This window comes from Herbidospora galbida (assembly GCF_005233835.1).
GTDB lineage: Bacteria > Actinomycetota > Actinomycetes > Streptosporangiales > Streptosporangiaceae > Herbidospora > Herbidospora galbida.
Map to the genome: position 1 here is coordinate 1 of NZ_SZQA01000038.1, position 56,941 is coordinate 56,941.

Here is a 56,941-nt window from a genome sequence, read left to right on the forward strand (position 1 = left end):
CGCGGTGCGCGAAGGCCGCCCGCCGCGCCAGCAGCCTCCCGGCCGCGGCCAGGTCCTCCTCGGCGGCGCCCTCGGCGAACGCGCCGAGGCGCGCCGCGTGCTCCCGGAGCGCGCTCCCGGTCTTCGCCGACAGCACCCAGACGAGCGCGGAGCCCCCGGAGCCCCCGGAGCCCGCGGAGCCCCGGGCGACCGGCTCCGCCGGGCGTTCCAGGATGACGTGGGCGTTGGTGCCGCTGATGCCGAAGCTGGAGACGGCCGCCCGGAGCGGGCGGTCGCCCGGCAGGTCGACCTGTTCGGTGAGGAGGCGGACCCGGCCCGCCGACCAGTCGACCTGGGCGGTGGGCTCGTCGGCGTGGAGGGTGCGCGGGAGCGTGCGGTGCTCCAGAGACTTGACCATCTTGATCAGGCCGCCGACCCCGGCCGCGGCCTGGGTGTGCCCGACGTTGGACTTCAGGGAGCCGAGCCAGATCGGCCGGTCCGGATCGCGGCCCGCGCCGTAGGCGGCGATGATCGATTCGGCCTCGATCGGGTCGCCGAGCCGGGTGCCGGTGCCGTGCGCCTCCACCACGTCCACGTCGGCGGCCGACAACCGGGCGTCCGCGAGCGCCTGCCGGATGACGTCCCGCTGGGCCCGGCCGCTCGGCGCGGTGAGGCCGTTGCTCGCGCCGTCCTGGTTGATCGCGCCGCCCCGCAGGACGGCCAGGATCGGGTGGCCGTGCCGGACCGCGTCGGACCGGCGTTCGAGCAGGAGCATGCCCACGCCCTCGCCCCAGCCGGTGCCGTCCGCCCGGTCGGAGAACGCCTTGCAGCGGCCGTCGGCGGCGAGGCCGCCCTGCCGGCTGAACTCGACGAACAGCCCGGGGTTGGACATCACGGTCGCGCCTCCGGCCAGCGCCAGCGAGCACTCGCCCCGCCGCAGCGCCTGCATGGCCAGCACGATCGCGACCAGCGACGACGAGCACGCCGTGTCGACCGTGATCGCGGGGCCGCGCAGGCCCAGCGCGTAGGCGATCCGGCCGGAGGCGACACTGAGGGCGGTGCCGGTCAGCAGATGGCCGTCGGCGACGCCGGTGGGCCGGTGCAGGCGCGGCCCGTAGTCGGAGGACATCGCGCCGACGAAGACGCCGGTGGGGGTGCCGTCGAGCGTGGCCGGGTTCAGGCCGGCCCGTTCGACGGTCTCCCAGGAGACCTCCATCAGCAGCCGCTGCTGGGGGTCCATGGCGACCGCTTCGCGCGGGCTGATCCCGAAGAATCCGGCGTCGAACAGGTCCGCGCCGGTGAGGAAGCCGCCGTGGCGGGTGTCGCTGATGCCCGACAGCGCGTCGAGGTCCCAGCCCCGGTTCTCGGGGAACTCGCCGACGGCGTCGGCCCCGGCGCGCACCAGCCGCCACAGCTCCTCGGGCGTCGTCACGCCGCCGGGGTAGCGGCAGCCCATCGCGACCACCACGATCGGGTCGCCGTCGGGCCAGGTCGGCTCGACCGGGGCGGCGGCGACCGTGCCGCCGCCGGTCAGCGCGTACAGGTGGTCGGCCAGCCGGTCGGGCGTCGGGTGGTCGAACAGGAGCCCGGTGGGCAGCCGCGTCCCGATCGCGGTGCGCAGCCTGGCCCGCAGGTCCTCCGCGGCCACCGACTCGAACCCGAGGTCCTTGAACGTCCGGTGCGGCTCCACACTCGTGCCGTCCTGATGCCCGAGGACACGGGCGGCGGTGGTCAGGACCAGTTCGCGGATCTCGCGCCTCGACAGCCCGGCCGGCGCGTCGCCGCCCGTTTCCGGGTCCGCCGCCGCCGTGACCACCGGAGAGGAAGGCGGACGGGACACGATGGCGGCCGGGCCGCACTGGCGGCGCTGGAACGGGTAGGTCGGCAGGTCGATCAGCCGGGCCCGGACGTCGTGCCCGGCCGCCCAGTCGACGGGCGCCCCCCACGTGTACGCCTCGGCCAGCGACCGCGTGAACCGGTCGGGCCCGCCCTCGCCGCGCCGCAGCGACCCGACGACCGCGACGTCCAGCTCGGCGTCCTCGGCCGTGGCCGCGACGCCCGCGCCGAGCACCGGATGGGGGCTGCACTCGACGAACAGGGCGGCGCCCAGATCGAGCGCCGACCGGGTGGCCTGCGCGAACCTGACCGGCTGCCGCAGATTGCGGTACCAGTACCCGGCGTCGAGCCCGGAGGTGTCCATCGGCTCGCCGGTGAGGGTGGAGACGAACCGGATCGCGGAGCGCACCGGCCTGATCGGCGCCAGCGCGGCGACGACCTCGTCTCGTATGCTCTCGACCTCCGGCGAATGGGACGCGTAGTCGACCGGCAGCAGCTTGACCCGGTGCCCGTCGGCGGCGAGCCGCTCCCCCAGTTCGGCCAGGACCGCGCGCGGCCCGGACACGACCGCCGAGCGCGGGCCGTTGAACGCGGCCACGCCCACATGCGGGGCCAGCGGGCGCACGGCCGCCTCGACGACGTCGAGCGGGGCGGCGACCGACATCATGGCGCCTCGGCCGGCGATCCCGGCGATGGCCCGGCTGCGGAGCGCCACGACCCGCGCCCCGTCCGGGAGGCTCAGCGCCCCCGCGACGGTGGCCGCGGCGATCTCGCCCTGCGAGTGCCCGAGGACCAGGTCGGGTTCGACGCCGTTCGCCCGCCACAGCCCGGCGAGCGACACCATGACCGCCCACAGCGCCGGCTGCACCACGTCGACCCGGTCCAGGCCGGGGGCGTCCGGGGCGCCGCGCAGGACGTCGCGGACGGAGTAGCCGACGAACGGCGCGAGCGCGGCGTCGCAGGAGGCGACGAGCGCGGCGAACTCCGGCGACCCGTCGAGCAGCTCCGCGGCCATCCCCGCCCACTGCGACCCCTGGCCGGGGAAGACGAACGCCCGCTGACCGGAGATGACCGATCCGCTCACCACCGACTCGTCGGGCCGCCCACCGGCGAACGCGTCGAGCGCCTCCCGGCGGCGCCCGCCGAGGACGACCGCCCGATGCTCGAAGTGCGCCCGGGTCCTGACCAGCGAGAGCGCCATGTCGGTGGCGCCGATCGCCGGCTCGCCGTCGATCCGGTCGCGGAGGCGTCCGGCCTGCGCCCGGAGGGCCTCGGCCGACCGCGCGGAGATCACCCAGGGCAGGTTCCCATCGGTGCCCGCGGAGTTCGGAGACCCGGCGTTCGGAGACTCAGCGCTCGGCGAGCCTGCGCTCGGGGACCCTGCGCTTGGAGAACCGGTGTTCGCCGGGGCCTCCGCCAGCACCAGATGGCAGTTGGTGCCGCCCATGCCGAACGAGCTGACACCCGCGATCAGCCGGTCGCCAGGGGCGAGCCACGGCCGGGAGGTGCGCACGACCTCCAGCGCCAGGTCGGCGAGAGGGATGTCCGGGTTCGGGCTCTCGAAGTGGAGGCTGGGCGGGAGCTCGCGGTGCTTGAGGCTGAGCACGACCTTGAGCAGGCCGGCGATGCCCGCCGCGCCTTCGAGATGGCCGATGTTCGTCTTGACCGAACCGACCAGCAGCGGATCCCCCGCAGGGCGGGCTCCGGCGTGGGCGGCGCCGAGGGCGGCGGCCTCGATCGGGTCGCCCACCTTCGTGCCGGTGCCGTGCAGCTCGACGTACTGGACCTCCTCGGGGGCGACCCCGGCGGAGCGGCGGGCCAGCGTGATGACCTCCTGCTGGGCGCGGGCGCTCGGCACGGTCAGGCCGTCGCCGCCGCCGTCGTTGTTGACGGCCCCGCCGAGGATCACGCAGTGCACCGCGTCGCCGTCGGCGAGCGCCGCCGCGAGCGGCTTGAGCACGACGAGCGCGCCGCCCTCGCCACGGACGTAACCGTTCGCGCGGCTGTCGAAGGTGTGGCAGCGCCCGTCGGGGGACAGCGCGCCGAAGCTGCCGATGGCGGCGGTCGTCTGGGCGAGCAGGTTCAGGTTGACGCCGCCGGCCAGGGCCAGGCCGGTCTCGCCCCGGCGCAGGCTCTCGCACGCCAGCTCCACCGCCACCAGCGACGACGACTGCCCGGTGTCCAGCGTGAGGCTCGGGCCGCGCAGACCCAGGAAGTACGAGACGCGGTTGGCGATCATGGCGCGGTTGGCGCCGATGTAGGTGTGCCGTCCGGGTTCGCCGAGTAGGGCGGCGTGGTCGTTGGAGATCGCGCCGACGAACACCCCGGCCGCCGCGTCCCGCAGGGCGGTGGGGGCGACCCGGGCGTTCTCCAGCGCCTCCCAGGCGAGTTCCAGGGCCAGCCGCTGGTGCGGGTCCATGGCGGCGGCCTCGTTCGGGGAGATGCCGAAGAAGGCGGCGTCGAAACGGTCCACGTCGTCGACGAACCCGCCCCGGCCGGGTGCGCCGGCGTCCGGCCACCGGCCGGCCGGGACCTCGGTCACCGCGTCCACGCCGTCGCGGAGAAGGCGCCAGAAACGCTCGGGGGTATCCGCCCGCGGAAGCCGGCAGGAAAGGCCCACCACAGCGATCGGCTCGACCGACGAATCGCGCCGGGCGTCCGACTGAATCGAGTCCTGAACCATGAATGCGCCACCCCAAGCCGTAATATCCATACGGAGAAAATGATGGACACTAGCGTTATTCAAATGGTCACCGCCGGAAGTTACTGCGACCCTACGGGCGGCTCCCCGCACCGGGCCACGATCGCGTGCTGGCACCTTGTTGCCAGTAGCTAGCTGCCATCGCCGCCCCGTTGAGACGCCTTGACACGGCCGCGCGCGAGCTCTGATCCTGGTACGACGCGCTATTATCGGCCGAAATCGAATAGACGCCCTGCACAGAATTCATCTCGTGGGAGAAGAAACGTGAGCCCGCCATTCGATCCGGCCGAAACGGCGCCCGTCCGGCCCGCGCTGATCTGGGCCGCCTCGGCCGGAGTCTGGGCGGTCGCCGCCGGCGTGCTGTTCCTGCTCCGGGGGGTCGATCCGCTCGGGTCGGCCGTCTGGGCGGCCGGCCTGGTGGCCTGCGGGCTCCTGGTCGTGTCGCGGCGGACCGAGCCGGAACCGGTGTCGGCGCTGCGGTGGGGTTCGGTGCTCACCCTGGCCGGGGGCGCGGCGGCGCTCGCCGTCGGCGGAGACCTCACGCTGTTCCTGGCGGCGCAGGCGCTGCCGGTCGTCGTGCTGTCCGCCGCGGTGCTCCGGCCGCTGGCCCGCCGTACCGACTGGGTGCGGTCCGGGCTGGTCAGGGTGCGGCTCACGTGGACGGTCGCGGGGTCCTACGCCGGCCTGATCGCGTTCGGCCTGATGCAGGATCTGCGCGGGTTGCCGTTGATCCATCCCGACGTGGCGAGCCTGGTCACGCTGGGGACCATGTTCGAGATCGCCGTCGCCGTCGCCATCTTCGTGCTGTGGCAGGGACGGCAGTCCGTCACGAACCGCTAGGAGAACCGATGCCCGCCGACGCCCCCCTCAGCCACGGTCAACTCTTCAGCTGGCGCGAGATCGAGCGCTATCCCGACGACTGGATGCAGGACGCGAACCTCCCCATCGTCTGCGACCTGCGGGGGTTGCCGATGGCCCGGGTCGAGAACGCGCTGCGCGTGCTGATGGACCGGCACGAGCCGCTGCGCACCACCTACCACGTCGTCGACGGGCAGCCGGTGCAGCGCGTCCACGAGTCGGCGGACCTGCCGATCGAGCGGGTCGACCGGGTGGTCCGCGACTGGGAGGACCCGGAGGACACCAAGGACGAGCTCTGCGCGGAGCCGTTCGCGATGGAGGGCGGCCTGCTCTGGCGCGGGCGCATGATCACCACCAACGGGTCGGCGGTGTTCCTGGCGCTGTCCTTCTCGCACCTGATCATGGACGTCTGGTCGATCAACCATCTGACCGACCAGTTCAGCGCCTTGATCGCCGACCCGGGGGCCGTCGCCGAACTCGGGCCGACGCCGAGCGAGCTGGCCCGCGAGCAGCGCACCGAGCGGTGGCGCGACCGGCAGGAGGCGTCGGAACGGTACTGGCGGCGCACCCTCGACGACGTCCTGGCCGACCCGCTGCCGACGCTGCCGGCCAAGGCGAAGCGCAACCGACTTGAGGCCACCCTGCACTCGCACCGTCTCGGCGGGCTGGCCGCGCTGGCCGCCAGAAGGCTCGGCGTCACCGCGCCCGCGCTGGTGATGGCGCTGGTCACCGCTGGACTGGCCCGGCACACCGACACCGACAAGGTGACGATGAGCCTGATGGCCTCCAACCGGTTCTCGCCGGAACACCACCACGTGATCGGCACGATGAACCAGCTCATCCCGGTCGTCGCGACGGTCGACCCGGGATCGCCGCTGGGCGAGCACGTCAAGCGCCTCCACTGGGCCGGGGCGACGGCCTACCGCCACTCCTCCTACGACTTCGACAAGATCGCCGCGCTCGCCGCCGAGGTCGCCGCGCAGCGGGGCGACGACCTGGCGCACGACTGCTGGGTGAACCAGCTGTTCCGCTGCTGGTTCAACTACGTGCAGCTCGACCGCAAGCCGTCCGACGCCACCGCCGAGACCCCGGCCGAGCTGTCGTGGACGCCGCTGGCGCAGCAGTACGGCCAGCCGTTCCGGGTCAGGGTGACAGTGGCCAACGGCCGGACCAGCATCTTCATGCTCGCCGACCCGGCGATCATCCCGGCCGGGGGCATGGCCGGGATGCTGCGCACGATCGCGCTCGGCGTCCAGGTCGCCGCGACGGCCCCAGAGACCAGCCTCAAGGACCTGTGGGACGTCGACCACGCGACCCTGGCGCCGTCGCTGTTCCCCGCGACCGTCGCCCTGCCGGAGTAAGCAGGTCTTATACGAGGACTTCCACCGGCGCCGGATGGCTGAGGAACGCCGTGGGGCTCGCCGTGAGGCCGTACGCGCCGGCCTGGAACACCACGACCAGGTCGCCGATCTCGACTCTCGGGAGTTCCACCCGGTCGCCGAGCAGGTCGAGCGGGGTGCACAGGCGGCCGACCACGGTGACCGGCGCGTCCGCGGGCCCGCCCAGGCGATCGGCCACGGCCATCGGATAGTTGCGCCGGATCACCTGCCCGAGGTTCCCCGAGGCCGCCAGCTGGTGGTGCATCCCGCCGTCCACGACCACGAAGGTCGTGCCCCGGGACTCCTTGCGGTCGACGACGCGGGTGACGTACACGCCGGCCTCGCCGACCAGATAGCGCCCGAGTTCGATGACGACGCGGGCGCCCGGCAGCAGCGGGGTGATCCGCTCGCGCATGAGCCGCGCCAAATTCTCGCCGATCGGCTCCAGGTCGAGGGGCCGGTCCCGGCGCGAGTACGGGATGCCGAACCCGCCGCCGAGATTGAGGTACCGGATGGGCGGCGACACGTCGGCGAGCCCGAGAACCAGGTCCACGGTGCGCCGCTGCGCCTCGCAGATGTCGTCGGCGCGCAGGTTCTGCGAGCCCGCGAAGACGTGGAAGCCCTGGAAGTCGACGTCGTCGCCCAACCGGGCGAGCACCTCGGGCACGCGTTCCGCGTCGATGCCGAACTGCTGCGGCCCGCCGCCCAGGCGCATCCCGGAGCCTCGCACCGTGAAGTCGGGATTGACCCGGATCGCGATCCGGGCGGGCACCCCGAGGGCGGCGCCGATCGCGCGCACCCTGGCCAGCTCGGTCTCCGATTCCAGTTCCACCGTCACGCCGGCCGCGACCGCCTGGGTCAGTTCACCGACGGTCTTGCCCGGCCCGGCGAAACCGATCCGGCCGGCGGGTACCCGCGTGTCGAGCGCATGCCGCAGCTCTCCCGCCGAGGCCACGTCGAAGCCGTCGACCAGCCCGCTCAGATGCTGCAGCAGGGCGGGCATCGGGTTGGCCTTGACCGCGTAGCTCAGCTCGACTCCGGCGGGCAGCGCGGCGCGGAGCGAGGCGACCCTGCGGGTGACGAGGTCGCGGTCGTAGGCGAAGAACGGCGTGCTCCCGACCCGGGCGGCGAGCCTTCCTGCGGGGATGCCGCCGACGGTCAACCGCCCGTCTCGGTGACCTTCCCAGTGACCTTCCCAGGTCATCGGAGCGCCCGGCGGCGGAGTTCGGCGCGGTCGAACTTGCCGTTCCCCGAGCGGGGCAGCGCGGCGGCGAGGATGAACCGGCGGGGCACCATGTACCTGGGCAGGTCGCGTTCCATCGCCCGGCGCAGCTCGTCCGGGGTCGTGCCCGCGGCGGTGAGCACGGCGTGCAGCGTCACCTGCTCGCCCAGGTCCTCGTCCGGTACGCCGACCGCGACGGCCTCGGTGACCAGGCCGGTGGCGTAGGCCGCCTCCTCCACCTCGGTCGGGCTCAGCCGGTAGCCGGAGGTCTTGATCATGTCGTCGGTACGCCCGACGAAGTAGATGAAGCCGTCGTCGTCCCGGTAGGCGACGTCGCCCGACCAGACGGCGATCTCGTCGGCGCCGGGCGGGAACGGCCGGAACCGCGCCGCGGTGCGGGCCGGGTCGTTCCAGTAGCCGAGTGACACCAGCGGTCCCCGGTGCACGATCTCCCCCTCCTCGCCGGGGTCGCAGACCGAACCGTCCGCCCGTACGACGAGGACCTCCGCGCCGGGGATCGCCTTGCCGATCGATCCGGGCCGGCGGTCGATCTCCGCGGGGTCGAGGTAGGTGGATCGGAAGGCCTCGGTCAGGCCGTACATCAGGAAGGGGGTGGCCTGGGGGAACGTCTCGCGCAGCCGGGCCAGGGTGGTCGCGGGCAGCCGGCCGCCGGTGTTGGCGAAATAGCGCAGGTTCCGGGTCGCCTCGGCCGGCCATCGCTGGGTGGCGAGCTGGGTCCACAGCGGCGGCACGCAGGTCAGCGCCGTCACCCCGTGTGTGGCGCAGAGCCGGACGACGTCGCGGGGCAGCAGGTAGTTGACCAGCACCACATGCGCTCCGGCCAGGAACGCGGTGGTGAGCTGGCTCAGTCCGGCGTCGAAGCTCAGCGGCAGCGCCGCGAGGACCACGTCGACGGAGGTGTGGCCGAGGTAGCCGGCGACGCTCCGCGCGCCCGCGAGCAGGTTGCCGTGGCTCAGCACGACGCCCTTCGGCGATCCGGTGCTGCCGGACGTGTAGAGGATGGCCGCGACCCGCGCGGCGTCGCGATCGGCGGAGAGGCTCACCGCCGGTTCCGCGCCCAGGTCGTCGAGCAGCGCCGTGGGGATCGAAGAGTTCAGCGTGCGCGCCCGTTCGGGTGTGGTGAGCAGGAGCGCGGCGCCGCAGTCGTCGATCACGTACTCGACCTGCCGCGCCTTGAAGAGCGGATTGACCGGTACGAAGACCCCGCCGGCCGCCGCCACCGCGAAGATCGCCACGACGGTTTCGATCCGCTTCTCCGCGTATATCGCGACCCGGGCGCCGGGCTCCAGCCCGCGCAGCCCCTCGGCCGCCCGCGCGACCCGGCTCCGCAGCTCGCGATAGGTGAGCGTCACATCCTTGTAGGTGACCGCCGCGTGATCGTCGTCACCGAACCGCAGCAGGTCGTCGAGGCGCGTCAGCACGGCTCAGAGCCCGGCCCGCGTCGATTCGAGCAGCGCCGACAGCCGCGCCCACAACGACCCGACCGTCGCGAACGTCTCCTCGTCGAGGATGTCGTCGGGCAGTTCCCGGTCGTATCCGTCCTCCAGATCGACCAGCAGCTGCACCACCCCCATCGAGTCCAGCCCGAGCGCGGTGAGATCGTCGCCGGGGGACAGATCACCCGGCCCGGCGTAGGGAAGATGCCGGCGAAGAATGGCCTGGAACTCGTGAGGTATTTCCATCACGGGTCTCCTCAAAAGTCCTGCGCTGTATTACCTCGTTCAGGGTCATTGAATTCCGCGACAACTGTCAAGAAAGGGCTCTGGCAGCTTTTCACCCAAGACAACCTGCCAGCGGCAGGTCAGGACGGCGGCCGTCTTCTCATTTAGCCTGAGTGGGCTGAACCGTTCAACCGCAGGAGGCCTGGTTGCCGATGAACGCGAATCTCGGCTGGGGCCAGCACCACATCTGGCTCCGCTACCACGAACTGCCGCCGGACGCTCGCCACAATACACATATCATTCTGAATCTAGAGATTCCACCGGGCCTGACGGTCCAGAACTGCCGGGCGATTCTCAATCAGACGGTCCGCAGGCACGAGACGCTGCGCACCACCTACCACTTCGACCACGACGGCGACCCCTACCGGGTTGTGCGCCCGCCCGGCCCGTGTCCCCTCGTCGTGCTGTCCGCCGAGGACGACGGCACGGCCATGCCCGCCGAGGTCGTGGAGCGGCTCGGCGCGGCCGAGTTCGACATCGCCTCGGAGTGGCCGATCCGGGTCGTCGTCATCACCACCGAGGGCGTGCCCCGGCAGGCGGTGGTGGTGCTGAACCATCTCGCGGTGGACATGTGGACGGTCACGGAGCTCAAGCGCGAGATGTGGGCGGGCTGCGCGGGCGTGGTGGCCCGCCGGCCCACCGCGATCGAGCCGGTCCGGCACCGTCCCTCCGATCTCGTCCGGCACGAGGCGTCTCTCGACCCGGCGCCGGCGCTGGCGTACTGGGAGAAGGAGATCGAGGCCATGCCGGCCGACGGGTTCGGCGACCGCCGCCGGCCCGGCCCGCCCGTGGAGACGCTGCGGGCGTCACTGATCTCCCCGGCCCTGCTGGGCGCCGCGCAGCGGATCGCCGCCCGCCACCGGGTGTGGCCGTCGCAGGTGCACCTGGCGGCCTACACGGCGCTGATGGCCGCCTACACCGGCGGCCCGTCCTTCGACCATCTGACGTTCACCGGCAACCGCGAGAGCGGCCCGTACTCGCAGGTCCTGACCTGCCTGTTCTCCCCGATGCTCATGCGCGTCGACGTGCGGGACGACCCGCCCTTCGCCGAGTTGCTCGCCCGCGTCGCCGACCGGTTCGAGCAGGCGCGGGAACACGCCTACGTCCCGTACGACGCGGTGGTCGAGCTGCTGGCCAGGAAGGGCACCCGGCTGGCCTCGGAGTTCAACTTCATCAAGCAGCCCACCCTGGAGTCCCGCGCCCGGCGCAGCAGGGTCACCTGGCACCCGGCGGCCGACGCCTACGGCACCGACACCTACGTCCGGGTCGACCAGTGGCGGGACTCCGTCGTGGTCGCGCTGCACGCCGCCTCCTCGGTCATGGACGGGGACGCCGTCGAGCGTTTCCTGCGCGCCCTGGAGACCACGATCCTCACCTACGACGCGACGCCGGGCGACCTGCGGACCAGCGACATCGCCGCACTGGCCGGCTTCGCCCCGGCGCCTCCGCCCGGCCGGCCGCACGACGTGCCGACCATCCCGGAGCAGGGGGCGGTGGAGGCCCTCGCGGCCGCCGTGAGCCAGGCGAACGGACTCGCCGGCGTCGACCCGGCCCGGAACTACGCCGACGCCGGGGGCAGGGTCCTGCGGATCCCGCGGGTGCTCGCCCTGCTCCGGGACCTCGGGTGGGCGGGAGTCACCCTCCACCAGCTCACCGGCGTCACGCCGCTGAGCACCCTGGCGGGCCAATTACTACAACCCGGAGTTCGATCATGACTGAACTGTTCGCGGAGTCCATAAGCAAGACCCACCGACTCGTCGCCTCGGAGCAGGAGCTCCGCACCGCCGTCGACCGCGAGCTCGCCACCGCGAACCTGGACGGACTCGTCGTCATGGGCGGCCACTTCATGCTGTTCGAGGAGGAGGGCACCGGCAGGCTCGTCCCCGGCGTCCTGGAGGAGCAGTCCTCCACCGTGATGCGCGACCGGATCGCCGGCCGGGTCGGGATCTTCCCCGGTTACACCTGGCGGCTCTCGGTCGACCTGATCACGTCGTACGCGAACATCGTCACCGACGCCAAACTGCTGCTGCTGATCAACGACTGGCAGTACGTCCCCACCGGCGGCCGTCCCGCCGGTCAGCTCCGCGCCGAGTTCTTCGACGGCTTCACCGGGCTGCCCGACGGCTACGAGCGGATCCTGCGTGAGGCGGGACTGGACGCGGGGAGCGTGCTGCCCAGCCGCAGACATCCGCTGGCGTTCCCGGAGACCTGGCTCAAGTACCGCTTCCAGAAGGCCGCCGACAGGTTCGTCAAGCAGGGCAGGCTCGAAAAGCGGGTGCTGGAGTCCGGCACGAAGGACACCGAGGTCTCGTTCCTGGACGAGTCGGGCAACTACCGCACGCTGATCAGCTGCGGCGTCACCGGCTGCGCCGGCGAGATCACCGAGATGATCTCGGAGGTCCACCGGGCCGGCCACCGGACCATCGTGATCTTCGCCCCGGGCGAGTGCCTGTCCCCGGTGCGGACCGGAGTCGAGATCGCGCTCAGCCTCTACGGGCTCACCGGCATGACCGTCGTGATCGCCGATCCCGGCGGCAGCGGCGAGATGTCCACCGACGAGATCTATTCGAAGCTGGTGACGGTCAGCACCTTCCGGAGCTGAGGGCGGAACGATGGACGTCATATACCTGGACAACTGCGCCACTACCCGCGTGGACGAAGAAGTGCTCGACGCGATGCTGCCGTACCTGCGCGAGGAGTTCGGCAACCCGTCCTCCCCGCACCTGCTGGGCAAGCGGGCCCGCAGAGCGGTCGACCGGGCCGCCGAGTCGGTCGCCCGGCTGCTCGGCGGCGACCCGGCCGGCGTCGTGTTCACCTCCGGCGCGACCGAGAGCAACAACCTCGCGCTGCTCGGCGCGTTCGGCCACGACGACCGCTCCCCGGTCAACGCGGTGTTCTGCCCCACCGACCACAAATCGTCGCTGTCGGTCGCCCGCGCGCTGCGCGGGCGCGGCGTCGACGTCCGGACCATGGCGATCCGGGCCGACGGCGTGGTCGACCTGGCCCGGTTCGCCGGCCAGCTCGACTTCGACTCCCGGCTGGCCACGGTGGCCTGGGTGAACAGCGAGATCGGCACCATCCAGCCGGTCCGCGAGATGGCCGCGCTCTGCCATGAGAGCGGCGCCCTGCTGCACGTCGACGCCGCCCCGGCCGCGGGACGGATCCCGATCGACGTGGCCGGCGCGAGCGTCGACACCCTGGCCATGTCCGCCCACAAGATCGGCGGCCCGAAGGGCATCGGCGTCCTGTACGTCCGCCCGGAGATCCGCCGCAGGATCCGTCCCATCACCTACGGCGGCGGCCAGTACGACCTGCGCAGCGGCACCATTCCCACCCACCTGGCGGTCGGCCTCGGCACCGCCTGCGAGCTGGCCGCGGCCCGGATGGAGGAGGACGGCAGGAAGGTCGCGCTGCTGCGCGCGACCGCGCTGGAACTGCTCACCCGCCGCATCCCCGGCCTGCGCCTCAACGGGCGCCCGGAGGCCGGCGTCCCGCACGTGCTGAACCTGGTGCTGCCGGGCGTGCGCGGCGAGAGCCTGGTCGCGAGCCTGCCGTCGGTGGCGCTGTCCACCGGATCGGCGTGCAACTCCGACTCCCAGGAACCCTCGCCCGTGCTCACCGCGATCGGGGTCAGCGCCGAGGACGCCAACAGCTCCATCCGGATGTGCCTGAGCCCCCGCATGACGGTCGAGGAACTGGTCACCGGACTGAACCTGGTCTGTGACCGGGCCCGCGGCCTGGCCGGCGTCGTGGCGGCGATGCGTTGAGGACAGGGGTCCGCCGCAGGGGCGGCGGACCCCTCTCACGCCCCGCCGGCCAGGAACGTGCGGGCCGCCTGCACACCCGCCTGAAACCGGCTGGTGGCCTCCAGGTCACGCATCAGGGTGGCGATGTGCCGGCGGCAGCTCCGCACCGACATGCCGAGCTTGCGGGCCACCACCTCGTCGGTGTAGCCCTTCGCCATCAGCCCCGCGATGGCCTGCCGCAGGTCGTCGGCGACGTTCGCGTAGCCGGACTCGGCGCCCTCCAGCGGCGTCGCGGTGTCCCACAGATGGTCGAACAGGTCGAGCAGGAACCGGACGATCCCGTCGTTGTGCACCCGCGCCACGTTGGTCTCGCCGTCCGACAGGCCGAACAGCACGACCAGCTCGCGGTCGAAGACGACCGCGGAGCGCGGGACGTGACTGACCGTGCCGATGGCCGCGCCCGCGTCGATGAGCTGCTTCAGCTTCATCCGGGTGGCCAGGTCGGCCCGGTTCCGGTGCTGGCAGACGATCCGCACGGTGACGCCGCGCGAGAGCAGCGGCAGGTACGCCCGGGCCAGCTCCTCGGCGTCGTCCTCGCCGGACTGCAGGACCAGCACCTCGGTACGGCAGGCGTCCCCGGCCATCTTGAGGAAGCCGCGCACCTCCAGCGACCCGGCCAGGTACTCGATCGGCGACGGCGCGGGACCGACGAAGTCCCGGATCTGGTCGATCAGCTCCCGCCGCTGGTAGATCTCCCGCTCCACCGAGGAGACCAGCGCGTTGGCCGCCACCTGCGGGTCCACCGGGATGAACCGGTGGGCGGCGCCGTCCACGGCGCGTAACAGGCGGCTCTCGACCAGCTGGTTCACCGCCTCGTTCAGCTCGCGCACGCCGATGCCTAGCTCGCCGGCCGCCACGTCGAGGACGTCGATGGCGCCCTTCCTGGTCGCGTATCGGTAGACGCCGGCGATGTCGGCGGGCCACTTGGTAATCGAATTCATCATGGTGCTGCCTCCTCAGAGGGTTCTCGTTCGTCGGCTGAACAGGACTAGGGACAGGCTCAGCAGAACGGCGGCCATGAGGCCCAGGACGGCGACCTCCGGCAGCACGTCGCCGAGACCCGTCCCGGGCCGGGAAAGAGTCAGGAGGGCGTCCATCCCCCAGGCGTGCGGGAACAGGTGGCCGATGGCGGTGAGCGTCTGGCCGGCGGCCTCTGCGGGCCACAGGCAGCCGCCGAGCATGCCGAGCACGATGCCGAGCGGCGGCCCGATCGCGGACGGCTGCGCCGACGAGCGGACCAGGCTGCCCATCAGGATCGCGGCGCCGGTGGCGACCAAAGCGAAGACGCCCACGACGGCGGCGACGCCGAACGGCTCGCCCCAGGAGACGCCGAACAGCAGCGAACTCACCACCATGATCAGCACGGCCTGGGCGGCGGCCACGATGAAGCGGCTGAGCGCCTCGCCGAACAGGACGGCCCCGCGCCGCACCGGGGCGGTGAAGGCCCGGGGCAGCATGCCGATGCGGCGGCTCTCGACGAGCGCGGCGGCGACGGCCATGGAGTTGATGAACGTGAACAGCAGCAGGTTGGCCGGGGCGGTGTAGGCGAACCCCCGTGGTGTTCCAGAGGCCGTGTCCGAGTTGACCACCTCGACGTCGGCCGAGGCGGCCTGCGCCTTCCGTACCAGTTCGGCGGCCTGGGCCGGGGTCGCGCCGGCCGAGGTGGCGGCGCGGGTGGCCTCGATGACGGCCGCGACCCGGCCGACGGAGACGTCGACGGCGCTGCGGGCGGCCATGCCGCTGCCGCTGGACTGCGTCATGACCAGCTCGAACGTGGTCGAGCCCGGCGGGATCACGACTCCGGCGGCCAGCGCGCCGCCCCGGACGCCGGCCCGCAGCTCCTCCTCGCCGCCGACGGAGGTGATCTCCAGGTCGGGATGCGCGCGCAGTTCCGCCAGGACGGCGGCGGCCACCGGGTCGGACTCCTGGGCCACCACGCCGACCGGCAGCCGTGAGGCGGCGGCGCCGCCGCCCAGCGCCATGCCGACGAAGACGATGCTGACGAACGGCATCACCACGATGAAGAACAGGCCCACCCGGTCACGGGAGTGGCGGCGCAGGTTGGCGGCGACCAGGGCCAAGACGGGGTGCGGTCTCATCCGAGCAGTCCCTTCCTGAAGCCGGTCGCGGCCAGCCCGAAGGCGGCCACGGCGATCGCGCACAGGACGCCGATCGGCAGGGCCACCGAGGCCGGTCCCGCGCCCGATCCGGCCAGGCCGGTGAGCCCGGTGGTGGTCCAGGCGTTCGGGGTGAACAGGGCGATCTTCTGGAGCACGTCCGGCAGCGTGTAGAGCGGGACCAGGCTGCCGCCGAAGAACGCGGCCACGAAGGAGATCACCATGATCACTCCGTCGGCCTGGGCGTCGGTCCTGGCCCGGCTGGCGACCAGCATGGTGATCGCGGTGGCGGCCAGCACGTGCGCGAGCAGGAGGGTGAACACGGCCACCGGGTCGCCCCACGTGGAGCCGAAGATCAGCACCGAGGAGGCCCAGGTGACGCAGACACTCACCATGGCGAGGGCGAACCCGACGACGGCCTTGCCCGCGATCGGGACCCAGCCGTGGATCGGCCCGGCCCGCATCCGGTCGAGAGTGCCCTGCTTGCGTTCGATCAGCAGGCTGCGGAACGACGCGCCGACCACGAAGAAGGCGAACAGCGCGGCCATGCCGGCGCCGTAGTAGACCGACAGGTCGACCCTGCCGCCGGCCATCGGGTCGTTGTCCAGGGTCAGGGCCGGCCCGGCCGCGCCGTTGCGCTCCACGAACTCCTTGACCTCCCCGGCGGGCACGCCCGCGTCCAGGGAGGCCCGGACCGCGAGCGTGCGGGCCCGCACCAGGCTGGAGATGCGGTCCACCACGGCGTTCGCGACCACCCCCGCCAGCGGCGTGTCCGCTGAGGTCAGCACGCCGACCCGGCCGCCCTCGCCCGCGCCGACGCTGGCGCTGAACCCGGCGGGGAAGATGATCGCGGCCCCGATGTCGCCCGCGTCCAGGGCGCTCTGGGCCCGCTCACGGCTGGGCAGGTCGCGCAGCGTCAGCACGCCGTCCAGCTCGGTGGACGCCATGACCTCGCGGCGGACACCGGCGGGGAACTCGCCGCCGTCCAGGTCGACCATGCCGACGGTGGCCCGCAGCGGCGGGTCGTCGCCGCCGAGCGCCACCCCGAACAGGGTGGCCATGGCCACCGGCACGATGATCGCGATGATCAGGGCGGTCCGGTCCCGCACCCGGGTCCGGAGCTCCAGGGCGCTCACCGTGAGAAGCGATCGCAACATGTCAGTCCCTGAGCGTGCTGCCGGTGAGGTGCAGGAAGGTGGCCTCGAGGTCGGGTTCGACGACCTCGACGGCGGTGACGGCGGCGATGCCGTCGACCGTGGAGATGACCGCGGGCAGCAGGTACCGGCCGCCTTCGGCGATCAGCCGGACCGACCCGGCCGTGGTGCGGACCGCCTCGGTGACGCCGCCCAGGCCGCGGAGCTTGGCGAGGGCGGTCTCGACGTCGCCGTCCAGGGTGAGCTCGATCCGGTCGGCCCCGCCGACCAGCTCGACCAGCTCATGGCGGGTGCCCTCGGCGACGACGGAGCCGTGGTCGACGATCGCGATCCGGTGGCAGATGCGCTCGACCTCCTCCATGTAGTGGGAGGTGTAGAGCAGCGCCATGCCGTCGGCCACCAGGCGTTCGAGGCCGTCCAGGATGGACTTGCGGCTCTGCGGGTCGACGCCGACCGTGGGCTCGTCCAGGATGAGCAGTTCGGGACGGTGCAGCAGGGCGGCGCCGATGTTGATGCGCCGCTTCATGCCGCCGGAGTAGGTGTCGAGTTTGGCGTCGGCGCGGTCGGCGAGGCCGACCAGGTCGAGCACCTCCTCCACCCGCCCGCGCACCTCCCTGCGCGGCAGGCCGAACAGGCGGCAGAAGAAGCGCAGGTTCTCCCGGCCGGTCAGGTCGGGGTAGAGGGCGATCTCCTGCGGGACGTAGCCGATCTTCGCCTTGGCCGCCATCGGGTCGGTTGCCAGGTCGGCGCCGCCGACCACGACCGTGCCCGTGTCGGGCTTGAGCAGGCCGACCAGCATGGAGATCGTGGTGGTCTTGCCGGCGCCGTTCGGGCCCAGCAGCCCGTACGCCTCCCCCGGCGCGATGGTGAACCCGACGTCGCGCACCGCGACCACGCCGCCGTAACTCTTGCTGAGGTTCTCGCAGGTCAGCGTGTTGATCAGCGTGTCGGTCATGGCCGCCACCCCCATGCCTCGCCGGGCTCTCCCTTGGCGGCCACGTTGCCGGCGAAGGTCTGGAGTCCGAGGTCGACGCCGAGCTGGTAGTCCAGCGGCGTGTTGCCGGTGACCCTGTTCCAGAGGATGTGGTTGGCCACCGCGTCGTCGCCGCCCCAGCCCTTGGACGAGCCCATCACGAACGCGGCGCCCATCACCGACTCGCCGCTGGGGTGGTTGTCGTGGACGTCGTTGTCGACCACGCACACCCGCTCGGTGCCGATCAGCGCGATCCCCACCCCCGAGATCGGCGGGCCCGCCGCGCCCAGCGCGCCGGGGTCCTCGCCGCCGGAGGCCAGGTCGTTGCCGTGGACGACGTTGCCGGCGACCAGGCAGTCCCGCACCCCGCCGTCCGGCTCCCCCTCGTAGGTCTGGTTGAGCAGCAGCAGCCCGATCGCGTTGCCGTGGCTGACGTTGCGCAGCACCCGCACCCCGCTGGAGTTGTCGACGAACACTCCGAACGCGTTGGCGAAGGTCTCGTTGCCCTCGACGAGCGCCTCGCCGCGGCCGCAGAAACTGACCGCGACGCCGCCGTACTGGCTGCCGGAGGCCCGGCACCGGAGCACTTCGCAGCCGTCGCCCTCCCGCACGTAGACACCCCAGACGGCGTTGTCCACGGCGGTCACGTCCCGGACGGCGAGGCCGGTGACGGAGTGGGCGTAGACGCCGGCGCCGGAGAAGCCGCGCACCGTCAGCCCGTCGAGGGTGACGTCGCGGACGCCGCAGGCGACGACGCCGGAGACGACATCCTCGCCCGCGTCGTGCAGTTTCGGGACGTCGGGGCGGAGCCCCGGTCCGGGGAGCAGCACGGCCCCCTCACCGCGCAGGGTCACCCCGTCGTGCCTGATCCAGACGTTCCCCGGGTACTCCCCCGCGGCGAGCAGGATCGTCGCGCCGGGGCCCGCCTCGTCCAGGGCGGCCTGGATCGGCTCGCCGGGCCGGACGGTCGTGGTCATGGACATCGGGTGTCCTTCCTGTCGGCGTAGACGACGGCGAGGGAGACGAGCAGCCCCGCGCCGCTCCCCCAGCGGGCCGCGCCCGCCACCTGGCCCCGGCCGCCGGCCAGGCGGAGCCGGGCGGCCTCCCGGCAGGCGCCACGCAGGACGTACGCCGCGCCGGCGGTCAGGGCCAAGCCGGTGGCGGCGGTGAGTTCGGCGGCCGCCTCGTCGAGCAGCTCGCCGGCCCAGGGCGACGGCGGCTCCGGCGCCGCCTCGAAGTCGTGCCAGCTGAAGCCGGGCGGGCGGCCCCCGACGGCCTTGATGAAGCTCTCCTTGACCGGGAACGTCGCCGCGCCCAGGCCTCGGTCACGTTCGGCGAGGGTGGTGAGGTGGCGGGCGAAGGTCGCGCCGCCGCGCGCGGCGGCCCGGCTCAGCCGGTCGGCCGAGACGATGTCCACCCCGATCAGGACGGCGGTCACGCCGGCACCCGCCCGTGCCGGTCCAGGAACGACTCCAGGACCGCGGTGTACTCGTCGGCCCGCTCGATCATCGGGATGTGGCCGCTGTCGGCCACGACGACGACCTCGGTCCCCGGGTAGTCAGCGAGCAGTTCCAGCCAGGGGTCGACGGGGGTCATCCGGTCGTGCCGGCCCCACACGAACGCGGCAGGGCAGCGCACCTTGTCCAGTGCGGGCCTGACCTGGTAGCGGCGGGTGGCCTTGATGCTGCGGGCCATGCTGACCATCGCCTCGGGCCGCAGCATCATGGCGCCGACGCCGTCCATCTGCTCCTGGGTGAAGAACCGCTCCTCGCCGTGGAAGAGCGCGGCCGTCATCCGGTCGCCGAACTCCGCGCCGACCGGCCGCACGCTGGCCCGCCGGTCGAAGCTGAGGCCGACGTCGGGGTCGGGGGTGAGGCCGGGGGCGCCGCTGACCACGATGCCGCGCACCCGGTCGGGGTGCCGCCCGGCGAGGTCGATCGCGACGAGCCCGCCGAGCGAGTTGGCGCACACGATCACATCCCGTTCGCCGGCCTCGTCGCAGGCCCGCAGGAGCGCGTCGCCGAGCCGTTCGATCGACCCGGCCACCCGCCGGTCGAGAGCGCAGACGGCCTCGTGGGTGCGGAGCACCGGCACCCCCGCCGCCGCCAGCCGCCGGTAGGGGTGCTCCCAGATCCAGCCGCCGGCGAACAGCGCGGACATGAACACCACGGCCGGCCGGCCGCCGTCTCCCGGCGCGTGCTCGAAGGTGAAGTCGGTCATCGTTGCTCCCGTCACAGTAGGGGGACGTCGCCGGGGGTCCACCCGCAGCCGCAGGCCGCGCCGTCGCCGAGCCGGACCACGGTGCCGCAGTCGGCGCAGCGGGCGTACTCGCGGACGACCTCGGGGATCAGGACGCTGGTGAGGGCCCGGGCGCAGAGCCCGGCCCTGAAGAATCTGCGCACCGCCCGCTGGTGCGGGCGGGCGTGCACGGCGCGCACCGACTCGGGCCGGTCGAAGGCGGCGAGGGTGTACTTCCGGTCGCCGACGTCGAAGGTGGCGACCCCGAGGAAGCCCTTGGAGGCGCGCAGCCCTTTGACGATCTCCACGCTGAGCAGGTCCACCTCGGCGGCCTCCGCCGGGCCGCCGACCTCCACCCAGGTGAGGGTGAACGCGCCGGGCCGGTCGGTGCGGCTGCTCGCCGCCCGCGCGCTGACCCCGAATTCGCGCACCTCGTCGGCGGCGGGAACGAAGGCGGCCCGGTATCCGAGCGCCCCGGCGACGGCCAGCCGGTCGAAGGAGCGCCTGACCCGCCCCTCGGCGGTGACGAGGTCGGTCCCGGCGATCCTGACGACGCCACCGGCGCCAGGAATTCCCAGGTAGGAGTCACGGTGGTCGGCTTCGAGGGTCCACCAGACGGTCACCGCGTCGGCGTCCCCGGTCACCTGCTCGACCTGGAGGCGCGGGTTCCTGAAGCGCTCCAGGACGGCCGCCGCGTGCGCGGCCAGCGCGTCGCCGCTGAGCCAGCCGCCGGTGTCGGGGTCCTGGAACTGCGCGGCGGTGGCGGCCACGGCGGCGGGGTCGGCGCTCCGCCACGCCTCAAGGTGGGCTTCAGCGATCTTCCTGGCGTCCATCACGCGTCACCGTCCTCCGGGAGCCCGGCCGACGCCACGGCCATCGCCAGCGCCCGGCCGGAGGTGTGGCTGAGCGAGAGCCGGATGCGCTGGTCGATCCGGGCGGCGAGGGCGGGGCCGAGCCTCACGAAAGGGGGATGGCCGTCGTTGCAGGCGGCGGTGCGGGCGCAGGCCGCGGTGGGCCGGGGCAGGACCTCGACCTGGACCAGATGCTCGGCCGTCGGCGGGACGCCGAGCAGGCGCAGGACGGCCTGCTTGGCGGCCAGCCGCCCGGCCCAGTGCTGGAGCGACCGGCCGGCGCCGGAGCGCAGCCGTTCGGCGGGGGTGTAGACGTCCTCGATCCGCATGCCGTCCAGCAGGTCCTGCGGCCGGGTGAGCCCGGCGAAGGCGACCATGGCGCTGCCCCACCGGCTCATGCCGCGAACTCCCTGGCCAGCCGGCGCAGCGTGCCGGGGTCGGCCATGCTCAGGCAGCGCGCGCCGGCCCGGCGGGACAGCCCGGCCAGCACCTTGCTGTCGCCCACCTCGACGGCGGGCCCGAGCGCGTCCACCACCGTGACGGTGTCGGTCCAGCGGACCCTGCCGGTGAGCTGGGCGATCAGCGAGTCCCTGATCACGTCGAGGTCCTCGGTGGGTCTGCCGGTGACGTTGGGGACGACCGGCACACTCGGCGCCGCCATCGGCGCGGCCCGGACGGCCTCGGCCCAGCCCGGGACGGCCGGGGCCATCAGGGGCGAGTGGAACGCGTTGCCCACCGCCAGCGACACGATCTTGGCGGCGTCGACGGCCAGGCCGGTCAGCCGGTCGAGCGCCGCCGTCGAACCGGAGACGACCACGTGTCCCGGCGCGTTCTCCAGCCCGACCACGAGCGGCTCCGCCGGGGTCCCGGCCTGCGCGGCCAGCTCCTCGACCCGCTCGACCGGCAGGCCCATCACCGCGCGCATCCCGCCCGTCACGCCGACCCGCGCCATCAGCCGCGACCTGGTCTCCACCAGGCGGACCGTGTCGGCCAGCCCGAGCACCCCTGCGGCGTGCAGCGCGGTCAGCTCGCCGACGCTGTGACCGGCCACCACGCCCGGCTCGTAGCCCTCTTCCGTCAGCACGGCCAGCGCCGCCAGGTTGCAAGCGGTCACCGCGATCTGCGCGTGCTCGGTGGCGACCAGCCGATCGAGCGGGCCGCGCACGCACAGCGGCGAGATCGGCCGCGTCAGCAGGTCGTCCACCTCGTCGAACACGGCGCGGGCGACCGGCCGGCGGCGCAGCCAGGCGCCCATGCCGACCCGGACGGTGCCCTGACCGGGGAACAGGTACCCGAGCATCAGAGCCGCCTGCGCGGGCGTCGTTCGGCCTGGGCCGAGTCCTCCGTGCCGAGGAAGCCCAGCAGCAGTTTGCTGACCACGTCGGGGGCGTCGAGCGGAATCCAGTGGCCGGCCTCCTCGACCCGCTCGTACCGCCAGGGGCCTTTCACGAACTTGGCCGAGCCGAGCATGCCCTCCTCGCGCAGCGCCTGGTCGCCCGCCCCCCAGATGCCCAGGGTCGGGGCCAGGACCGGCGGGAACGGCCGGGCGGGCCGCAGCTCCGCCTCGGGCGAGCGGTTCGCGCGGTACCAGTTCAGGCCGGCGGTCAGCGCGCCGGGCCTGGCCATGTCGCGCAGGTAGCGGTCGTGGTCGCCGTCCCTGCCCATGATCTCCTTGAACAGCCGCCAGCCGTTGCGGCGCAGCAGTTCCTCGCTGATCCCGGGGAACTGGTAGAGCAGCATGTACCAGGAGGCCGCGCGCTGCTCGATGGACGGCCGCGCGAACACCCCCGGGTGGCCGACCGACAGCACGGCGAGGTGGTCGATCCTGCGGGGCATCAGGAACGCGTACATCCAGGCGATGGCCGCGCCCCAGTCGTGGCCGACCACGTGCGGGCGGCGGATGCCGAGCCTGGTGGTGAGGGCGACGACGTCGTTGACGATCGTCTGCATGCCGTACGCCTCGACCTCCTGCGGCTTGGAGGAGTCGCCGAAGCCGCGCAGGTCGGGCGCGATCACCCGGAACCCGCCCTCGGCGAGCGCCGGGATCTGGTGCCGCCACAGGTAGGAGGAGTCGGGGTAGCCGTGCAGCAGGATGACGGGGTCGCCTTCGCCCTCGTCCACGTAGGCGATGTCGACGTCGTTGACGCGCACCGTCTTCTTCTCGGTCATGCCGTCTCCCTGAACAACCGTTCCGCGAAGAACTCGCTGAATCCGAATTCGGGCACATCTTCGGGGGCCACCATGTTCAGCAGGCCCGTGACCTGGGCGGCGAAGTTCTTCGCCATCAACCGGCGGGCCCGCCGGCGGCGTTCCACGGCCTCCTCGCCGAACTCCACGTGCAGCCGGCTGACGATGTCGGCGCCGAACGCGAGCCGATCCAGCCGGAACTCCCGCTCCCGCACGTACGGCTCGAACGCCGCCGGCGACCAGTCGTCGGAAGCGAGCAGGAGGTCGCAGACGGTCCTGGAGTCGCGCATCGCGCAGGAGAGCCCGGTGCCGAGCACGGTGTCGGCGTTGCCGGCCTCGTCACCGATCAGCACCACACCCTCGGCCAGCGGCGGCCCCTCCGGCACGCTCGACACCGACGGCCACACCGACAGCGGCCCGGCCGGGACGGCCTCGGTGACGGCCTTGCCGCGATCGGGCAGGCAGTCGAGCTCGAACGCGGCCAGGAACCGTTCGACGCCGCCCTCGCCCCGGTAGCGCAGCTTGTTCTCGGCGGGGAAGTTCAGGTAGAGGCGGGCGCGGCCGTACCCCTGCGGGAAGACCATGAACATCACGTCGCCCTCGGTGCCCATGGCCTGCACGTCGGCCGGCCAGGAGTCCAGGCCCTCGACCATCATGCCGCCGCCCCAGTGGTGCATGGAGTTGCGCATGGTGACGCCGATCTGCCGCCCGACGGTGCAGCCCCGGCCGGTCGCGCCGAGCACCATCCTCGGGCGGATCTCGTGCTCGCCCTCGGGGGTCCGGTAGGTGACGACGGGTTCCGGTCCGGCGGTGACGCGGATGCGGGAGGCGTCCATCACCAGGCGGGCGCCCGACCCCACGGCCTGGGCGGCCATCAGCTCGCACACCGCGTGGTGCGGGAAGGACATCGGGCCGCCGACGCCGGGGATGAACCCGGTCATGTCGACGGCCTCCACCTCGTCGTCGCCGACCGCCTCGTCCCAGGTCATCCACTCCCGGATCTCCCAGGCTCCGCCCGCGCCGAAGCAGTCGTAGACGCCGAGCCGCTGCGCCTCGCGGATGCCCCAGGGGGCCAGCCACTCTCCGCGGACCAGATCGTGGTAGGCCCGCTGCTTCTCCAGGAGCACGACCTCCAGCCCACCGGCGGACAGTCTGCAGGCCGCCGACGCGCCCGCGATGCCGCCTCCGACGATCACGACATCGGTCATGCCTCCCACCTCTCCCAGTACGTGCGTTCCTTCGCGCGGGCCCGGTCCGCCGGGCGGAAGTCGGTGCCCACCGTGTAGGCGACCGGGATCATGCAGACCTGCGTCACCCCGGACGGGATGCCCAGCAGCTCGCCGACCTGCCGCTCGTGCGGGATGTGCATGCAGGTGATCGTGCTGCCGAGGCCGCGGCTGCGCAGCGCCAGCTGGAAGGACCAGATGGCGGGGAAGATCGAGCCGTAGAAGATGCTGGCCCGCATCGGGCCGAGCCGGACGTGATGGCCCGGGTCCTCCGGCGGCTTGGTCGACATGCGCTCCCGCCAGGCGGCGTCGATCGCCTCGATGTCCGGGGGGCGGCCGAGCACGCACGGGATGACCAGGATCGGCACCCGCGCGATCGTCTCTGCCAGCGCGACCACCGACTCGTTGTTGCGGCGTGCCTGCGGCGTGTTCCGCCGCCGCCCCGCGTTGGTCCACACGTCGTTGCGGTGGAACAGCCAGGACGCCCGGGTCATCTCGGCGATCTTCTCTTTGACGGCGGGCTCGCTGATCACCAGCCAGCGCCAGTTCTGGTGGTTGTTCGCGGTGGGCGCCTGGACGGCGATCTCCAGGGTCTCCTCGACGATCTCCCTGGGCACCGGCCGGTCCAGGTCCAGGCGGCGGCGTACGGAACGGGTCGTGGTCAGCAGCCGATCGGTCTCGCTCACCTCGAAGAGGGTCATAACGCCCCCAGCAGGACGGCGCCGCGCACCGAGCCGGGCGCGGCGCTGAGCACCAGCGCCCGCCGGGCCGGCTCCGGCAGCTCCGGTTCGCTCAGGTAGTCGGCGAGCGTGCCCGCCGCCGGCGTGGCCAGCCCGGTCAGGGCGGGAGCGACCCCGTCCCTGATCGCGAGCGCGGCCAGCGCGATGTTCAGGGCGCCGGTCGCGGCCTGGCAGTCGCCGGTGAGCCCGGCCGACGCGGTCAGCGGCACGCCGGGCAGCGCGGCCAGCACGGAGGCGGCCTCCTCGGCGTCGTCGTCGCCTCCGGTGGCCGCGCCGACCACCAGGTCGAGCGGTCCGGTGAGACCGGCGAGTCCGGTGAGCCCGTCGAAGGGGCCGCCGACGTGGCCGGCGCCCAGCACCCGCGCGTAGGGGCTCCCGCCCCGCGCCGCGCAGTGGTCGGCCGCCTCCACCACGAACGCGACCGCCGCCGACCCGGGCACCCGTCCGGAGTCCCGGTCGTACGGCGACACGAACGCGTCCTGCGGCACCACGCCGACGTGCTCGTCGGCGGCCACCACCACGACCACGTCCGCCTTGCCCGCGCTGATCATCTCCACCGCGCAGTCCAGGGCGATCGACGCCGACGCCCCGCCGTTGCAGATCGTCGTGGTCGGCCCGCGCAGCCCGAGGGTCTGGCAGACCGCGCCGCCGGTGGCGTTCAGCACCACGTTGGAGAAGCTGAGCACGGCGGGCTTGTTCGGGTTGGCCGCGATGCTGTCGTCGAAGCCGCCGGTGCTCTCCGCCGACCCGGCGCCGGTGGCGAACACCAGCCCGACGTCGTCGAGTTCCTTCCTGGGCAGCTTCAGCCCGGCGTCCTCCCAGCTCAGCCGGGCGGCCGCGATGGCCATCCGGGACAGGTGGTTCATGTGCCGCCACAGTGAGCGGGGCGCGAACGTCCTGCCCTCCAGGGCGGGCCGCGCGCCCGGCGCCCGGCGGCCGGCCAGGAGGGCCTCGGTGGTCTCGGCGATGCCGGCCCCGAGCCCGGTGACCGGGCCGAGCCCGGTGATCACGACCTCCCGCGGGGACGGTTCGGCGTACTCCCGGCCGGCGTCCGGCGTGGTCAGGACCAGCGAGACGTTGTTGCCGCCGAACGCGTAGTTGTTGGAGACGACCGTGTCGGTCGAGAGCTTGCGCGCGCGGTTCGGCACGAAGTCGAGGTCGCCGGGCACGGCGCCCGGGTCGAAGCCGATCGTGGGCGGCGCGATGCCGTCGCGCAGGGCGAGCACGGCGGCGACCGCCTCGACCGCGCCGGCCGCGCCCAGGGTGTGGCCGACGAACGACTTGATGCTGCTGGTCGGCACCTGCCCGGCACGCGGCCCGAAGGCCGCGCGCATGACCTTGGCCTCCATCGCGTCGTTGGCGGGGGTGCCCGTGCCGTGCCCGCTGACGTAGCCGACGTCGTCGGTGGTCAGGCCGGCGTCGGCGAGCGCCCGCCGCATCGCGGACACCCCGCCGCGGCCGGTGGGGTCGGGGGCGGTGGCGTGGTAGGCGTCGGCCGACAGGCCGTACCCGGCGACCTCGGCCAGCGGGACCGCGCCCCGGGCCAGCGCCAGGTCCAGCGGCTCCAGCAGCAGGAACGCGGCTCCTTCGCCGAGGTTCAGGCCGTCGGAGTGGCTGTAGGGCCGGCACGGGCCGGTGCTCAGGGCCTTGAGCCCGGCGAAGCCGGCGTAGGTGCCGAACAGCAGCGGGTCGACGCCGCCGGCCAGGACGGCGTCGGCCTCCCCGGCGCGGATCTTGTCCTTGGCCAGCCCGACCGCGTTGCCGCCGGCCGCGCAGGCCGTGGACACCAGGATGCGGGGGCCGCGCATGCCCAGCCGGTCGGCGATCACGTCCTGGGTGTGGTGCATGGGCTGGTAGTGGCCGGCCGCGTCCGGGGTGGCCTGGCACTTGCCGAGGATCATCCCGAACCGGGTGGCGTCGATGCCGGTCAGCCCCGCCTGGGCGATCGCCTGGCGGGCCGCGATCAGGGCGAGCCCGGCGGTGCGGTCGAGGGCGGTGTCGGGCCCGGGCAGCTGCCCGGTGATCCACTCGTCCGGGACCTGCCCGGCGTACCGGGCCTCGAAGACCTCGAAGGCCGGGTCCCGGATGGGGGTGAGGCCGCCCTGGCCGGTGGTGAGCCGGTGCCAGAACTCTTCGGGGTCCCGGCCGATGGCACAGATGACTCCCAGGCCGGTGACGACGACGGGCCGCAGCGCCATACTGGATCTCCTTACCTGGCGGACCGATCAGATGATCGGAATGCTCCAGCTCTTGGGCACGATGTAAGGGCTGGTCAGCGTGGTCACACCGGCGCCTTCCACGGTGAGCTCCAGCCCGGCGGCGGCCAGTCCGGCCTCCACCCTGGCCAGGCCGAGCGTCGTGCCGAGGCCGACGCTGCGCACCGCGAACACCACCTCGCCGACGTCCTCGCCGCCGGCCAGGACGCGCGCGCCCGGCTCGGGCACGGTGTCGCCGCCGGAGAAGCCGACGGTCCTGCGGCCCTGCCGCGACTCGAACGCGGCGAGCACGGCCTCCTTGCCGACGAACTCGTCCTTGGTGATGTCGACCAGCCAGTTGGCGCCGATCTCGATCACGTTGACGTCGCCGGCGGTCTCCAGCCGGGGGATGGGCTGGCGGACCTCCAGCATGGCCAGCTCCAGCGCCTCCTGCCCGGAGGGGGTGACGTGCTCCAGAGTGGCCCGCCACAGGTCGGCGGCGGATTCGACCGGCACGATCATCTGGTAGCCGTACTCGCCGGTGAACCCGGTCCGGGCGAAGATGATCTCGACGTCGTTCCACACGGTGTCCGACACCGCCTCGAAGGGCAGCGAGGCCAGCTCGCCGTCGATCAGGCGGCCGACCACGCCCCACGCGTACGGGCCTTCGAGCCCGATCACCGTCAGGTCGGCCGAACGGTCGACGATCTCCACGTCCTCGTCGTTGACCGCCCGCAGATGCTCCAGCAGCCGGGTGCCCGCCCCGACCGAGCTCTCCAGCAGCAGCCCGTCCTCCCGGCCGAACGCCAGGACCTGGTCGACGACCCGCCCGTCGTCGTCCAGCACCAGGCTCATCATGCAGCGCTCGGAGGTCAGGTACTCGACGTCGCGGGCCAGCACCCGCTGCGCGAAGTCCACCGCGCCGGGACCGCTGATCTCGATCAGCGTGTGCCCGCTCAGGTCCAGCGCCACGGCCCGTTCCCTGAGCACCTTGTACTCGTCCGACAGGTCGGTGAAGCGGAGCGGGACGGTGGCGTCGCCCACCTGGCCGTAAACGATGTCGGTCATCGGGGTCACACCTTTCCTTCGGCGGCGTTGCCCGCCGGATCGACGATGGTGAGGATTCCTTCGGCCGCGACCTGGCCGTCGACCCGGGCCGAGACCCGGAACTCGGCGAAGCCCGCGCCGCCTCCGGTCCGCTCGGCGGTCAGGGTGAGCCGGTCGCCGGGGACGACGGGGCGGCGGAACCGCATCGACCTGACTCCGGCCAGGTAGCTGATCCGGCTGGCCCCGGCCAGGGCGAAGACCAGGCCGGCGAGCTGCGCCATGGCCTCGATCATCACCACGCCGGGCAGCACCGCCTCGGTCGGGAAGTGGCCCTGGAACCACAGCTCGGTGCCGGTGACGTTCTTGGTCGCCGTGCCCTTCGTGCCGGGTTCGACCTTGCCGACCCGGTCCAGCAGCAGCATCGGCCAGCGGTGCGGCAGCACCTCGCGGATCTGGTCGTTGCTCAGCCCGGTGACGGGGGCCGCCGCCACGATCGTCATGCGGTCGCCCCGAGCCGCGGATCGACCTCGTCGGCCAGGCGGGAGATGGAGCCGAAGACGGCCATCTCGCTGTCGTACAGGGCCACCCCGAACTCGGCCTCGATCGCGACGTACAGTTCCAGCACGTCCAGGCTGTCGAGTTCGAGGCCGCGCCCGAAGAGTGGCTGGTCGTCGGTGATCCAGTCGGGTTCGACCTCCAGGTCGAGGCGGGACACGATCATCTTCTTGATCTGGCTGCACGTCTGCTGGCGCTCGGCGGCCTTGGCGCGGAGCTCGTCGACGGTCATCTGTCCTCCAGTTGGTTCTTCGGCGTTGGGTTCTTCAGCCGAGGCCGCCGCCGTGGGCGACCACGACAGAGCCGGAGATGTAGGACGCCTTGTCGGATGCGAGGAAGCTGACGATCGAGGCGATCTCCTCGGGCCGCCCCATCCGGCCCAGCCGGATGCGGGACTCGTACTGCTTCCTGATCTCGGCGGGCACCCTGCGGGTCATGTCGGTGGCGACGAAACCGGGCGCGACGACGTTCGCGCGCACCCCGTGGGGGGCGGCCTCGTTGGACAGCGCCCGGGTGAACGCGATGATCGCGCCCTTGGACGCCACGTAGTTGGTCTGGCCGGGGAAGCCGCCGTCCAGGCCGCTGGTGGACGACAGCGTCACGATCGCCCCGCGGCGCTGGTGCTGCATCAGCCGCAGGCCCTCCCGGCAGGCCAGGAACGTGCCGACCACGTTGACGTCCATCGGCGTGCGGAACTGCTCCAGGTTCATCGCGACGAGGTAGCGGTCGAGGGTGATGCCGGCGCTGGTCACCAGGATGTCGAGCCGGCCCCGGACGGCGCGGACCTCGCGGAACATCGCCCGCACCGCGTCCTCGTCGGTGACGTCCGCGCGAACGGCCGTCGCGGTGCCGCCGCGCTCCTCGATGAGGGTGACGACCTCCTTGGCGTCCGCCTCGGAGCGGGCGTAGTTGACGATGACGTGCGCGCCCTCGGCGGCGAGGTCGAGCGCGACGGCCCGGCCGATTCCGCGGGAGCCACCCGTAACCAGGGCCACGGAGCCTTCGGCAAAGAGCATCGTCGTCTCCAGACAATCGCACTCAGAAATAGTCCGAAACTTCAAGAATCAAGCTACTAAGGCGCGATATCACGGCTGTATCACCGGGTTATCCACGGATTGACGCACATTAGGCGACATATGATTCTGGCTCCGTGGACGAAGCACGCGTCGAGAACGTCGAGATTTTGATCGTCGGCGGCGGTCCGGTCGGACTGGCGGCGTCCATCGAGTTGTCCCGGCACGAAATATCTTCGTTACTCGTCGAAAAACATCCGGATACATCTCTTTTTCCGAAAGCGCGGCTCGTCTCCACCCGGACGATGGAGATCCTGCGCTCCTGGGGCATCCAGGACGAGGTGGAGCGGGCCGGCATGCCGCGCGAGGACGTGCTGGCGGTCGGCGTCGGCACCTCGCTGAGCGCCGGCGACTACCTGCGCAAGGCGGCGGCCATCGCCGAGGACGCGGCGCAGAGCCCGACCTACACCTATCTGTGCTCCCAGGACGTCCTTGAAGTGATCCTGCGCCGGGTCGCCGAGTCGGCCGCCGACGTGCGCTTCGGCACCACCATGACCGACCTGCGGATCGACCGTGACGGGGTGCTGGCGACCGTGGTCGCGGGCGGGGTCGCCACCCGGGTCAGGGCCCGCTACCTGATCGCCGCAGACGGCGGCCGCAGCGCGATCCGCGAGCGGCTCGGCATCGCCATGGAAGGCCCGCCCCCGCTCGGGCACATGGTCAGCATCATGTTCGACGCCGACTTCGACTTCCTGCCCCCCGGCCGCCGCGCCGCCCTCTCCTTCGTCCGCAGCACCCCGGGCGGCGCGATCGAGGCGGTCGACAACCGCCGTCGCTGGATCATGCAGACCGGGTACGACCCCGCCAGGGGCGGCAGCGCCGACGACTTCACCGAGGAGTACTGCCTGGCCGCCGTACGTTCGGCGATCGGCATCCCCGGCCACCCGGTCGACATCGTCGGCGTGATGCCCTGGCTCCAGCAGGCGGCGGTCGCCGCCGAGTTCGCCAAAAACCCTGTCTACCTGGCCGGGGACGCCGCGCACGTGGCCACCCCGCAGGGCGGGTTCGGCATGAACTGCGGCATCCAGGACGCCCACAACCTGGCCTGGAAGCTGGCCGCCGTCCTGCGCGGCGAGGCCGGCCCGCGACTGCTGGACACCTACGCGGAGGAACGCCGCCCGATCGCGGTGCGCACCGTGGACGAGAGCCTGGTCAACGCCATGATCACGTTCAAGATGATGGCCGGACGGCTGTCCATGCACGAGGCCATCGAGCAGCAGGCGGGGCGGCGCGGGTCGGAGGGGCTGGTGCTGGGCTTCCACTACGACTCGGCCGCCGTCGTCCCGGACGGCACGCCGGAGCCCATGCCGGCCGATCCGTACCGGACGTATGTGCCGACCGCCCGGCCGGGCCACCGCGCCCCGCACGTCTGGGTGTCACCCGGCGTGTCCACGCTCGACCTGCTCGGCCCGGCGTTCACCCTGCTCACGGCGGCGGGCAGCGGATGGGCGCCGGCCCCGGGGGTGAAGGTGGTGGAGATCGACTCGGCGGAGTGGGCCGAGGCGTACGGCGTCGGCCCGGAGGGCGCGGTCCTGGTCCGCCCCGACGGCCATGTCGGCTGGCGTACCCGGAGCGGCGACCACGCCGGACTGGAGAAGGCGCTCGACGTCATCCTGGCGCGGGAGTGACCGACAGGGAGCGGATCCGGGCGGCCCCCATCCGCAACCGCAGCGGATTGCCGCAGGAGCGCGCCAGCAGATCCGTTACGGCCTGCCCCCCGGCCGGGCCGGCCAGCAGCCCGGCCAGTTCCCTGGCGGCCTCGGCGGCGAGCGGCCGGACGAACTCGCGGTGCGCGCCCTGCCGGGCCACCAGCTCGTCGAGCGGGTCGGTGCTGGTCACGATCACCCGGCAGTTCGCGCCGCCGGGCAGCAGCGGCAGGACCTGGGCGGCGTCTACGGCCCGGTCGAGCACCACGACCATCCGGCGGCGGGCCGTCCAGCTGCGGAACAGCGCGACCTTCTCGTCGCGGTCGGCGGGGATGTCGGCGCGTGGCACGCCGAGCGCGCGCAGGAACCGTCCCAGCACGGCGGCGGGCTCGGTCTCCTCCAGGTCGGCGAACAGCTGACCGTCGGGGAACCAGTCGGCCCGGTCGTGCGCCCACCGCAACGCCAGCGCGGTCTTGCCGATGCCGGCCGGGCCGCTCAGCACGGTCGTGCCGGGCAACGCCACCTCGGGGTCGGGCCGCAGCACCGCGTCCAGCGCGGCCAGTTCCTCCCCCCGCCCGACGAACGGCAGGACCCGGGGCGGGAGCTGGGAGGGCACGACGAGTCCGGCCCGGTGCGCGGGCTGCCGCATCAGGCCGGACTCGTCGCGCAGGATGCGCTCGTGCAGGTGGCGCAGCGCGGGGCCGGGCTCCAGGCCGATCTGGTCGCGCAGGTAGCGGCGGGTCTCCTGGTAGGTGCGCAGCGCGTCGGCGCGTCGGCCGGCCCGGTACTGGGCCAGCATGAGCTGGGCCCTGACCCGCTCGCGGAACGGGTGCTCGGCGACCAGCGCCAGCAGTTCGGGGATCACCTGGTGGTGGTGGCCCAGTTCGATCTCCAGCTCCAGGCAGCCCTCGGCGGCCTCCAGCCGGGACTCCTCCATCCGGGCCACGTCGAAGCGCAGGCCCCGGATGTCCTCGAAGGGGTTCCCGCGCCAGAGCGCGAGCGCCTCCCGCAGCAGCCGGACCGCCTGCTCCGGGTTCTTCGCCGCGGCCTCGCCCCGGGAGCGGGCCACCAGGGACTGGAACCGCAGCCAGTCGATGCTGTCGGGGGCTGGGCGGATCAGGTAGCCGGGGCTGGACGTCTCGATCACGCCGGCGCCCAGGACGCGGCGGAGCCGGGACACGCAGATGGCGATCTGGCGGCGCGCGCTGGGGGGCGCGGCCTCCGTCCAGACCGTCTCGATCAGGCGGTCGACGCTGACCGCGCGGCCCGCGTTGAGCACCAGGCCGGCCAGTATCGCCAGCTCGCGGCCGGCGCAGATCCGCAACTCGACGCCGTCGCGCAGGACCTGCATGGGGCCGAGCACCCGGAATATGAAACCGTCGCCCATCATCGGGCCCATAAATTCTCGAAGAGATAATGTTGAGCCATTTCAATAATCTCTCCCGCACAGATTCCACTGACTCCGAACCTAATCAGCGGCCCCTCGTCCCGGCACCCCTAGCACCCCCCTGTTACCCGTCACCCCGACGCCCGACGGGGATTCCCCTGTTTCTCCGGGAAACCGGCACCGGCCGAACCGTCACTGTACGCTTTTGAGCGGACTTTGACCGCCACTGCGCTCGCCGAGGGGGGAAATTGCGTTTTACGAGACTCGGGCGGGACGGCCCGGTGATCTCCAATATCGGGCTCGGCACCCTCGCGCTGTCAGGGGCGTACGGGTCGGTGGACCCCGGCGACGCGCTCCACCTGATCGGCCGCGCGCTGGACGCCGGCGTCAGCATCGTCGACACCGCCGACCTCTACGACGACGGCCAGGTCGAGCGCCTGATCGGCCGGGCGGTCGCGAGCCGCCGCGAGGAGATCGTCGTCTGCACCCGAGGGAGCGGCACCGCGCAGGCGTGCGAGGCGTCGCTGAAACGCCTCGACGTGGACGCCATCGACGTCTACTACCTGCGCTCCCCGCACCGGGACGCCCCCGTCGAGGAGAGCATGTCCGGGCTGGCCGACCTGGTCAGAGCCGGGAAGGTCCGCCATGTCGGCCTGTCCGGCGGGACGCTGCGGCAGCTCCGCGAGGCCAGCGCCGTCCATCCGGTGGCCGCGCTCGCGGTGGAGTACTCCCTGTGGGGACTGCGCGCCCAGCCCGGCCTGCTGGCCGAGGCCCGGCGGCTGGGCGTCAGCGTGGTGGCCGCCCGCCCGGTCGGCCGGGGCTTCCTCACCGGCCGCATCCGCTCCGCCGGCCAGCTGACGCCCGGCGACTGGCGGCGCCGCGACCCCCGCTTCCATCCCGCCGGCCTGCGCCGCGGCCTCGGCCCGCTGCGTGCGGTCGAGGACGTCGCCGCGCGGCTGGACCTGGGCGCGGGCCGGCTGGCGCTCGGCTGGCTGCTGTCCCAGGGCGACCATGTCGTCCCGGTGCCGAGCACCCGCGACGAGGTGCACCTGGAGATGAACCTCGCCGCCTCCGAGGTGCGGCTCGCCCCGGGCGTCCGCGACGAGCTCAGCCGGATCTTCCCGCCCGGGGCGGCCGATCAGTCCGACTCTCTCCTGCTCTGAGCCGGGATCAGCGACGCCGCCATCGCCTTGTTGACCGCGTCGATCCGGGAGACCGCGTTGAGCTTCACGAAGATGTTCCGCATGTGCCGCTTGACGGTCGCCTCGGCCAGCCCGAGCCGGCGGGCGATCTGGAGGTTGCTCAGCGCCTGCGCGGCCAGTTGCAGGATCTCCTTCTCCTTGTCGGTCAGCACCCCCGGCTGCGGGCCCTCCACCTGGGCCAGGCTGGCGCGGGACACGGCGAGCACGACCCGGCCCGGGTCCTCGTACACGCCGCGGACGGCCGCGAGCAGTTCGTGCCGGTGGATGCTCTTGAGCAGGTAGCCGCTGATCCCGGCCGCGAGCAGGCGGGTGAGGAGGTGCGGGCCGTCGTACATGCTCAGGATGATGATCCGGGTGGACGGCGACAGCGTCCGGATCCGGGTGACGGTCTCCAGCACGTCGTCGCCGGGGATCTCCACGTCGAGCAGCACCACGTCCGGGCGGGTGTCGCACACGACCCGTACGGCGTCGGAGGAGTTGCCCGCCTCGCCGGCGATGACCAGGTCGGCGGTGGATTCGAGGATCTCGCGCAGGCCCTCGCGGAACAGGGCGTGGTCGTCGACGAGCGCGACCGAGATCTTCCCGCTAGAGGTCGTCGGGCTCACGGGTCTGCCTCTTGAGCGGGATGGACAGGTCGACCCGGCAGCCGCTGCCCGGGTCGCTGGTGATCGCCAGCCGGCCGCCGAGCAGCTCGGCCCGCTCCCGCATCGAGGCCAGCCCCACGCCGCGGCCCCGGGCCCGCGACGGCTCGAAGCCCCGGCCGTTGTCCTGCACGAACGCCTGGAGTTCGTGCGGGGCGATGTCGACCCGCATCAGGATCACCGACGGCCCGCCGTGGGTCAGCGCGTTCCTGGTCGCCTCGCGGATGATCAGGAAGGACTCGTCAAGGACGCGCGGCTCGGCCCACGACTCGTCGCCGTTCACCTCCAGACCGACCGACACCCCGTTGTCCTCGATCGCCTCGAGGAACCCGAGCAGCGCCTTCTCCAGGCTCTTGACCGGCACCTGCGGGTGCAGTTCCGAGGTGATCTGGCGGAGGTGCTCCATCGCCTCCTGGATCGCCTGCTGGGCGACCCCGATCTTGATGGCCGCCCTGGCGGGGTCGGTGCCACGGTGCAGCTCCGACAGCGCGAGCTGCTGGTGCGCGACGCTGACGCCGTGACCGATCCGGTCGTGCAGATCGCGCGCGATCCGGCGGCGCTCCTCCTCCTGCGCCTGCTGCACCTCGTTGAGCAGGAACCCGTGGTAACTCTCGGAGGCCTCCCTGACCCGGCGCGAGAGGCTCTCCTCCATGCCGGCGGCGACCAACGCGAAGACGTCGGTAGGGCTGTCGGAACCGGCCGCAATTTGCCGGGCCAGATGTGTGAGCGCGGACCTGAAAAAAAGTGAGCCCGCCTCAAGAGATGCCTTCGGATGAACTCCGGAAGCCGCCCTGCTGGTGCCGACTTCCCAGGCGTGAAACTTATAGAGTTCGCTGACCTGCACTTTTCCGGAGCGCAGTGTCGCGGCTACGTCGTCGAGAACGTACTGGGCCGTCATAAGAGCCTGGCGAACCGCGTTCGGATCCGTGGAGAGCGTGTTGCCGGTGGCGTGCAGCTCCGACTCGAATTCCTCAAGGATTTCGGCCCGGCACGCATCCACGAATCTCGCCGGATCACCCTCCGCCCCGAAATCAGCACCCAAGGAAGTCCCTCTCGATTTGGGACGCGCGAGAGCCTACAATCTCCCACTTACGTCACAAAAGCAACATATCCTTCCCAATATTAGAGGACAGGACAGTAATGTGAACCACGTATTGCGTCGTCATGAAGGCCCGGTAAGGTCTGCGCCGCCGGCCCCGGGCGGCGCCCGCGTGTGCGGTGCGACCCGCCAGGGTGACCGCCACCGCTCCGGCGAACATGGCCACTGCGGTCCCGGTGAGCGGCGCCGAAAGCGCCGCACTGGCCACCCAGAACGCCCCCGCCAGGAGCAGCGCGGCGGCTGACATGACGTTCCCGGCCGCACGCGCGCCCCAGATCACCGCGATGGTGCGCCGGCCGGCGGCGGCGTCCCCCTCGATGTCCGACAGGTCCTTGGCCGGGATGCCGACGAGCGTCATCCAGCAGGTCGCGGCCGTCGCGAACATGATCAGGGTGAGCGGCGTGGCCCCGTCCGCCCCGTCGACGACCACGGTGAACCCTCCCCCGTAGGCCAGCAGCCCCGACCCGCAGACCACCGCGACGGTGCCGCCCGAGCGCCGCTTCAGGTGGAACGGCGCGCCCGAGTACAGGTAGCCGAGGACCAGGTTGGCCGCGACGACCCAGGTCATCGCGGCGGGCAGCCCGGCGGTCGCCACCAGCGACAGGGCCGCGGTGACCGCGGCCGCCGCGGCCGCCGTGCGCGGGTCCAGGTCATTGCGGGCGATCGGCCGGCGGGACCCGTTGACCCGGTCCTCGTGGACGTCCGAGACGCCGTTGCCCACATAGACCGCGAAGATCGACAACACCCAGGCGGCGGCGCCCTGCAGCACCTTCGCCGGGTCGGGGGCGGCGGCGACCGGCAGTGCCAGCGTCGCCCCAGCCAGGAATCTCAGCATGGACACGGCCAGCACGGCCGGCCGGGCCTCGATCGCGCAGAACCTCAGCGCTCTCATCGCGCGTCTGAGGGTGGAGGGTCCGGATGCCCGGCCCGATACCCACGTGCTCGCCATGACCGGATTGATACGCCGGAATCGGAGCCCGGTTAAGGGGGATAATCCGAGAGTTGCAGGCGGGAATACAACTTTTGATACCCCCCTTACCACTCGGGGCTACTTTCCCCGAACTGCCGACACCCCTTCTTGCCGGGCTCGGCGGCCCCTATTAGCTTGAGGCCAGCGAATCAGGGATCGTACAACTTTCAACAAGTCGACCTTAGGCAACCCGGCGCCGGATATCAAGCTTCTGCGCCCACCGGGGTCCCCACAGGCAATCGCACAGGTCAGGCCGCGCCGGGCCCCTCCTTGCATGATCCACCCGCCGGGAGTCATACAGGAAAGGAAATACGACGATGAAGGGTGTCGAGCGTTATTCCGAATTCACCCCCCTTGTTCTGACCGATCGCACGTGGCCGGGAAACCGCATCGACACCGCGCCGCGGTGGCTCTCCACCGACCTGCGGGACGGCAATCAGTCACTCGCCGATCCGATGACGCCCGAGCGCAAACTCCAGATGTTCGAACTTCTCGTGGGGATCGGCTACAAGGAGATCGAGGTCGGTTTCCCGGTGGCCAGCCGGAGCGATTACGACTTCGTGCGCATGCTCATCGAACGCGACCGAATACCGGACGACGTCTCGATCACCGTGCTCACCCAGGCCCGTGACGACCAGATCCGGCGCACCGTGGAGTCCCTGAAGGGCGCGCGCCGCGCGGTCGTCCACATCTACAACGCGACGTCCCCCCTGTTCCGCCGCACCGTGTTCAACCTCGACCGGGCGGGCGTGCGCGACCTGGCCGTCCGGGGCACCCGGACGATGATGCGCCACGCCGAGCGGACGCTGCCCGGCTGCGACCTGGCCTACCAGTACTCCCCCGAGCTGTTCAACGAGACCGAGGCCGACTTCGCCCTGGAGGTGTGCGAGGCCGTCATGCGGGTCTGGCAGCCCGAACGCGGGCGCGGCATCATCCTGAACTTCCCGACGACGGTCGAGCGGTCGCTCCCGAACGTCTTCGCCGACCAGATCGAGTGGCTGCACCGCAACCTGTCCCATCGCGAGCACGTCTGCCTGTCGGTGCACCCCCACAACGACCGGGGCACCGCGGTCGCCTCCGCCGAGCTGGCCCTGCTGGCCGGCGCGGAACGGGTCGAGGGCTGCCTGTTCGGCAACGGAGAACGCGCCGGCAACGTGTGCCTGGTCACCCTCGCGATGAACATGTACAGCCACGGCGTCGACCCCGGCGTCGACTTCTCGGAGATCAACGCGGTCCGGCGCACCGTCGAGCGGTGCACCGGACTGCCGGTCCACCCCCGCCACCCCTACGGCGGCGACCTCGTCTACACCGCGTTCTCCGGGTCGCACCAGGACGCCATCAAGAAGGGCTTCGACGCCCGCGCCCGGCAGGCCGCGGAGACGGGGACGCCCCCCGACGCGCTGCCGTGGCAGGTGCCGTACCTGCCGGTGGACCCCAAGGACGTGGGCCGGACGTACGAGGCGGTGGTCCGGGTGAACGGCCAGTCCGGCAAGGGCGGGGTGGCGTACGTGATGAGCGCCTGGCACGGCCTGAACCTGCCGCGCGGCCTGCAGGCCGACCTGTCGGCCCGGGTGCAGTGGCACGCCGACGCGGCCGGCGGCGAACTGAGCCCGAACCGGATCGGCGCGCTGTTCTCCGAGGAGTACCTCTACCACGGCGAGCCGACCGACCCGCTCCCGGTGGGCCGCGAACCGCTCGCGGCGACCCTGCACGTCGACGGGGGGTTCGAGGTCGGCGGCGTCCGGGCGGACGCGTTCGGCGCCCTCGGCTCGGTGCTGAGCCCGTGGGGCATCCGGGTCGACGTGGTGCACCGCACCGGGCGGCCGCTCGACAACGACGAGCTCACCCCGGACCAGCCGGTCAGGTCCGGCGACGAGACCGTGATCTACGCCGAGTGCCGCAGCGGCGGAGCGGTCGCCTGGGGCGCGGGCATCGACAGGGACGTCGCGGCGGCGGCCTTCTCCGCGGTCCGCGCGGCCGCCGACCGGCTCGCCAGGGACGGCCACCTGACCGCCCACCTGGCCGCCGCCGGGCACTGACGAAGAGGGGACGACGGTGGACGACACGCATGAGGGCATCGCGACGCTGCGGGTGCTGCTGGCCGAGGCGGTCGCGGGCAAGGGCAGGATCGCGATGGTCACCGGCGCGGTGGCGACCGGCAAGAGCGAGCTGCTGTACCTGATCGCCGAGCACGCCCTCGACCAGGGCGCGCTGCCGCTGACGGCCACCGGTTCGCCGGCCGAGAGCGGCCTGCCGCTGGGCGTGCTGTCCCAGCTGCTGCACCACGCGCCGCTGCCGGACGAGCAGCGGGCCGCCATGCTCGGCCTCCTGCACGAGGGCGCCCGCAGGCAGCTGGCCGGCGACACGGGCGCCGAGTCGATCGAGCACGTGGACGCGCAGATCGTGGACGCCCTCTGCGTGGTCCTGCTGGAACTGGCCGGGCGCTGCCCGCTGGTGATCACGGTCGACGACGTGCACCACGCCGATCGCGCCTCACAGCTGTGCCTGGCCTACCTGGCCAGGCGGATCAGGTTCGCGAATGTCCTGCTGGTGTTCAGCACCCCCGACCATAGCCCCCACCTGCGCACCCTCTTCCACACCGAGGTGCTCAGGCAGCCGCACTGCCGTCCGGTGCGACTCACCCACCTGTCCCGCGAGGGCGTCGACGCCCGGCTCGGCGAGGACGCCGCCCACCGGTTCGGCGAGCTCGTCCACACCCTGAGCGGCGGCAACCGGCTGCTCGTCGACGCCCTGCTGGAGGACCTCCAGGTCACCGGCGCCCCCGGTGACCGCTACGGCGAGGCGGTGCTGGCGTGCGTGCGCAGGCTGGGGCCGTGCGTCCAGGAGGCGGCGTACGGCCTGGCCGTGCTGGGCGAGCCCGGCTCGATCAGCCGCCTGCTCGGCCTCGGCGAGAGCGAGGCCGTCGTCGCCAAGTCGCTCCAGGCGATGGCCGGGGCCGGGCTGCTGGACGGCGGCCGGTTCCGGCACGAGGCGGCGCGCTCGGCCGTCCTGGCCGAACTGGACGCCGCCGACCGCATCCACCTGCACCGCCGCGCCGCCGAACTGGCCCACCGCGACGGCGCGTCCGCCGACGTCGTGGCCGGCCACCTCGCCCAGGCCGGCCACGCGGGCGACCCGTGGGCGCTGTCGGCCCTGGAGGAGGCGGCCCGGCTCGCGCTCCGCGACGACGGCGTGGAGTCCGCGATCGAGTACCTCAGACTGGCCTGGCGCGCCTGCGACGACGAGCGCCGCCGGGCCAGGATCGGCACCGCGCTGGTCCGGGCCGAATGGCGGATCGACCCCGGCACGCCCGCCGGCCACCTGGCCGGGCTGACCGACGCCCTGCACAAGGGCCACCTCGGCGGCGGGGAGACCGTCGTCCTGGCCAAGGCGCTGCTCTGGCACGGCCACGCCCAGGACGCCCTGGACGTCGTGGGCCGCCTGCGCGAGCTCCGCGAACCCGACCGGGAGACCTCGGCCGAGCTCGCCGCCGCCCGCCCGTGGTTCCGCGCCCACTACCCGTCGTTCCTGCCGCACCTGCCGGAGGTCGGCGTCCCGCCCGCCCCGGCCCTCGGCGTCGGCCGCCGGATCCAGTCGGCCGACGTGCTCGCCGACGTCCTCACCGACGGCCCCAGTGAGGAGACCATGGCCGCCGCCGAGCACATCCTGCGCGGCTGCCGCCTCGACGAGGTGACCCTGGACACGGTGGAGACGGCGCTGCTGGCCCTGACCTACACCGACCGCCCCGGCCGCGCCGCCCCGTGGTGTGACGCGTTCATCGCCGAGGCCGAAGCCCGGCGCGCGCCCAGCCGCCGGGCCCGCCTGTCCGCCATCCGGGCCGAGATCCGCCTCCGGGAGGGCGATCTGGCCGCGGCGGCAGGGGACGCGCGGCGGGCCCTGGAGATCATCCCCGCCGGGAGCTGGGGGGTGGCCGTGGGCGGGCCGCTGGGCACGCTGCTGCTGGCCGGCGGCGCGATGGGCCGGCTGGACGACTGCCTGCCCGAGGTCAACCTGCCCGTCCCCGAGGCGATGCTGGAGACCCGGTACGGCCTGCAGTACCTGCGGGGCAGGGGGCGTCTCAACCTGGCGGCCGACCGTCCCGGCCAGGCGCTGCGGGACTTCCGGCTGTGCGGCGAGCTGATGACGCGCTGGGACCTGGACGCCCCCGGCTTCATCGCATGGCGGCTGGACGCCGCCGAAGCCCTGATCGCGCTGGGCGACGAAGAGGAGGCCAGGCGGCTCGTGAAGGAGCAGCTCTCCCGCTGCGGGCCCCCGTCCCGGCGGGTCCGCGGTTCGGCGTTACGCCTGCTGGCCGCCGTCAGCGAGGTCCACGAGCGCCCGGCGCTGCTGCGCCAGGCCGCCGAGCCGCTCCAGGAGGGCGGCGACCGCTACGAGTACGCCCGCCTGCTGTGCGACCTCACCGAGGCCTACCACGCCGTCGGCGAGCACCGCAGGGCCGGGATGCTCAAGCAGCGCGCCCGCGCCATGGCCAAGGAGTGCCACGCCGAGCCGCTCACCCGGGCGCTGGCCCGCAGGGACGATCCGGCCTCCACCGTGCCCGCGCAGCTCAGCGACGCCGAACTCCGGGTGGCGCACCTGGCCGCCGAGGGTCACACGAACCTGGAGATCGCCACCCGGCTCTACATCACCGTGAGCACGGTCGAGCAGCACCTGACGCGCATCTTCCGCAAGCTGAACGTGTCCCGCCGCACCGAGTTGCCGGCCACCCTCGAGCGCATCGGATGACTCACAACGGGATGTTGCCGTGCCGCCCACGCCGGCAAGGGGCCCGGTTCAGGGCCTCTGCCAGGCGGAGCCGGGTGGTCTCGGGCGAGATGACCTCGTCGACGACGCCGAGCGCGAGCGCCCGTCCGACTCCGCCGGAGACGCGCAGGTGCTCCTGGGTGAGCCGCGCCTTCAGGTCCGCGCGCTCGTCGTCGGGCACGGCGGCCAGCGCCTTGCGGTGCAGGACGCCGACGGCCGACTCGGCCCCCATGACCGCGACCTCCGCGTCCGGCCACGCGAAGACCGCGGAGGCGCCGAGAGAGCGTGAGTTCATCGCGATGTACGCGCCGCCGTACGCCTTGCGGGTGATCAGGGTCACCCGGGGCACCACCGATTCGGCGAAGGCGTGCAGCAGCTTCGCGCCACGCCGGACGACCCCGTCCCACTCCTGGGCGATCCCGGGCAGGTACCCGGGCACGTCGACCACCACCACCAACGGCACGCCGAGCGCGTCGCACATCCGCACGAACCGGGACGCCTTCTCGGCGGAGAGCGTGTCGAGGCACCCGCCCTTGCGGATCGGATTGTTGGCCAGCACGCCCACGGAACGCCCGCCCAACCGGCCGAGGCCGACCAGGACGTTGCTCGCCCAGCGCGGCTGCAGCTCCAGGAACCCCTCGTCGACGATCGAGCGCACGAGCGGCCGGACGTCGTACGCGCGGCGCGGCGAGTCGGGCAGGATCGCGGCCAGGTCGCGGCCTTCGGCGAGCGCGCCGAGGTCGAAGTTCCCGGGCCGGGCGAACACGCCCGTGAGCCGGCGCGCCTGCTCGTACGCCTCGTCCTCACCACCCGCGACCAGGTGCGCCACCCCCGACTTGGGGCCGTGCGCCTCGGGACCCCCGAGCCCGGCCATGTCGATGCGCTCCCCGGTGACACTGCGGACGATCTCCGGGCCGGTGATGAAGATCCGCGCGTCCTCGGCCATGATCACGATGTCGGTGAGCGCGGGCCCGTACGCGGCGGCTCCCGCGGCCGGACCCAGGACGACCGAGATCTGCGGGATCACCCCGGACACCCTGGTCATCGCCGCGAACATCCGCCCCACCCCGTGCATCGACTCGACACCGTCGGCGAGGCGCGCCCCGCCCGAGTGCCACAGCCCGATCACCGGGCAGCCGAGCCGTTCGGCCGCGCCGATGGCCTCCACGACGCGCTCCGCGCCCGCTCCCCCGAGCGCGCCGCCCATCCGGGTCGCGTCGGTGCAGTACGCGACGACCACCGCGCCGTCCACCCGCCCGCACACGGCCTGAACCCCGCTGTCGTCGTCGGCGTGCAGCGGCACCGCCGAACCGGGGTCGAGCAGCCGGGCCAGCCGGACCGAAGGAGCCCGGTGATCCATCTCGACGTCGACGATCGGCATGGTGGTCATCCGCGAACCCCGATTTCCCTCAGAGGTATTTCGCCGAATGTGCCCGGCCGCGCCTCCGTCAGCCAACCCCTATTTTCCGCCATCCCTGTATGACCAGCGGAAACGTCTATTGGCAACTTGTGACCGCCACTTCTGCCAATTGACCGGTCATCTCACATCCGCGTTTCCTCGTCGTGATCACCTGAACGATGGAGGGCACTTTGTCCATATGGTCAGCACCGACGGTCGCCGCGCTTCTGGCGGCGATGGCATTGCCGGCGGGCGCGGTGGCCGACACCGTGCCCACCCCGGTCAGCGACGTGGCCGCACTCGTCAACCCGTTCCTCGGCACCAAGGCGGGCGCCGCCGACTTCGGGCACGGCGGCGGCGCGGGGATGAACTTCCCCGGCGCGGTCGTGCCGTTCGGCATGATGCAGTGGAGCCCGGACACGATGGAGAACGCCGGAGGCGGCTACGCGTGGGAGGACAACCGCCTGCGCGGTTTCTCGATGACGCACATCTCCGGGCCCGGCTGCACCGGCGCGCAGGACTTCCCGGTGATCCCGATCTCCGGCCGGATCGGCCGGTCGCCCGCCACCCACGGCGCCGACTACGTCCAGACGTTCAAGCACGAGAACGAGAAGGCCGCCCCCGGCTTCTACAGCTCGGTCCTCGACACCGGCGTCAAGACCGAGCTGTCGGCGAGCACGCGCGGCGGCGTGGCCCGCTTCAGCTTCCCGGCCGGCAGGCCGGGCACGCTCCTGCTGAACACCAGCGGCTCGGTCAACGGCGTGGACGACGGCGAGACCAGGATCAGCGGCAACACCGTCACCGGCTGGGTGCAGACGGGCGGCTTCTGCGGCCCGCCGATGCGGTACAAGGTGTACTTCCACGCCACGTTCGACCAGCCGATCCTCGGCCACGGCACCTGGAAGGACGACACCGTCACGCCGGGAGGCGCGGCCGTCCGGAACGCCTCTGAGGCGAAGGTCGCCAACGCCGAAGTGGTCACCCCCGGCGACATCTCGGTGAACGGGCCCGGCTCGGGCGCGTACCTGGAGTTCGATCCCGCCAGGCCGGTCCAGATGCGGGTGGGGCTGTCCTACGTGTCACTGGCCGGCGCGAAGAACAACCTGGCGGCCGAGATCGGCCAGGACGGCGTGGACCAGGTCGCCGCGAAGGCGCGGGCCGCCTGGAACGCCCGGCTGGGGCAGGTGCGGATCGGCGGCGGCACCGGTGAGCAGCAGCACACCTTCTACAGCAACCTCTACCACGCGCTGCTCCAGCCGTACGTCTTCGAGGACGTCGACGGCACCTACACCGGCATGAACGGCCAGACCTACAAGGTCGCGCCGGGAAGGCACCACTACGCGACGTTCTCCGGCTGGGACATCTACCGCAGCGAGGTCCAGCTGCTCGCCCTGCTCGCCCCGGACGTGGCCAGTGACATCGCCCAGTCGATGTACGACAACGCCCAGTCGGTCGGCAACGTCTGGGACCGCTGGTCACACCAGAACGCGATCACCGGCGTCATGGTCGGCGACCCGTTCCACTCGATCCTCTCCAGCGTGTACGCCTTCGGCGCCCGCGCCTTCGACGCCCCGAAGGCCCTGGACGCGATGGCCGCCTCCGCCCGCCGGGTGGGCCCCAAGGACATCGGCCACCCGCAGCTCGGCTACGACCAGCGCCCCGGCAACGCCGACTTCATGGCCAAGGGCTACGTCCCGATGGATGTGTCGACCACCCTGGAGTACGGCATCGCCGACTTCGGCATCGCCCAGCTGGCCGCCCGCCTGGGCGAGACCGCGCTGTCGGCCGAGTTCATGAAGCGCGCCCAGGCCTGGCAGTCCACCTACAACCCGGCCAGCACCTGGATCCAGCCGAAGATGGCCGACGGCGCGTTCCGGTCGCCGTTCGACCCGGGCACGATGAACTCCTACATCGAGGGCAACGGCGCGCAGTACCACTGGCTGGTGCCGCACAACGTACGCGGCCTGTTCGACTCGATGGGCGGCAACGCGGCGGCGGCCGCCCGCCTGGACGAGTTCTTCAAGGTCCTCAACGCGGGCCCGAACCAGCCGTACGCCTACCTCGGCAACGAACCGTCCGCCGCCACACCGTGGTTGTACGCGTGGGCCGGGCAGCCGTACAAGACCCAGGATCTGGTCCGGCGGATCCAGAAGGAGCTCTTCTCCCCGGCCCCCGACGGCCTGGTCGGCAACGACGACCTCGGCGCGATGGGCTCCTGGTACGTCTGGTCCGCGATCGGCCTGTTCCCGGCGATCCCCGGCCGCGCCGAGCTCCTGGTCAACACCCCGCTGTTCGACACGATCACGATCAAGCGCCCCGCCGGCGACCTGGTCGTCAACGCGCCGGGTGCCGCCAACCGCTACGTCAGAACCCTGAAGGTCAACGGCGTGGCCACCACGAAGGCGTGGCTGCCGGAGACGATCGCGCAGCGCGGCGGCCGGCTCGACTTCACCACCTCGACCGTCCCGAACACCGCGTTCGGCTCGGCCCCCGCCGACGCGCCACCCGCCTTCAACGAGGGCGCCAAGCCGGTGCTGCTGGGCCTGAACCCGGGCAGCGGCCCGGTCGAGCCCGGCAGGACGTTCGAGACCACGATCACGGCCCGCGCGACCGGTCAGACCGGCGCGTCGGTGCGCTGGGAGGCCAAGCCCCCGCCGGGCGTCTCGGTCACCCCGATCAGCGGCACCCTCACCCCGGCCGCGGGCGCCGCCGCCTCACGGCGCATCACGGTGACCGTCCCCGCCGGCACCCCGCTCGGCACGATCAGCATCCCGATCATCGGCTCCGGCCAGGTCGGCGCGGGCATCCGGCTGAACGTGGCCAGGCCGGGCACCCCCGCCTGGCACCACAACAACGCCAGCATCGGCGACGACACCAAGCCCGGCAGCGCCAACGTGGACGGCGCGAACTTCAGCTACTCCGCCCAGGCCCTCGCCGCCGCCGGCCTCACCCCCGGCGCGACGGTCGCCTGGAACGGCTTCACGTTCACCTGGCCGAACCGCGGTCCCGGCGAGTGGGACGACATCCAGCCCGGCCTGAAACCCCTGGACGTCACCGCCCCCACCGGCGCCCGCGAGATCGCCTTCCTCGGCGCCGGCACCGGCGGCTACCCCGAGGTGGACGCGACGATCACCTACGCCGACGGCACCACGACCACCGCCAAGCTCGGCATGAGCGACTGGCTGCTCGACTTCGGCGGCGGCTCACCCCAGTACGGCAACGAGATCATCGCCTCCAGCCCCTACCGGCTGTACGGCGGCTCGTGGGCCATGCAGCCCATCCCGGCGCACGTGTTCGCCGCCCGGCCGATCACCCTGAACCCGGCGAAGAAGCTGAAGAGCATCACGTTCGGCCCCTCCGACGACGGAACCCTGCACATCTTCACCTGGGCGTTCCGGTAACCAGCCGGGAAGGGTGCCCCGCAGGCTGCGGGGCGCCCTTTCCCGCCGCGCGAAGACGAACGCCTACAGGCGTTACCTCGTAGATCGGGGTTCGGCTGGGGCAATAGCATCCTGCGATGGCCAATGAACGTCTTTACGGCGGCGAGAGCTCCGCCTTCATCACGGCGCTGGTGGCTCTGCAACGTGCCCAGGGCGTGCCGCTCGACCAGGCATACCGGTTCGCCGAAGCCACCTATCGGGAGACGACGTCCAGGAAAGGCAGGAACTCCTTCGGCAACGACGAGCTACTGGAATTCCTGAGGTTGTTCGAACAGCGCTGAGCCGTCGGCTCCCGGCGGCGGCGCGCCGGGAGCCCGCGCGGTCAGCGGCGAACCACCGAGATCCGCCGCGCGCAGCTGCGCGCGAGACGAGGCGACCCGGTTCGCGGTCGGGTGTGCGGTGGTGCCGAGTACGCGAGCGCGTCTGGTCGCGTGGGCGATGACGGCCAGATCCATCGACGAGGGCGTGGCGACGTCGACGTCGTAGATCCCTCGCCGCCGCTCCTCGGGGAGCATCCCGGCGATCCTCTCCCACGCCGACTTCGCGGCGGGCCGCCGATCACGACCCGGAGGTCACGCCCGACCAGGACCGAAGTCACCTCCACCAGGTCGACGGCGACCTGGTGAAAGTGTTTGGCTGGTACGACAACGAGTGGGGCCACGCGAGCCGCCTGGCCGAGACGGCCGGCCGGATCGCCGCCGAATGACGCCCGATGACCGGGCCCGGTGCTTTCGCCTCCCTCCGCGAGGACCTTCGTCCCTGGGGGACCGCAGGTCGCGCGGGATGTCATGGAGGCGACCCCAGGAGGAGCCATGAAAGAAGCCATCGTCGTCGGTGTGGACGGTTCCCCGGCCACCGTCGCCGCCATCGAGTGGGCCGCGGACGACGCGGCCCGGACCGGCCTGCCGTTGCACGTCGTCTTCGCCGTCGACCGGTCCCCGCACGAGATCCCCAAGTTCCCCAGCCCCGGGCTGGAGGACGCGCTGTCCCGCGGCGCGGCCCGCGTCCTCGACGAGGCCGAGAAGGCAGCCAGGGCCAGACAGCCCGGGATCACCGTCGTCACCGAGCAGATCGAGGGCCGGCCGGCGGACGTCCTGCGGCGTGCCGCCGCCGAGGCGGCGGAGCTGGTCGTCGGCACCCGTGGCATGGGCGGCTTCGCGGGCGCGGTCGTCGGGTCGGTGAGCTCGCACGTCGCCGGGCACGTGCCCGGTCCCGTGGTGGTGGTCCGCCACCTGCCGGGGCCGCCCACCGGCGAGATCGTCGTCGGTGTCGACGACTCCCCCGCCGCGCGGCCCGCACTGGCCTACGCGTTCGAGCAGGCCCGCTCGCGCCACAGCGCGCTCCGGGCGGTGCGCGCCTGGATGGAGCCGGTGCACGCGTACGCCCCCGGCATCCTCTACGACCTGGAGGAGATCGCCACCGCGCAGCACGCCGTGGTCGCGGGGCTGCTCGACCCGTGGCGGGAGCGCTACCCGGAGATCAAGGTCATCGAGGACGTGCGCCTGGGACATCCCGTCGCGGCCCTGGTGGACGCCTCCGCGGGCGCCGACCTGCTCGTCGTGGGCTCGCACGGCCGGGGCACGGTCGCCTCGGCGCTGATGGGCTCGGTCAGCCGGGCCGTCCTGCACCACGCCGAGTGCCCAGTCGCGGTCGTCCGGCCCGGCGCACCTGCGGAGGGGGCTGAAGACCATGTCCGTTGAGGTCAGAGACGTGATGGGCCGCGTGGCGATCGCCGTGGAACTGGAAGCGGACTTCGCCGAGATCGTGGCCGCCATGCGGCGGTTCAAGGTGGGCGCGGTCGCCGTCATCGACGCCGACCGCCGCCCCGTCGGGGTCGTCTCGGAGGACGACCTGCTGCTGCGGGAGATCGTCCCCCGCAGGACGTTCGCCTCGTTCGGTCCGGGCAACCGGGCGCGCCGGCGCAAGGAGCGGGCGGTGCGCGCGGTCGAGCTGATGACCTCGCCCGCGATCGTCGTGATGCCGGGGACGTCGGTGAAGGCGGCCGCACGGCTGATGCACAAGCACCGGGTGAAGCAGCTCCCGGTGATAGACCCGGTCACCGGGCGGGTCTGCGGCACGGTCCACCAGTTCGACCTGCTGCGGGTGTTCCTCCGCCCGGCGGCCGACCTGGAGGCCGACGTCACGGCCGCCGCGAATCCCGAGGCGATCACCTGCGACGTCGACAGAGGGGTGGTCACCGTCGCGGGAGAGATCGGGGACCTGGAGCTCCGCAGGCTTCTCAGGGAGATCCGGGAGATCGACGGCGTGATCGACGTCGCGGTGGGCGAGATCACGGCGCCGGCCACCGTTCCGGAGGCCGTCTTCCCCCCGCTGCTCTGAACACGGAACGAAAGGGCCGGTCCGGCGAGTGATCGCCGGACCGGCCCTTCGCGTCGTGCAGACGACTCCACCGTCACGACCTCCGGGGTGTGTCTCCTCCTGTCAGCGAAGTCTGCGGATGAAAGGCGAGGGCGGCCGTCCGGCCGGGGCCAGCCGGATCCGGGCGTCGACGGCGACCGCGCCGCCGGGGGTGACGATCACCGGGTTGAGGTCGAGTTCGGCGACCTCGGGGAGGGCGTCCATGAGCCGGCCGACCTTCGTGATCACGTCGGCCAGCGCCCGCGCGTCGGCGGGGGGCCGGCCGCGGTAGCCGTACAGCAGAGGATGCGAGCGGAGCTCGCGGATCATCGCCTCGGCGGTGTCGGCCGAGAAGGGCGGCACCCGGAAGGCGCGGTCGGCGAGCAGGTCGGCGGTGACGCCGCCCATGCCGACCATGACCAGCGGGCCGAAGGCCGGATAGTTGACGCCGCCCACGATGATCTCGGTGCCCTGCTCGACCATCGGCTGGACGACCGCGCCGGTCATCTCCGCGCCGATCGACTCCCGCATCGCGGCGAACGCGGCCCTGGTCTCCTCCGGGGTGGTCAGCCCGACCCGTACACCGCCGACGTCGCTCTTGTGGACGGGGCCGACCGCCTTCAGCACCACCGGGCCGCCCAGGGCGGCGGACGCCTCGGCCGCCGCGTCGGCGTCCGCCACGCCGATCGTCTGGACGAGCGGGATGCCGAAGTGCCGGAGCAGTCCGTCGAGCGCGTCGGGGTCGAGCCATCCTTCGGGGGCCTGGCCCGACAGCAGTGATCGCGCGGTGAGGTCGTCGAAGCCGCCCGTCTCCACCTCCTCGGCGGGCGAGTTCCGCCACTCGGCGTAGTCGACGACCCGGGCCAGCGCCTGGACGGCCTGTTCCGGGTAGGCGTAGCTCGGCACGCGGCCGTCGATGAGACCGTCCTCCCCCAGGACGCAGGCGATGACCGGCTTGGCCGCGTGACGGGTGGCCTTCGCGATCGCGTCCCTGGTGGCCGGGGCGCCGGAGCCGAAGGGCGGGGTGTAGACGACCACGACCACGTCCACCTCCGGATCGGCCAGAGCGCTCTCGATCCCCAGGCCGATGTCCTCGGCGGACGCCTCCGCGCCCAGGTCGACCGGGTTGCCGAGCGCGGCCGTCGGGAACCTGCGCCGCAGGTCGGCGCCGGGGGTGAGGGCCGGGACGACCAGCCCGGCGCGCTCGCAGGTGTCGGCGGTCATGGCCTCCGGGCCGCCCGAGTTGCCGACGATGGCGACTCTCCGTCCGGCGGGCAGCGGCTGCGTCTCCAGGAGCCGGGCGGTGTCGTACATGTCGCGGATGCTGTCGAGGCGGATCACCCCGGCCGAGCGGACCAGCGCGTCGACGGCGATGTCCGGGGTCGCGGCGGCGGCGGTGTGGGAGCGCACGGCCCGGTCGCCGGCGTCCGAACGGCCGCTCTTGACCAGCAGGACCGGCTTGCGGCGGCCCACGCGGGCGGCGATCCGGGCGAACCTGCGGGGGTTGCCGAACGACTCCAGGTAGAGGGCGACGACCCGGGTGGCCTCGTCGTCCTCCCAGTACTCCAGCAGGTCGTTGCCGCTGACGTCGGCCTTGTTGCCGACCGACACGAAGGAGGAGATCGGCAGCCGGTCGAGCAGCACCGCGCCGACCGCCCCCGACTGGGACAGCACCGCGACACCGCCCCGTTGCGGCGCGCCGCGCAGGAAGCTCGCGTTCAGGCGGGCGGCGGTGTTCACGATGCCCAGGCAGTTGGGGCCGATCAGGCGCATCCCCGCCGTGCGGCAGATCGTCAGGAGTTCGCGTTCGGCGTTCTTCCCGCCCTGCTCGGCGAACCCGGCCGACAGGACCACCAGGCCGCGCACCCCCGCCGCCGCGCAGTCGCGGGCCACGTCCAGGACGGCTTTGGCGGGGACCGCCACCACGACGACGTCGACCTGCTCGGGCAGCATAGCCAGCGAGTGATAGGCCGGCCATCCGGCGATCACGTCGGCGTGCGGGTTGACGGGGTAGATCGTGCCGGGGAATCCGCCGTCGATCAGGTTGCGCAGCACCTTGTGCCCGACCGAGTCGGGGTTGCGGCCGGCGCCGACGACGGCCACGGCACGCGGTTCCAGCACCCGCCGCAGCGAGGCGCGTTCGGCCTCGTGGTCGCGGGCCGCGATGGTCCCGGCCAGGCGGCTTCCGGCGGTGAGCGCCACGATCACGCGGGTGTCCGGGCCGCTGCGGGTGACCTCGACCGGCAGGCCCACGTTCGAGAGCACGTCGAGCATGACCTTGTTCTCGGTCAGGACGTCGGCGACGAACCGGGTCACCCCTTCGGCCGCGGCGGCGAGGGCCAGGTGCTCGACGAGCAGCGTGCCCAGGCCGGTGCCGTGCAGGGCGTCGTCCACGAGGACGCCGATGTCGGCGGTGCCGTCCCCGGCCGGGATGTACTCGGCGACGGCGGCGAGCCGTCCCGCCGCCAGAGCGACCAGCACGTGACCGTCGTGGCCGGGCCGGATGATCCGGTCGACGTACGCGTGCGCGCTCGCCCGCCCGCCGGTGAAGAACCGCAGGTAGGCGGAGGTCTCGGAGACGCGTTCGACCAGGTGGTGCAGGTCCGGCGCGTCGGCCGGCTCAAGAGGGCGGACGTGGGCGATGCCGCCGTCGCGCAGCAGGACGTCGCATTCATCGGACATGGTGGATCTCCAGTTCGGTCACGGGACGGCGGGGGGCGCGGGGCACAGGCGGGCCGTAGCCGAACCTGATGATCATTTGTGGGTGCCCGCGCCGGTGGCGGGGGGCGGTGTGGCCGCGCATGTCGCGCAGGTCGAGCGGCTGGTTCAGGAAGGATGTCGACAGCCCGGCGGCGGTGGCGACCAGGAGCACCCGTTCGAGGGCCTGTCCGGCGCGTAGCCAGTCCACCGGCCGGTCGCCGGGCGTGGTCAGCACGGCGATCCGCGGCCGCGCCTCGAACGCGGCCGACCGGTACCGCCGGCCGAGGTTCCGGGTCACGGGCGGATCTCCGGCCGGGCCGGGGCCACGCACGTAGTCGGGCACCGCCCACCGGGTGAGCTCCGCCTGATACTCGGCGTCGCGGCCCAGCTCGTCCTCCGCGATGGCCGCGTATTCGAGCAGCTCACGAACCCCGTCGCGGTCGAGGACGACCAGGCAGGCCCCCTCCCGGCTGGCGGCGATCTTCATGTCACCGATGATCCCGGCGGGCACGGCCCGATCGTCGTAAGGCTCGCGGTTGGTCCTGCGGGCGGGGATGGCGGCGTACAGGACGCGCTCGGCGGGGAGTGACGGCTCGGTCTCCTTGAGGCGCACGGCGGCCAGCAGGCCGGGCTCGGGCATCAGCCACACCAGCGGGTGATGGCCCGTCTGCCGGACGGCCAGCCGCAGGTTGAGCAGGGCGGCACCGCAACTCACGTGCAGCGACTTGGCACGGGGATCACCCACCGCGAGCCGGCGTTCCGGATCGGCGGACAGTTCGAGGTACTCACGCCGCACGATGCGAATGCGCCACGGCTGGATGTTCTGCACCGACGGAGCCTCGCCGGCCGCGATCAGCAGTCGTCGTGCCCCGAGGTCGGTGGCCAGCGGAGTGATCATGACAAAGCCTCCTTAACGGGCCTGTCGCCACACTCCCGCCGACGACCCCCTGGGGTGCAGGGCCGGACGGCTCGCCGGCCGGGGACTTTGGTCCATCAACCCCATGGGTATTTCGATACCTTTTGGTGCCACACTTCGGGATATGACGGCGGACGGGGCACCCCCACTGATCCCGAGCATGCGTCTGGACGAGCTGCTCTCGGAGCTCCAATCACGCCTGGAAGCGGTGCTCGCCACCCGCGACAGGGTCCACACCCTCCTGGAGGCGGTGGTCCTGGTCGGCAGCGACCTCCAGCTGGAGACGGTGCTCCGCCGCATCGTGAAGGCCGCGACCCAACTCGTGGACGCCAGCTACGGCGCCCTGGGCGTGATCGGCGAGGAGAACACCCTCCTGGAGTTCATCCCCGTGGGCCTCAGCGAGGAGGAGATCGCCCGGATCGAGCACTGGCCCCACGGTCTCGGCCTGCTCGGCATGCTCATCAAGGAACCCCGCCCGCTGCGGCTGTCCCGGATCTCCGACCACCCCGAGTCGTACGGCTTTCCCCCCGGCCACCCGCCGATGGGCTCCTTCCTCGGCGTCCCCCTGCGGGTGCGGGAAGAAGTCTTCGGCAACCTCTACCTCACCGAGAAACGCGGCGGAGCCGACTTCGACGAGGAGGACGAGGCGGTCGTCATCGCCCTGGCCACCGCCGCCGGTGTGGCCATCGAGAACGCCCGCCTCTACGGCGAGACCCACCGCCGGGAGATCTGGCTGCAGGCCAGCTCCGAGGTGACCACGAGCCTGCTGTCCGGCGCGGACGTGGGCGACGTCCTCAGCCAGGTGGCCCGGAACGTACAGGACATGGCGGACGCCGATGTCACCTCGATCCTCTTCCCGACCAGCGACGGCCAAGCACTGCGGGTGTTGATAGCCGAAGGCGCCGAAGGCCTGCTCGGCACCGAAGTCGGTCTCGACGGGTCACTGCCGGGCGAGGCGTACCGGACCGGCGGACCGGTCACTGTCCCCGACCTGGCCGCGACCGACTACGAAATCATCGACGACCTGCCGATGGGTCCCGCCGCCGCCGTCCCACTGGGCGCGGCCGGATCGATCAGGGGCGTGCTGACCTTCGGAAAGCGCCCGGGCCGTATTCCGTTCTCCCCCTCGACGGTGCGCATGCTGAACGCCTTCGCCGGGCAGGCCGCGATCGCGCTGGAGCTGGCCGAGGCCAGGAGGGACGCCGAGCGTCTGGGGCTGCTGGAGGATCGCGACCGCATCGCCAAGGATCTGCACGACGTGGTGATCCAGCGGCTGTTCGCGGTGGCGATGACCCTGATGAGCACGGTCCGGCTGGTCGACCGGCCCGAAGGCGCCTCCCGCGTCCAGCACGCCATCGACGAACTGGACGCGACGATCCGCCAGATCAGGGCGACGATCTTCGCGCTGCAGAGTCCGCTCGGGCCCGGCGGATCGGGTCTGCGGGCGCAGATCGTGGAACTCGTCGAGGGGACCCGCGGGCACCTGGGGTTCGTCCCGGGGCTGCAACTGGAGGGTCCACTCGACAACGCCGTGCCGGAAGCGGTGGTCGCCCAGTTGCTTCCCGTCCTGCGGGAGGCGCTGTCGAATGTCGTGCGGCACGCGAAGGCGACCCGAGTCGAAGTCGTGGCCGAGGTCGCCGGAGGCCGTGTCACGCTGACGGTCGAGGACAACGGCGGCGGCCTGCCTCCGGAGGGCCGCCAGAGTGGGCTGCGCAACCTTCGCGACCGCGCCGATCAACTAGGCGGCACGTTCGAGACCGGTTCGGGCGCGCTCGGCGGGACCCTGCTGCGCTGGAGCGTGCCGACCGGCTGACGGCCGTCAGTCGTGCGGGTCGGCCTGAAGACGCGCGGCCAGGGCCGCCACCTGGGTGCGGCGCTGCATGCTCAGCTTGGTGAGCAGGGTGGACACGTAGTTCTTCACCGTCTTCTCGGCCAGGAACATGCGTTCGCCGATCTGGCGGTTGGTCAGCCCGTCGCCGATGTACTCCAGGATGCGGCGCTCCTGGTCGGTCAGCGCGGCCAGCGGATCCTTGCGCGCCGCGTCGTCGCGCAAGCGGTGCAGCATCGCCGACGTGGTCTGCGGATCCATCAGCGACTGGCCGGCCGCCACCGTGCGCACGGCGCCCACCAGGTCGGACCCGTGGATCTGCTTGAGGACATAACCGGCCGCGCCCGCCATCACCGCCTGGAACAGCGCCTCGTCGTCGGCGTAGGAGGTCAGCATGAGACAGGCCAGACCGGGCACCCGGTTGCGCACCTCCCGGCAGACCTCCACACCGGAACCGTCGGGCAGCCGCACGTCGAGCACCGCGACGTCGGGACGCAACGCGGGGATGCGCGCGATCGCCGACTCCGCGGTGCCGGCCTCGCCGATCACCTCGATGTCGTCCTCGCTGTCCAGGAGCGCGGCGACACCACGCCGGACGACCTCGTGATCATCAACAAGAAATACCCGAATCATGTCATCAATTTACTTTTAGCGGACAAACCGCAATAGGGACCAAGGTCCTCCCTCGCTGGGACGGATTCCCCTGGGGACGCCCGCGCCCGGCCTCCACGCTCCCAGCATGGATGTCCTCGACCTCTCCCGCTGGCAGTTCGGCATGAACTGGAGCGCCTACTCGCGGTTCGTCGGTGACGTGTTCGGCGCGCCCCTGGCCGTGGAGGGCTGATCGCCTTCTTCATGGAGTCCACGTTCCTCGGCCTGTGGATCTTCGGCTGGGACCGGCTGCCCCGCCGGGTGCACCTGGCCACCATCTGGCTGGCCTCGATCGGCACGGTGATCTCGGCGTACTTCATCCTCGCCGCCAACTCGTGGATGCAGCACCCCGTGGGATACCGGCTCAACCTCGTTCACGGCGAACGCCGTCGCCGTCGTCGCGATCACCGCCACGCTGTTCGGCGGCCTGTGGCCCGACGTCATGCCAGCGCTCGATCCGGCCCACAGCCTGACCGTGGCGAACGCGAGCTCCACCCCGTACACCCTCGGCGTGATGACCTGGGTCGCGGCCGTCTTCACCCCCGTCGTGCCGGCCTACCAGGCGTGGACCTACTGGGTCTTCCGCCGCCGGCTGACCGCCCCCAGGGACCAAAGTCCCGTCCGCGAAGGGTCTTGAGGACCGCGCCGGGGAGCCTTCCGGCACTGAGCGCGGACCCCGGAAAACGATGTCATTGAAAGTGCCACGAACGAGATGGAAATCCTCTGAAAGGGGCTCACGATGGCCACCACGCACGGACGCCGCATCTTCCACACGACCCCCCTCGTCACCCCCGAGGCGGCCACCCCTGCCACGGGCCCCGCGGACCGGGTCTGGGCCGTCGCCCGCATCGCCCTCGGCTGGATCTTCCTCTGGGCCTTCGCCGACAAGCTCTTCGGATTCGGCTTCGCCACCCCCGCCGCCAAGGCGTGGATCAACGGCGGCACCCCGACCACCGGCTTCCTGAAGGGCGCCGCCGAGGGCCCCCTGGGCGGCCTCTACGGCGCGCTCGCCGGGAACGCCCTGGTCGACTGGCTGTTCATGCTCGGCCTCCTCGGCATCGGCGCCGCCCTGATCGCCGGCATCGGCCTGCGGGTCGCCGCCGGGGCGGGCGCCCTGATGATGGTCCTGATGTGGGGCGCGGAACTGCCTCTCACCACCAACCCCTTCATGGACGACCACATCGTCTACGCCGTCGTCCTCATCGGTCTGGCCGCCGCCGCGGCCGGCGACACCTGGGGCCTGGGCCGCTGGTGGGCCCGCCTCCCCATCGTCCAGAAGTACCCGGTTCTCAAGTAGCAGCCAGCCCGTCGCGACGACGCCCCCCGGTTCTCCGGAGGCGCGTCGTCGCGTTTCCGTCGTCGAGTTTCAACGGCCCTCCCGCTCGGGACCTAGGTCCCTGGGAGGGCCTCGGCGCGGAGACGACGATCGGAGTATGGACACGCCGGAGAAAGTCGACGCCTACTGGCGGGCCGCCAACTACCTCTCGGTCGGCCAGATCTACCTGCTGGACAACCCCCTGCTGACCGAGCCGCTGGCGGCCACGCACATCAAGCCGCGCCTGCTCGGCCACTGGGGCACCACCCCCGGCCTCAACTTCGTCTTCGCCCATCTGAACCGCGTCATCACCGAGCGCGGCCAGGATCTGATCTACATCGCCGCCGTGGAGACGCATCAGGGCGACCCCGGTCGGCGAACACGTGGGGCAGTAGAATGGCGTGAATTCTGCCTCCTCCCTCTGATGAATCACTTTCATCGCTGAAAAGGAGCACATGATGGCGGGCAAGCAGAATCCCGAGGCCGGCACGCTCGAAACGCTGAGCGAACAGGAGTGCCTGCGGCTGATCGGCGCCGGCGGAATCGGCCGGGTGGCCTTCGGAGGGGCGCCGGGCCCCACTGTTTTCCCGGTGAATTACCGGCTGCTGAACGGTGAAGTCGTCTTCCGGATTCGTCAAGGCGGAACCATGGACGAGAGCCTCCGGTCCGGCATCGAAGACGTGGACGTCAAAATCGCCTTCCAGATCGATCACATCGACGAGGTCAACCATGAGGGCTGGAGCGTC

Annotated in this window: 47 protein-coding genes and 3 pseudogenes (1 of these 50 cut by a window edge); 19 read left to right on the forward strand and 31 right to left on the reverse strand. The window is 72.3% G+C overall.

Translation table 11 applies throughout. The features are described 5' to 3' along the window. On the reverse strand, window positions 1-4,498 hold a 4,498-nt coding region (locus FDA94_RS31140; RefSeq protein WP_137250640.1), incomplete at its 3' end, for a type I polyketide synthase. Window positions 4,499-4,780: 282 nt separating this feature from the next. Between FDA94_RS31140 and FDA94_RS31145 the strand changes: the two genes are divergently transcribed. Next, window positions 4,781-5,356 (forward strand): hypothetical protein, encoded by a 576-nt coding sequence (locus FDA94_RS31145; RefSeq protein ID WP_137250641.1) that lies wholly within the window; start codon window positions 4,781-4,783, stop codon window positions 5,354-5,356. Between the two features lie 8 nt (window positions 5,357-5,364). Next, window positions 5,365-6,735, forward strand: coding sequence for a condensation domain-containing protein (locus tag FDA94_RS31150; protein WP_137250642.1), 1,371 nt, complete (start codon window positions 5,365-5,367; stop codon window positions 6,733-6,735). A 7-nt stretch (window positions 6,736-6,742) separates the two neighbouring features. Here the strand turns inward: FDA94_RS31150 and FDA94_RS31155 are convergent, their stop codons facing one another. The 3 genes from FDA94_RS31155 to FDA94_RS31165 are packed head-to-tail and all read right to left on the reverse strand — an operon-like array spanning window position 6,743 to window position 9,678. Further along, window positions 6,743-7,957, reverse strand: coding sequence for a pyridoxal-dependent decarboxylase, exosortase A system-associated (locus FDA94_RS31155; protein WP_137250643.1), 1,215 nt, complete (start codon window positions 7,955-7,957; stop codon window positions 6,743-6,745). Then, window positions 7,954-9,417, reverse strand: a complete 1,464-nt coding sequence (locus FDA94_RS31160) for an AMP-binding protein (RefSeq protein ID WP_137250644.1) — start codon at window positions 9,415-9,417, stop codon at window positions 7,954-7,956. Before FDA94_RS31160 ends, FDA94_RS31155 begins: the two co-directional genes overlap by 4 nt. A 3-nt stretch (window positions 9,418-9,420) precedes the next feature. After that, window positions 9,421-9,678 (reverse strand): phosphopantetheine-binding protein, encoded by a 258-nt coding sequence (locus FDA94_RS31165; protein WP_137250645.1) that lies wholly within the window; start codon window positions 9,676-9,678, stop codon window positions 9,421-9,423. A 191-nt stretch (window positions 9,679-9,869) separates the two neighbouring features. Here FDA94_RS31165 and FDA94_RS31170 point away from each other — a divergent pair, with 191 nt between their 5' ends. Genes FDA94_RS31170 through FDA94_RS31180 form a run of 3 tightly spaced genes read left to right on the forward strand, consistent with a single transcriptional unit; the run spans window position 9,870 to window position 13,484 of the window. Next, on the forward strand, window positions 9,870-11,432 hold the full coding sequence (locus FDA94_RS31170; protein WP_137250646.1) for a condensation domain-containing protein: 1,563 nt from the start codon (window positions 9,870-9,872) through the stop codon (window positions 11,430-11,432). Next, complete coding sequence (locus FDA94_RS31175; RefSeq protein ID WP_212735585.1) at window positions 11,429-12,319, forward strand: LPD16 domain-containing protein; 891 nt, start codon at window positions 11,429-11,431, stop codon at window positions 12,317-12,319. Before FDA94_RS31170 ends, FDA94_RS31175 begins: the two co-directional genes overlap by 4 nt. Window positions 12,320-12,329: 10 nt before the next feature. Beyond that, complete coding sequence (locus tag FDA94_RS31180; protein WP_137250647.1) at window positions 12,330-13,484, forward strand: cysteine desulfurase family protein; 1,155 nt, start codon at window positions 12,330-12,332, stop codon at window positions 13,482-13,484. A 35-nt stretch (window positions 13,485-13,519) separates the two neighbouring features. On the opposite strand, the gene FDA94_RS31185 is transcribed toward FDA94_RS31180, so the two are convergent. The 18 genes from FDA94_RS31185 to FDA94_RS31270 are packed head-to-tail and all read right to left on the reverse strand — an operon-like array spanning window position 13,520 to window position 29,822. Continuing rightward, the gene (locus tag FDA94_RS31185) at window positions 13,520-14,467 is read right to left on the reverse strand and encodes a hypothetical protein (RefSeq protein ID WP_137250648.1); all 948 of its coding nucleotides are present in this window, start codon (window positions 14,465-14,467) and stop codon (window positions 13,520-13,522) included. A gap of 12 nt (window positions 14,468-14,479) precedes the next feature. After that, a complete protein-coding gene (locus FDA94_RS31190; protein WP_137250649.1) occupies window positions 14,480-15,622 on the reverse strand; it encodes an ABC transporter permease in 1,143 nt (380 codons plus the stop codon). Continuing rightward, complete coding sequence (locus FDA94_RS31195) at window positions 15,619-16,797, reverse strand: ABC transporter permease (protein ID WP_137250650.1); 1,179 nt, start codon at window positions 16,795-16,797, stop codon at window positions 15,619-15,621. Before FDA94_RS31195 ends, FDA94_RS31190 begins: the two co-directional genes overlap by 4 nt. A 1-nt stretch (window position 16,798) precedes the next feature. Next, window positions 16,799-17,749, reverse strand: coding sequence for an ABC transporter ATP-binding protein (locus FDA94_RS31200; protein ID WP_170991208.1), 951 nt, complete (start codon window positions 17,747-17,749; stop codon window positions 16,799-16,801). Continuing rightward, window positions 17,746-18,744, reverse strand: a complete 999-nt coding sequence (locus FDA94_RS31205) for a right-handed parallel beta-helix repeat-containing protein (protein WP_246060250.1) — start codon at window positions 18,742-18,744, stop codon at window positions 17,746-17,748. Before FDA94_RS31205 ends, FDA94_RS31200 begins: the two co-directional genes overlap by 4 nt. After that, window positions 18,741-19,205 carry a holo-ACP synthase gene (locus FDA94_RS31210; protein WP_137250652.1) on the reverse strand — a complete coding sequence of 155 codons (465 nt, stop codon included), beginning with the start codon at window positions 19,203-19,205 and terminating at the stop codon, window positions 18,741-18,743. The genes FDA94_RS31205 and FDA94_RS31210 overlap by 4 nt, the downstream gene beginning before the upstream one ends. Then, complete coding sequence (locus FDA94_RS31215; protein WP_137250653.1) at window positions 19,202-19,987, reverse strand: alpha/beta fold hydrolase; 786 nt, start codon at window positions 19,985-19,987, stop codon at window positions 19,202-19,204. The genes FDA94_RS31210 and FDA94_RS31215 overlap by 4 nt, the downstream gene beginning before the upstream one ends. An 11-nt stretch (window positions 19,988-19,998) precedes the next feature. After that, window positions 19,999-20,838 carry an ester cyclase gene (locus tag FDA94_RS31220; RefSeq protein WP_137250654.1) on the reverse strand — a complete coding sequence of 280 codons (840 nt, stop codon included), beginning with the start codon at window positions 20,836-20,838 and terminating at the stop codon, window positions 19,999-20,001. Next, on the reverse strand, window positions 20,838-21,254 hold the full coding sequence (locus tag FDA94_RS31225; RefSeq protein WP_137250655.1) for a holo-ACP synthase: 417 nt from the start codon (window positions 21,252-21,254) through the stop codon (window positions 20,838-20,840). Before FDA94_RS31225 ends, FDA94_RS31220 begins: the two co-directional genes overlap by 1 nt. Next, entirely contained in the window at window positions 21,251-22,156 is a 906-nt protein-coding gene (locus tag FDA94_RS31230) for an ACP S-malonyltransferase (protein WP_137250656.1), read from the reverse strand. Before FDA94_RS31230 ends, FDA94_RS31225 begins: the two co-directional genes overlap by 4 nt. Continuing rightward, entirely contained in the window at window positions 22,156-23,025 is an 870-nt protein-coding gene (locus tag FDA94_RS31235; protein WP_137250657.1) for an alpha/beta fold hydrolase, read from the reverse strand. The genes FDA94_RS31230 and FDA94_RS31235 overlap by 1 nt, the downstream gene beginning before the upstream one ends. Then, window positions 23,022-24,251: an FAD-dependent oxidoreductase gene (locus FDA94_RS31240; protein WP_137250658.1), complete on the reverse strand. Its 1,230-nt coding sequence runs from the start codon at window positions 24,249-24,251 to the stop codon at window positions 23,022-23,024. Before FDA94_RS31240 ends, FDA94_RS31235 begins: the two co-directional genes overlap by 4 nt. After that, window positions 24,248-24,955 carry a nitroreductase family protein gene (locus FDA94_RS31245; RefSeq protein ID WP_246060251.1) on the reverse strand — a complete coding sequence of 236 codons (708 nt, stop codon included), beginning with the start codon at window positions 24,953-24,955 and terminating at the stop codon, window positions 24,248-24,250. Before FDA94_RS31245 ends, FDA94_RS31240 begins: the two co-directional genes overlap by 4 nt. Before the next feature lie 11 nt (window positions 24,956-24,966). After that, the gene (locus FDA94_RS31250) at window positions 24,967-27,207 is read right to left on the reverse strand and encodes a beta-ketoacyl synthase N-terminal-like domain-containing protein (protein ID WP_137250660.1); all 2,241 of its coding nucleotides are present in this window, start codon (window positions 27,205-27,207) and stop codon (window positions 24,967-24,969) included. Between the two features lie 27 nt (window positions 27,208-27,234). Next, window positions 27,235-28,272 (reverse strand): aminomethyl transferase family protein, encoded by a 1,038-nt coding sequence (locus FDA94_RS31255; RefSeq protein ID WP_137250661.1) that lies wholly within the window; start codon window positions 28,270-28,272, stop codon window positions 27,235-27,237. A 5-nt stretch (window positions 28,273-28,277) separates the two neighbouring features. Next, complete coding sequence (fabZ, locus tag FDA94_RS31260) at window positions 28,278-28,751, reverse strand: 3-hydroxyacyl-ACP dehydratase FabZ (RefSeq protein ID WP_137250662.1); 474 nt, start codon at window positions 28,749-28,751, stop codon at window positions 28,278-28,280. Further along, a complete protein-coding gene (locus tag FDA94_RS31265; RefSeq protein WP_137250663.1) occupies window positions 28,748-29,038 on the reverse strand; it encodes an acyl carrier protein in 291 nt (96 codons plus the stop codon). The genes fabZ and FDA94_RS31265 overlap by 4 nt, the downstream gene beginning before the upstream one ends. A 34-nt stretch (window positions 29,039-29,072) precedes the next feature. After that, window positions 29,073-29,822 (reverse strand): 3-oxoacyl-ACP reductase family protein, encoded by a 750-nt coding sequence (locus FDA94_RS31270; protein ID WP_137250664.1) that lies wholly within the window; start codon window positions 29,820-29,822, stop codon window positions 29,073-29,075. A gap of 134 nt (window positions 29,823-29,956) precedes the next feature. Here FDA94_RS31270 and FDA94_RS31275 point away from each other — a divergent pair, with 134 nt between their 5' ends. Beyond that, window positions 29,957-31,507, forward strand: a complete 1,551-nt coding sequence (locus FDA94_RS31275; RefSeq protein ID WP_137250665.1) for an FAD-dependent monooxygenase — start codon at window positions 29,957-29,959, stop codon at window positions 31,505-31,507. Here the strand turns inward: FDA94_RS31275 and FDA94_RS31280 are convergent. After that, window positions 31,488-32,888, reverse strand: a complete 1,401-nt coding sequence (locus FDA94_RS31280) for an AfsR/SARP family transcriptional regulator (protein ID WP_212735586.1) — start codon at window positions 32,886-32,888, stop codon at window positions 31,488-31,490. The genes FDA94_RS31275 and FDA94_RS31280 overlap by 20 nt on opposite strands. Before the next feature lie 305 nt (window positions 32,889-33,193). Between FDA94_RS31280 and FDA94_RS31285 the strand changes: the two genes are divergently transcribed. Further along, window positions 33,194-34,075 (forward strand): aldo/keto reductase, encoded by an 882-nt coding sequence (locus FDA94_RS31285; RefSeq protein WP_170991209.1) that lies wholly within the window; start codon window positions 33,194-33,196, stop codon window positions 34,073-34,075. On the opposite strand, the gene FDA94_RS31290 is transcribed toward FDA94_RS31285, so the two are convergent. The 3 genes from FDA94_RS31290 to FDA94_RS31300 form a co-directional block, all read right to left on the reverse strand. Further along, window positions 34,051-34,719 (reverse strand): response regulator, encoded by a 669-nt coding sequence (locus FDA94_RS31290; RefSeq protein WP_137250668.1) that lies wholly within the window; start codon window positions 34,717-34,719, stop codon window positions 34,051-34,053. The genes FDA94_RS31285 and FDA94_RS31290 overlap by 25 nt on opposite strands. After that, window positions 34,700-35,407 (reverse strand): sensor histidine kinase, encoded by a 708-nt coding sequence (locus FDA94_RS31295; RefSeq protein ID WP_170991210.1) that lies wholly within the window; start codon window positions 35,405-35,407, stop codon window positions 34,700-34,702. Before FDA94_RS31295 ends, FDA94_RS31290 begins: the two co-directional genes overlap by 20 nt. A gap of 442 nt (window positions 35,408-35,849) precedes the next feature. Further along, window positions 35,850-36,746: a UbiA family prenyltransferase gene (locus tag FDA94_RS31300; protein ID WP_170991211.1), complete on the reverse strand. Its 897-nt coding sequence runs from the start codon at window positions 36,744-36,746 to the stop codon at window positions 35,850-35,852. A gap of 395 nt (window positions 36,747-37,141) precedes the next feature. Here FDA94_RS31300 and FDA94_RS31305 point away from each other — a divergent pair, with 395 nt between their 5' ends. Both FDA94_RS31305 and FDA94_RS31310 read left to right on the forward strand, forming a co-directional pair. Next, entirely contained in the window at window positions 37,142-38,863 is a 1,722-nt protein-coding gene (locus FDA94_RS31305) for a 2-isopropylmalate synthase (protein ID WP_137250671.1), read from the forward strand. Between the two features lie 16 nt (window positions 38,864-38,879). Then, window positions 38,880-41,570, forward strand: coding sequence for an AAA family ATPase (locus FDA94_RS31310; protein ID WP_246060252.1), 2,691 nt, complete (start codon window positions 38,880-38,882; stop codon window positions 41,568-41,570). A gap of 1 nt (window position 41,571) precedes the next feature. Here FDA94_RS31310 and FDA94_RS31315 read toward each other — a convergent pair whose 3' ends face one another. Then, the gene (locus FDA94_RS31315; RefSeq protein WP_137250672.1) at window positions 41,572-42,978 is read right to left on the reverse strand and encodes an acyl-CoA carboxylase subunit beta; all 1,407 of its coding nucleotides are present in this window, start codon (window positions 42,976-42,978) and stop codon (window positions 41,572-41,574) included. A 245-nt stretch (window positions 42,979-43,223) separates the two neighbouring features. On the opposite strand from FDA94_RS31315, the gene FDA94_RS31320 reads away from it, so the two are divergent. Continuing rightward, a complete protein-coding gene (locus FDA94_RS31320; protein WP_137250673.1) occupies window positions 43,224-46,388 on the forward strand; it encodes a GH92 family glycosyl hydrolase in 3,165 nt (1,054 codons plus the stop codon). A 116-nt stretch (window positions 46,389-46,504) separates the two neighbouring features. Next, complete coding sequence (locus tag FDA94_RS31325; protein ID WP_137250674.1) at window positions 46,505-46,708, forward strand: hypothetical protein; 204 nt, start codon at window positions 46,505-46,507, stop codon at window positions 46,706-46,708. Here FDA94_RS31325 and FDA94_RS40095 read toward each other — a convergent pair. Next, on the reverse strand, window positions 46,673-46,942 hold the full coding sequence (locus FDA94_RS40095; protein ID WP_212735587.1) for a hypothetical protein: 270 nt from the start codon (window positions 46,940-46,942) through the stop codon (window positions 46,673-46,675). The two genes, FDA94_RS31325 and FDA94_RS40095, sit on opposite strands and share 36 nt — an antisense overlap. A 297-nt stretch (window positions 46,943-47,239) precedes the next feature. On the opposite strand from FDA94_RS40095, the gene FDA94_RS31335 reads away from it, so the two are divergent. Next, a complete protein-coding gene (locus FDA94_RS31335; protein WP_137250675.1) occupies window positions 47,240-48,127 on the forward strand; it encodes a universal stress protein in 888 nt (295 codons plus the stop codon). Beyond that, window positions 48,117-48,767: a CBS domain-containing protein gene (locus FDA94_RS31340; RefSeq protein ID WP_137250676.1), complete on the forward strand. Its 651-nt coding sequence runs from the start codon at window positions 48,117-48,119 to the stop codon at window positions 48,765-48,767. Before FDA94_RS31335 ends, FDA94_RS31340 begins: the two co-directional genes overlap by 11 nt. 102 nt (window positions 48,768-48,869) lie before the next feature. Here the strand turns inward: FDA94_RS31340 and FDA94_RS31345 are convergent, their stop codons facing one another. Further along, window positions 48,870-51,467 carry a bifunctional acetate--CoA ligase family protein/GNAT family N-acetyltransferase gene (locus FDA94_RS31345; RefSeq protein ID WP_137250677.1) on the reverse strand — a complete coding sequence of 866 codons (2,598 nt, stop codon included), beginning with the start codon at window positions 51,465-51,467 and terminating at the stop codon, window positions 48,870-48,872. Next, complete coding sequence (locus FDA94_RS31350) at window positions 51,457-52,383, reverse strand: Acg family FMN-binding oxidoreductase (protein WP_137250678.1); 927 nt, start codon at window positions 52,381-52,383, stop codon at window positions 51,457-51,459. The genes FDA94_RS31345 and FDA94_RS31350 overlap by 11 nt, the downstream gene beginning before the upstream one ends. Before the next feature lie 178 nt (window positions 52,384-52,561). On the opposite strand from FDA94_RS31350, the gene FDA94_RS31355 reads away from it, so the two are divergent. Then, on the forward strand, window positions 52,562-54,214 hold the full coding sequence (locus FDA94_RS31355; protein WP_246060253.1) for a sensor histidine kinase: 1,653 nt from the start codon (window positions 52,562-52,564) through the stop codon (window positions 54,212-54,214). Window positions 54,215-54,220: 6 nt separating this feature from the next. On the opposite strand, the gene FDA94_RS31360 is transcribed toward FDA94_RS31355, so the two are convergent. After that, complete coding sequence (locus tag FDA94_RS31360) at window positions 54,221-54,862, reverse strand: response regulator transcription factor (protein WP_137250680.1); 642 nt, start codon at window positions 54,860-54,862, stop codon at window positions 54,221-54,223. 121 nt (window positions 54,863-54,983) lie between these two features. Between FDA94_RS31360 and FDA94_RS31365 the strand changes: the two are divergent. The 5 genes and pseudogenes from FDA94_RS31365 to FDA94_RS31385 all read left to right on the forward strand — a co-directional run. Further along, window positions 54,984-55,249 (forward strand): annotated as a pseudogene (locus FDA94_RS31365) (cytochrome ubiquinol oxidase subunit I); the annotation flags it as partial. A gap of 1 nt (window position 55,250) precedes the next feature. After that, window positions 55,251-55,517: pseudogene (locus FDA94_RS31370) on the forward strand (cytochrome d ubiquinol oxidase subunit II); the annotation flags it as partial. A 102-nt stretch (window positions 55,518-55,619) separates the two neighbouring features. Next, window positions 55,620-56,177: a DoxX family membrane protein gene (locus FDA94_RS31375; RefSeq protein ID WP_137250681.1), complete on the forward strand. Its 558-nt coding sequence runs from the start codon at window positions 55,620-55,622 to the stop codon at window positions 56,175-56,177. Between the two features lie 136 nt (window positions 56,178-56,313). After that, window positions 56,314-56,535, forward strand: a pseudogene (locus FDA94_RS31380) (phosphoketolase family protein); the annotation flags it as partial. A gap of 115 nt (window positions 56,536-56,650) precedes the next feature. Then, a protein-coding gene (locus tag FDA94_RS31385; RefSeq protein ID WP_137250682.1) for a pyridoxamine 5'-phosphate oxidase family protein crosses the window boundary here: on the forward strand, window positions 56,651-56,941 show its 5' portion. The gene runs 138 nt beyond the window's last position; only the first 291 of its 429 coding nucleotides appear in the window; it begins with the start codon at window positions 56,651-56,653; its stop codon lies beyond the right edge, outside the window.

Excerpts from the sequence above, each read along its gene's own strand:
- FDA94_RS31165 (WP_137250645.1), bottom strand. The coding sequence starts at position 9,678 with ATGGAAATACCTCACGAGTTCCAGGCCATTCTTCGCCGGCATCTTCCC.
- FDA94_RS31375 (WP_137250681.1), top strand. The coding sequence starts at position 55,620 with ATGGCCACCACGCACGGACGCCGCATCTTCCACACGACCCCCCTCGTC.
- FDA94_RS31305 (WP_137250671.1), top strand. The coding sequence starts at position 37,142 with ATGAAGGGTGTCGAGCGTTATTCCGAATTCACCCCCCTTGTTCTGACC.
- FDA94_RS31335 (WP_137250675.1), top strand. The coding sequence starts at position 47,240 with ATGAAAGAAGCCATCGTCGTCGGTGTGGACGGTTCCCCGGCCACCGTC.
- FDA94_RS31175 (WP_212735585.1), top strand. The coding sequence starts at position 11,429 with ATGACTGAACTGTTCGCGGAGTCCATAAGCAAGACCCACCGACTCGTC.
- FDA94_RS31265 (WP_137250663.1), bottom strand. The coding sequence starts at position 29,038 with ATGACCGTCGACGAGCTCCGCGCCAAGGCCGCCGAGCGCCAGCAGACG.
- FDA94_RS31155 (WP_137250643.1), bottom strand. The coding sequence starts at position 7,957 with ATGACCTGGGAAGGTCACTGGGAAGGTCACCGAGACGGGCGGTTGACC.
- FDA94_RS31235 (WP_137250657.1), bottom strand. The coding sequence starts at position 23,025 with ATGACCGAGAAGAAGACGGTGCGCGTCAACGACGTCGACATCGCCTAC.
- FDA94_RS31170 (WP_137250646.1), top strand. The coding sequence starts at position 9,870 with ATGAACGCGAATCTCGGCTGGGGCCAGCACCACATCTGGCTCCGCTAC.
- FDA94_RS31230 (WP_137250656.1), bottom strand. The coding sequence starts at position 22,156 with ATGCTCGGGTACCTGTTCCCCGGTCAGGGCACCGTCCGGGTCGGCATG.
- FDA94_RS31200 (WP_170991208.1), bottom strand. The coding sequence starts at position 17,749 with ATGACCGACACGCTGATCAACACGCTGACCTGCGAGAACCTCAGCAAG.
- FDA94_RS31350 (WP_137250678.1), bottom strand. The coding sequence starts at position 52,383 with ATGATCACTCCGCTGGCCACCGACCTCGGGGCACGACGACTGCTGATC.
- FDA94_RS31250 (WP_137250660.1), bottom strand. The coding sequence starts at position 27,207 with ATGGCGCTGCGGCCCGTCGTCGTCACCGGCCTGGGAGTCATCTGTGCC.
- FDA94_RS31195 (WP_137250650.1), bottom strand. The coding sequence starts at position 16,797 with ATGTTGCGATCGCTTCTCACGGTGAGCGCCCTGGAGCTCCGGACCCGG.
- FDA94_RS31320 (WP_137250673.1), top strand. The coding sequence starts at position 43,224 with ATGGCATTGCCGGCGGGCGCGGTGGCCGACACCGTGCCCACCCCGGTC.
- fabZ (WP_137250662.1), bottom strand. The coding sequence starts at position 28,751 with ATGACGATCGTGGCGGCGGCCCCCGTCACCGGGCTGAGCAACGACCAG.
- FDA94_RS31345 (WP_137250677.1), bottom strand. The coding sequence starts at position 51,467 with ATGTCCGATGAATGCGACGTCCTGCTGCGCGACGGCGGCATCGCCCAC.
- FDA94_RS31240 (WP_137250658.1), bottom strand. The coding sequence starts at position 24,251 with ATGACCGATGTCGTGATCGTCGGAGGCGGCATCGCGGGCGCGTCGGCG.
- FDA94_RS31325 (WP_137250674.1), top strand. The coding sequence starts at position 46,505 with ATGGCCAATGAACGTCTTTACGGCGGCGAGAGCTCCGCCTTCATCACG.
- FDA94_RS31150 (WP_137250642.1), top strand. The coding sequence starts at position 5,365 with ATGCCCGCCGACGCCCCCCTCAGCCACGGTCAACTCTTCAGCTGGCGC.
- FDA94_RS31315 (WP_137250672.1), bottom strand. The coding sequence starts at position 42,978 with ATGACCACCATGCCGATCGTCGACGTCGAGATGGATCACCGGGCTCCT.
- FDA94_RS31215 (WP_137250653.1), bottom strand. The coding sequence starts at position 19,987 with ATGACCGACTTCACCTTCGAGCACGCGCCGGGAGACGGCGGCCGGCCG.
- FDA94_RS31300 (WP_170991211.1), bottom strand. The coding sequence starts at position 36,746 with ATGAGAGCGCTGAGGTTCTGCGCGATCGAGGCCCGGCCGGCCGTGCTG.
- FDA94_RS31190 (WP_137250649.1), bottom strand. The coding sequence starts at position 15,622 with ATGAGACCGCACCCCGTCTTGGCCCTGGTCGCCGCCAACCTGCGCCGC.
- FDA94_RS31180 (WP_137250647.1), top strand. The coding sequence starts at position 12,330 with ATGGACGTCATATACCTGGACAACTGCGCCACTACCCGCGTGGACGAA.
- FDA94_RS31205 (WP_246060250.1), bottom strand. The coding sequence starts at position 18,744 with ATGACCACGACCGTCCGGCCCGGCGAGCCGATCCAGGCCGCCCTGGAC.
- FDA94_RS31220 (WP_137250654.1), bottom strand. The coding sequence starts at position 20,838 with ATGGACGCCAGGAAGATCGCTGAAGCCCACCTTGAGGCGTGGCGGAGC.
- FDA94_RS31360 (WP_137250680.1), bottom strand. The coding sequence starts at position 54,862 with ATGATTCGGGTATTTCTTGTTGATGATCACGAGGTCGTCCGGCGTGGT.
- FDA94_RS31340 (WP_137250676.1), top strand. The coding sequence starts at position 48,117 with ATGTCCGTTGAGGTCAGAGACGTGATGGGCCGCGTGGCGATCGCCGTG.
- FDA94_RS31355 (WP_246060253.1), top strand. The coding sequence starts at position 52,562 with ATGCGTCTGGACGAGCTGCTCTCGGAGCTCCAATCACGCCTGGAAGCG.
- FDA94_RS31270 (WP_137250664.1), bottom strand. The coding sequence starts at position 29,822 with ATGCTCTTTGCCGAAGGCTCCGTGGCCCTGGTTACGGGTGGCTCCCGC.
- FDA94_RS31225 (WP_137250655.1), bottom strand. The coding sequence starts at position 21,254 with ATGAGCCGGTGGGGCAGCGCCATGGTCGCCTTCGCCGGGCTCACCCGG.
- FDA94_RS31255 (WP_137250661.1), bottom strand. The coding sequence starts at position 28,272 with ATGACCGACATCGTTTACGGCCAGGTGGGCGACGCCACCGTCCCGCTC.
- FDA94_RS31185 (WP_137250648.1), bottom strand. The coding sequence starts at position 14,467 with ATGATGAATTCGATTACCAAGTGGCCCGCCGACATCGCCGGCGTCTAC.
- FDA94_RS40095 (WP_212735587.1), bottom strand. The coding sequence starts at position 46,942 with ATGCTCCCCGAGGAGCGGCGGCGAGGGATCTACGACGTCGACGTCGCC.
- FDA94_RS31295 (WP_170991210.1), bottom strand. The coding sequence starts at position 35,407 with ATGGAGGAGAGCCTCTCGCGCCGGGTCAGGGAGGCCTCCGAGAGTTAC.